The sequence below is a fragment of the Adlercreutzia sp. ZJ141 genome (assembly GCF_011038965.1).
Lineage (GTDB): Bacteria > Actinomycetota > Coriobacteriia > Coriobacteriales > Eggerthellaceae > ZJ141.
Map to the genome: position 1 here is coordinate 114,960 of NZ_JAAKEB010000005.1, position 48,112 is coordinate 163,071.

Sequence of the window (48,112 nt, forward strand, 5' to 3'; positions counted from 1 at the left end):
GTCCGGCGCGGTAATATCTGCCGTCACCCAACGATTATCGCCCCCAGGAATCGAATTCTCGCCAAGCGATTTCGCGCTGAACTGCACCACGTAGGTGTTCGGTGTCCACTTAGCGTAAAGCGTAGTGGTATTGGCGCTTTGAAGATCCGATATCTTGGTTGCGGAGGTTACCGGATCCCCCTCAAGTCTGCTATTCGTGTACCAACCCCTAAAAGTGTAGCCGGGAGCCGTTGGGCAAATCAGGCCATCGTTCAGCCCATCTTCGGTCGAGGAATCCGCAAATGGCCCAATGTTGCCCAACGTAGACGTAACGGGTATATAGGCACTCACCTGATTATCATCATCGCCACCATTATTCACTGTACCTGGGCTCAAGTTAAACTGCGTGTCTTCGGGGCGATTATTATTGTTTTTGTTTTGGTCAAGCGTTATAAGGATATTTACTACCTGGGTACCATCCTTGGTAACCATCAAAATCAGCGGGGTCACAGCACTATCGGCGTTAGCTTGGTTTTGCCCCACAAAGGCATCCGCCATGTCCGCCGTAACTATGTCACCGGCTGACACTTTCTTTTCGTTATAAGCGACCTCCATGACTCCCAACGTTTTTGTCATGTAATTCGACAGGTAAACACCATCTACACCCAATATTTTGTCGCCATAGGCAACCGTCGCTTGCTCCTTGAAGCGATAGGTGTTTTCGGACCCTTCAACCACCTGCATAGTTCTCTCATCATATTCTTTGGTGGCGGTATCGCTGTTTGCGAACTGAATTTGGACCTCGAACGTAACCTGCACCTTTTCCCACTTGGCTGCCAGGTTGACTGTGCGCATGTTTTCCTTACTGATTGTAGCTACAGGATCATCCCCTAGTTTTCCCATATCTGGATCGTATTCATACCAGCCAAGGAACCTATACCCACTGCACGAAGCAGGTTGAAGGCTGTATGTGCCGCCAGATGTTACCGTGTAGTAAGGCAGGCCGCCTTCGGAAGCGGAGTTGGGGTTGTCCACCTTGTTTACATCGCTATCCAGCAAAACGCTACCCTGCGGCCGAACGTAATAGTGAACGTCCACTACCTTCGTACCGTAGACGTTTTTCGGAAGCTTCTGCGGGTTATTGGTTGTGTCAGTGTAACTGGAGCTACCCGCACCCTCACCGATGACACCATAGGCATTGGTGGTGTAGAGGTAAGCTCGATTGTTGTCGATGTTAGCAACAGTGATGCTGCCTTCTTTGCCACTCGGCACATTGGCATAAGCGGAAGCAGCATAGACCACCGAGCCATTCTGGATAGTGAGATTTTGGGCCGACAAGCGCCGCGCAATAGATATGCCTAGGTTCTCATGTCCAGGAAATCTGTCAGTACCAATATATGAATTAGGATACGTTTTCCCAATAGCCCCGGCGATAGTGATATTGCCGCAGTTGGCCACCATGTCATACACGTTAATAGCGGTATCCGCCCCAGAAACGTTCACGGTGCCGTAAGGCATAAGAATAGAGCCGCCTTTTTGAGAATCCCCTTCTCCAGACACCACGCCTTCCACAATGCCACCAGTTATGGTCAGGGAACCGAAGTTTGCGGGCGTTTGACCATGGGAAGTAGCATTATTTAGCAGCGTCGTCTGCTGTTCGTTCGTCAGGCCAAGAACGGCGTCTTCTGCAAGCTGCACCTTACCGCCGCTGATATTGACGGTTGTTTTCATGCCACCCAGATATGGAACTATACCGTCTTCGGTGGCGCCCTCGGGTCGAGCCACCTTAACCGTACCGCCCTCAATAGTAACCGTAGCGTCTGTGGGAATTTTCTTGTAGGTGTAGATATATTCCTCGTTCGCCTTCGGAACATACTGCGTGTAGCCGTAGAGTTTGCCGGTAGTTCCGATGGCCGGGGCGCTGACAGTACCGCCCTTAACGGTAATCTTGCCGTTCACGTCACCGGTGATATACTCTTTGGCTGTTACCGTGCCGCCGTTGACCACCAGGCCGGAGTTGCCATTGCCATCGAGGATTCTCTCTCCTTTCTTCATGGCGTTAAGGAACTGGTCTTTTGTTTGGAATTCACCTGAGCCATTATAGAATCCGGAAACAACAATCCCGCCTGCTTCCAAGCTCGCATTGCTGTTAACCTGTATGTCTTCGCACAGCAAGTAGCCGGTGCCGGTCTGCCCAGCCTGAACCGCGCTTCTGTCGTCGGATTTGGTACTGTCACCAATTACCAACTTTTTCAGACGGGCATGCTGCTCTAGGATGAGGTTAGCGTTATTTGTCAGCTTAACTTCCGGCGGAAGGAAGCCCCACGCGGTCTGATACACCCGGTAGGTTTTGCCATCATCCGGCACCCGCAGGGACAGATCAAGAGTAGCATTATCGATCACCAGACTATTCATGATCCTCAAATAGAAGGGACGTCCCGGATCGGTTTCGGTGGCACCATTATCCGTAACGGTGATCCTTGAGCCATTTTGCATGGTGACATTCTGGCTTAAGTCACAGAAGGATCCCGGCCAGTCCTTCGATACCTTGAGCGTAATTTGACATCCGTCAAAGACCACGTTCCCGGCTCTGTAGGCAAAATAGCTTCGGTTGTACCAGCCACGGTTTTTGTTGTTGTCGCCATCCTGATTCTGAGCCGATTTATAGACGCAGTTCTTGTACGTCACCGTATTGTTGCTATCTTGCCCGCTATAGCAAAGGCTTCCTAACATACCTTGCGACCTAGCAAGAATAGTCAAATCCTGCAGTGTGATATTGCCCGCCTGACCTTTAAAACTACCGATGGATGCCCAGTCATCCCCTCTCAGCGCGTCTCCATTTACGGTCGGGTAGATCGCATCTTTTGTTCGGTCATTGTTTTTCCCTTTCAGTCCGAAGTCCGAACCCTGGGGAACATAGATGCGGCAGGTTCGGATGACTCCATCCACCAGGAAGTTGGCTTTTGCCCCTACTTCCAGCTCAATGCCGCGAGAGGTGGGTGTTCCGTTCTGGTAAATTCGGCGCAGCGTCACAGTCCTTCCACCTGCGCTGTTGTCAAAGGCGTCATCTACCAGAATTCTATTGGTGGTTTGAATTATGGCATTTTTGGAATTCCTGGGAGCAATTATCTGTTCTGACGCGAGAAGTTTTTTCGTCTCATCGACAACAGTATCTATATCTCGATACTGTATATCCTCTTTTATGGATCCCTGATGGATCACCAGACTACCCAGATAGTGGAAGGTGGAATCATCTCGCTCTAGCGTCGCATTGGCCTCGGTGCGAAAGCCGTCCTCTAAAAGGGTGTAGGAGGCGATGTCCAGATCAAGCGTCACTTCATCCGAAACAAAGACCTCCACATCGGAATTAGGCATGGTGAAGGATATGGTGTTTCCGCTCACGGTAGGATTGACGCTGTGAATGATTCCGATGGCATCAATGTACCAGAGGACGGTTTTGTCCTGTGTCATAGCCGAATCCATAAAGGTCAGCACCACGTTCCTACCCGCCGGGACGGGTGCTTTCTCACCGTCCGTTTGGGGCAGCATCATCGACGTATCGTCGCAGGTGATGCCCTTGACCTGGGAAGCGCCCTCCTTAAAGATCAGATCGTAGTTGCTCTTAACGGCATACAGCTTCATCTGAATTCGATCAAAAGCCTTTTGGTTTTCCGCAAGGGGAGCATTCGTGCTCTGTGCAATGCCGTCAGTGCTTATGGCATCCACCGGGTGGTCGCCGTTCAAGCTGTCCCAATTCCATCTTCCGGTACCTCCCCCGACCACATTGGGCGCGCTGAATGACAAGGCGGTGTTACTCCAATTCTGGGTGGCAAAGGCATTGTCCCCACTCCACGTGGTTGTAAAGCGTAAACTGTCCTTGTTCCCATTATTCGTGAACTGGGTATTGTTAAAGATATAGTTGATATAGACGTCGTGGTAGATTTTAGGCTCGCCCTCAATCGTGGCATTTGTCCCGATAGTGACAGTACCCTTGGGCTGATACTTCTCGTCAGGCACTTTCGTATCGGACACCCGTTTTTCAAATGCGCCAATCCTGTCCGCTGTCACCATGCCGCCCTGAATGTCAGTGCGCTTCCAGCGGATGGTCTTATCCTTTAAGGTTGTTTTAAGATTGTAGGCGTTGCCCACAACAGAAGCCGTGATGCTGCCGCCCGTGACCGTCACGTCGCCCTTGCTGCCGAAGGAGCCGTTGCAGTATATGGTTCCTCCGGAAACGGTCGTGTCGTTATAAAAAGTAATATTGCCTGCAGCGTAAATCTCGGCTCCGGAGATCTCAACGGAGCGCCTTGTGCTGTAGTAATCGTTGCTGTTGCCCAGGACGACGCATTCGTTGCTTGTTAGCGCACTGCTTCTTACCGCGATCTCTACATTGGTGGTGTTCACACTGGGATTTTCAACAAGATCGCCGTTCGCGTCAAAAAGTGGGGTTATAAAAGGCGCTATCGGGTTGTTCTCGGACATTGCCGTCAGTGTTGAATCGTACGCTGTTATTGGGTTATCGTTTCCAGTGATCGTTTTTGACGTTGTTTTGTAATACCCCAGTAGGTAGATTTTGCCTCCGCTGAAAGTATAAGTATTCGGCTGCTCACTTTTGTGGTGGTATATGGTGAAGGGGTAGTCGTCAGAATTGCTTTGCGATCTCTGTGTCTGATTGTTCCCGACCGGATCATAGCTATATTTATGATTGTTTGGATCGTACTTCCAGAAGCCCACAGCCTGGTTGGTAATCTGGTTGGTAATGACCGTGCCGCCCTTGATACCACCGGCACGACCAAGAACCAAGTTGTTGCAAATCAGGGTACCGGCCTTCCAGCTGCGGTTGGGAATATCGCAGAAAGTTCCCTTGACAACAAGCAAGTTATCCGGATTATCGTCCGTTGCACCTTCCATATCCTTCTCAGATGCATCCGAATCAGCCCAATGATGGTAGGCCATTTCTAGATTTCCCTCGATGACTACTTTGGCACCTTGTTCGAGGCGTATCGGAATGCAGCCCAACCGTGCATTTTCACGTATGCGTAGATAAGAGTTGATTACTTTGAATGTTCGGAAAACACAGATGCTATAAAGATCCGCCGTTGAGTTTGTAAAGGAGACCTCCTTGGCCGTGTCCGTCATACAACCCGCATGTATATTCTTATGCTGTGCTTGGATAACGGCGTTTTTGATCTTGCAGCCCGTTTGATTGGCACAGTAGAACAAATACTTGAAGTCGCTCTTTGTGAGATCTTCTTTGATATATTCCGTCACCGTGATATCGGAAACCGTATAATCGAAGTTACCGAAGGCAGTACCTAGATTAACAGTGCCGCTATCCTTCCCGGTGCTTTTCAAAGTCAGAGGGTTTATGTTGTTGCCGCTTACCCGCAGTTCGTCCTGCATGATCGCGCCGACAGTATTGTTTTCTCCTTGGAAATTAAAGGTGGTGGTATAGGCCTGCCAGGTGCTGTTGTTGATGACGATGTTGGCGTAATCCGCTAGATCGACGTTCTTGAGGCCTTCCTCGACCTTATCACAGGTATATTTATTCTGCTCTATACTGATGGAACTCTCGCAGTCTACGCCGTTGAGCAGGCTTCCCTTGGCATTGTTCACATAGGCGTCACGCATGGCGAGATTGACGTCTTTGAAATACACGCCCCTTGTTAGGGTATTTACCAACGTCAGCTGGTTTTTGGTGGCCACGCTATTACTAGTAACGCAAAACTTATCCGTAAAATTCCACTGATAGAAATAGGCACCTATAGAAAGGGCGGTAGTTCCATCCGTCTTTGTGCCGGATAACATTTTGCTCTCATCCCGAAACAGCGGCGTCATGCCATCAATGTGGTCGGCATACCAGAAACCTGCGCGATCCTTGTTGTGGTAACTAACCTTTTCCTGAAATTCGATGGGGCTTTTTGCTATATCAACCCAAATTTCTTTGTCTTTGTTATAGGTCGCCGTTACGTTAGCCGCAGGCATAGTGAACTGGTAAACAAGCTTAGAGTCACCAGCTGTATAGGGCTGCTCATCTGGGATGATCTTGCCGTTATCGAGACCTTGTTTGAAATCCCATAAGCTGAAGTTCTTGGGGTTTGTTGCGCTTGTCATGAGTGTGACCGGGCTGTCTTGCTGTACCAAAACGGTGCCATCTGTTTGGCTATTCTCACCAATGGTTTTCACTGCGCCATCCGAGCCGGTATAGGTGAGACTCCAACCCGCAGGCATAGTGTTTGGCAGCTTCAAACCGTAGCTCATCACACCCCAAACAGCACTAAGTGGTGCGTTGTTCTGATGCAATTCTGTCTGATAGGCACTGAGCGTTTTATCGCCTGGCGCAAGCATGCCGCCCTCGCCATAACAGTACGTTGTCGTTCCATCAATCGCACCAGAAGCGCTCGACCAGCCACTAAAGTTTTTTGTTTCTTCGCTTGTACGTTTATCGCGCAGAATTGGCAGCTCACCCTCGGGGAGTTGCGTGAAATAACTTGTTCTCAGATAGTCACTGACATTCTTCCCGTATTCTATGGGCTTATCCGAGCTGAAGGTAATGCTACGACCACTTACTTTTACGCCCTCCACTTGGAAATTATTGAGCGAGTTATAGGTGGTGCCTCCATCAACGGAAATCTCGAGGTTCTCATCCCCTCCTACATCCGAACCCAAAAACAACGTGATGTTGAATTTATCAGCCTCCCACTGGGCCTCCATGCTGACAACCGATTGATTGCCTTCCGTAGTGCAATCACCAAGCTCAATCGTATAGTCGCCAGCCTGCACTGTTCGTGGGTTCGTACCATTGGCAATTTTCCAACCAGTGAACTTATAGCCAAACCGGAAAGGGGTTGAAAGCGTAACGGTTGCGTTGAGCTGGGACTCTATTGTGGTTATGCGTGCGGGGAAGTTTCCGGTATCGTCCTTGTCGCTTGTGTAGACATCGGGGTCAAAGCCAAGGTTAAGCTTTACCATCACCGCACCCGGCTTCAACGCCGCTGTTAGCACGACATCTCCCTGATAGCTGCTGAGTTCGTGGGCAGCGTCGTTTGAATCCCCTATTTTCCAACCCTCAAGCACATAGCCAGGCTGCGTGTAGTCTTTAGGCAGCGGGACACTTGATTCTTGTTTATAAGTTCCAGATGCGTGATAACCAACGATGCCGGCACCATTGAAAGTGTTGCTGCTGGTACTCACACGATAGGCGTTTGGCCACGATGCATTTCCGGTTATTTTCTCCGTACCGTTTTGGTAAGTAATCGTGTAGTCGTTGTAGAAGGTTGTATTTGAAACAGACGAAATCGTTTCAATGCCCGTTATCGAAACTTGATCGACACTGTTGGGTAAGCAGCCAACCGCCGCAACGCCGGAGAACCTATTGTTGGTCCCCGTAAGGGCGAGCTCTTTTTCGCCGCTTGTACCTGCATAACCAAACAAAGAGGCGCTTTCCACCTGGCCACTATTGAGAGAGATTGTATCAGTTGCGGAAATCGCGTTGCCATTAGCCTTAACCACTGCGTTACTCACCGTCAGAGTCTGAGCGGATATGCCCTGCCCCACATCAATAGTACCGCCATTGAGCGCAACGGTTCCTTGGCTTGTAAAGGCGCCTGTTACCGCGAGTGTACCCAAACCCGTCACAGTGAGCGTGCTGCCCGTGCCCAGTGAAATGCTTGCTACGGTAAGATTCTGATCGAGAACAATGTCAAGGTTGGCATAATCTTCCACTTCTAAAGTGCCCACCGAAGAAGCATTGGCCACCGTGAGCGTGGTCTTGTATGCGTAGGTACCGCTATCAGAAGCCGGACCCACCGGCTTCACAGTGAGGAATTGCGTCATGGTAAGACCATCCAAGAAGATGGGGATATCGGCATCGAGTGCTGCAGTATCGTTGCTCCCATCAACAGGATGATTGCCGATAACTATGCTGCGATAATTGTTGGTACCACTGATGCTGTAACTACCAGAGCTCCGCGTAATACCCTGATTTGCATTTGTATAAAACTGTGAATTGTAAATATTCAGGTCAGTATTTTGATACGTCTCAAATGGCACCGTTGTCGCACCAGCGTCACCGCCGGTGGCGGCTTCAGCTATGACTACTTGGCCGTTGGGACTGAAGCAGGTTAGGACTAGTAAAAGAGCGAGCACTATCGAGAGCACGCGCTCAAAGGGGGTGTTTCTTTTTTCGTTCGTTTCCCTTGCCATCATCGTTCTTACTCCAGTGTTATTTCTGCGCCAGTGCCAGTTTTTTCGGTGCCACCGTTATAGGGTTCGGCGGTGTTTTTGAAGAACAGCAGCTTGTAGGTGGAGTTGCGCTGCGCTGTAAAGATGCCTTGCGCGCTGGTTGCTGTAGCACCCGCTGCACTTGCGTCTGTCCATGTGGACATTAGCTCATTAGTGTTGTCGGGCGAGAACCTGGTGTTGTTCCACTTCAGCGTTACATTGCCGGTGTAGTCGTTGGTTGTAACCGTTACTAAAACAGTGCCATCACCCTGATCTTCGATCGTGTAGCTGGGCACGCTGCCAGCAACCGTAAACTTCGCCGTGAGCGTCTTGACGTAGGGAGAGGTCGTTTTCACCGTCACCGTAATGGGATTGTCTGGCGAAGTCGGTTTTGTGGGGGTCACGTGAAGCACCTGTTGTGCTTTGCCATCTTCGCCCGCTGCCTTCATGAGTTGGTAACTTCCGCCCTCACCGGGATTAATCGGCGCTCCATCAGCAGTCTTCACGCTCACCGTCGCGTTTTGGGCTGTCACCGTGTACGCAATGTCCACCTGCGAGATAAGCGCGACGTTTTCCTTCTCGTAGTTGTATAGGTAAATATCGAAGGTGTCTGCGTACGGCACCGTGTGCGAGACAGAATTGCCTTCCCCAGAGGGTTCGGCAAGGTAGTCGGAACTTATATGAAATACAGCCGATTCCATTTCGGAGCTGTAAGGGTTTTCCGTCACGTAGCGCGCCGCCACGCTGCCAACTGCTAAAGCCACCACGCAAACGATCAGCGCCGCCCATGCGACAGCACGTTTGCCGCCCTTGATGGGTGCGATCGCGGCAATCTGTCGTTTATCGTTTTGCATTCCTACTCTCTCTTCCGTGCTGAGGTTTCGCTAGCCTGCTCGGACGCACAACGCGCTGCGCAGGCTGGCGGAGCCTCAGTCAATCTGCTCTGCTCTCACGGTTAACTTCACTTCCGCAACCGCACTGCGCGAAGCAAACTTCGCGTTATTTGCGCTATCGGGCCAGCGCACGGTGAGCTTATAGGTGTCGGTGCGCCGCGAAGCAGCCTCAAAAGTTGCCGCCTGAGCCTCTGCTGTCGTCGTGCCAATCGTGGGACCTGTGCTCGTACCGCCTTGGGAGCCTGCGCCTGCGCCGCCCGAAGAGCCCGCATCCCCATCTGTCAGCGCCACGGAAAGCACCGTGTCGACCGAATCGGTTGGGTTCGTTGGATCTGTTGGATCGGTTGGGTTAGTCGGATTTGTCGGGTTCGTCGGGTTCGTCGGGTTCGTCGGATTCGTCGGATCAGCGCCACCTGCACCCTGGCCATCCACTTTCTCAATCGTGCAGGTAAGCGGCATGCTGCCGTTCAGCTCCACCGTGAACAAGCAACGCAGCGCCACTTCGCTCACCGCGCTGCCATTTGTGTTGCTTACCGTGAAGGTGTACGTTTTTTCGTCGCCTGGCTGTGTGATATTGAGTGAGGATAAAAGAGTACTCTTTATACCCTCCTTCGTGAACGCGAACGCTGCCACGCGGGCGCTGTCGCTGGCGGAACCATCCGTTGCGAAACGGGCGCCCACACCCACGGCCAAACACAAGCACGCAGCCAGCGCCAACAGCACACACATTGCCTTGGTGGCCCCTGCCGGGCGCAAGGCTTGCGAAGCCGCACCCTGTGATGCAGCGGCCTGGGAGGTGTTCGCCAGCGACACGACGGCCGACGATGTAGCGGCACAGGAAGCGTCCCGTGGCGTGACCCCCCGCGAGATATCAGCCCGCGGCACGGCGTAGGCATCCATAGTCTGCAAGGAAGGGCTTGCAGATGCGTTCGCGCGTGACCCCTGCAAAGCTTCCTTGGCGTGCGCTTGAGAAAGCTGCGCCTTCAGGCGGGATACCTCATCTTGGAGGTTGCTCAGTTGCGCTTCTTCCCTGCTGCGATGCGGACGGAATGACAACCACAGGAAAGCGACGGCAGCCAGCAGCAGCGCCGCGAACGCCGCCGGGGTTTGTAGTGCGTCAACCGCCGCACCCGCATACGGGATGCTAAACACCACCGCGCCCTGCACGGCGTTTTCGTTGATAGGATCGTCGGGTGCGTTGTTCGCGTCGCCTTGTGTGGTAAGGGTGTCGCCTTCGCTCGCAACCACCCGATGCATCACCAGGTTTTGCCCCGACTGGTACACAACGATATCGCCCACCGCGTAGCTCTCCTGCGGCCGCACAATAACCAGGTCGTCGACTTCGAGTGCTGGAGACATACTGCCCGACATAACCACTGCCACGCCAAACCCGAAGGGCATAGGCAGCGCGTCGTCCTGCGGCGCCGTGGCAATGCGGAATGCGCCGAACCCCAGCGCGGCACACAGCACCACAACAACAATGAAGCGTACCGCCGAAAGGATGCTATGCTCTTGTGCGTGGGGCTCACAGGAAACGCCGACCTCGCGAGAAACATGGAACTCACGGGACATATGGGACTCGTAGGGCACGCGGGACTCGCGGGGCGCATGAGACTTGTGGAATTCGCGAGTCTGGGCATGCTGAACCTGGGCGCGCCTGTTTCGCCGCATCGAACTACCCGCGCGCATGGTCAGCGTCCTTTTCTCGTTTGCGGCGCGCTATCACTACCACAATCAGCGCGCATGCCGCAACAGCCAGCAAACACGCCGCCACAAGCGCAAGCGCGGAATCGCCCGTTTGTGCTAGCAGACCAGCGACGATATCTTGTGGGGTTTTCGGCGTTTCGGCGGCAGGTGACGGAGGTGCTTGCTCCGCCCGCACGAAGATGGTCGCCTTCACGCCGAAGTCTTCGAGCGCTGCGTGGTCGCCGTGCGCTGTGTCGGTAGCATCCGCTGTTGCGAGATCGGTTGCGGCTGCAGTATCTGTGTCGGTTGTATTCGCAGTGGCTCTTGCGGACGCTGTGCCTGCGGCGGTTTGATCGGTCGCGGTAGTGGCATCCGTTGCGCTTGCGTCGCCCTGCTCGTACGCCCAGCGCCACTCGATGGCATAACCCGCTTGACGCCCAGCATCAAGCGTGGCGGTATCCAGCACGCTAACGTTTTCGCCGTGCGGCTGCCAGTCGCTTACAGAATCACCAGCCGCAGTAAGCAACCGCCATTCCAACGGGACACCTACGGAAGATGAAGTGTCCTCTGTCGATGCGGTTGCAGCCATCGCGTCCGTTTTGCTTGCGGAAACGGCGCCGGAAGCGTCTGCGTCAGAAGTGATTGCGGGGTCGTTTGTCGAAGAGGTGTTCGTATCACCTGCGGAAGTGGTCGCACCGCCCGCAGCACCTGCGGACCATGCCTCCACTTTGAGTGAGACTTCGTAGCCCAGCGGAACCTCGGCATTGTTGCGCAGCGTGAAGTCGTAGCGGTTCGTCGTGCCCGGAGCGATGAGCTTGTCACCATCGGCGGATGCGACCGTGTTGTTGTAGCTGCTCCGGAAAAGATCGACCTGTGTTTCGGTACTCCACACCTGCGGGGTGCCGTAGACCTGCATGGAACCGGGCTGTGCAGCGGCTGAAGGATTGCTTGCCGCATAGCCTTCGACGGTTGAACGTGCGGAAGCGGCAGAGCCATCGTTTGTTTCCGCGGAATCTGTCGATGCGGAATTAGCGCTTTTGGCAGCGGGCTGCGATGTGCTTTGCGCTGTTGTGCTGTCCTGCTCGGTGGCGACCGATGTAGCCGATACGGATGCATCGCTCACAGCAGCTACGTCAGTTTCGGTAGCGTCGGGCACCAGAGGAATGGCACATGCGTCAGGTGCAGAAAAGCGCCCTAAGCTGCTTCCGAGCAACGTAGCAGTTAACACAACGCCAAGCGCTGCCAGCATGCAAAGCACTGGCAGCCACGGGGTGAGGTTCTTCTTTTGAGAGTTGGCGACCTGCCCAGAGGCCGCTTGATAGATGTATGGCTTCTTCACAGGACACCTCCTCGCAAAAAAGCGCTTTGTTCAAACCTTTATATTCCCTCTTTGAAACGAGGGAACGCCCGCTTCCTCCCATCACAAGAGGAAGCGGGCTTTTCCGCGCTTCGCGCGGAACTACGCTGCGTATGGGTTAGTCGATCTGAGTTGCAGTGAATGTCCAATTAAGCTGAACGTCAGTTTTGATACCGGAGATGAACCCACCACTATACTCTGTAACAGAAGAGCCGGAAGAATCATTACCCAAAATGGTATCTAGTTCGTCATAAAGTGCCTTGTTCGGGTCGGTGCCTTCGTACTTCCACTCCCACTTAACATTGATGCTAGGCGCGGTGGTTTGGGCCTTGTCGCCAGCCTTCTCTGCATCATCAATAGTGCCGTCGAGGTTTTCGTCTACATAATACCTATCTGCACCAATATCGTATACATAAAGAGACTTTGTACCGTCGAAGAATTCCTTTAGAGCTTGAAGATCCATATCCTGCTTAAGAACGGTAGTGCCATTTGAAACGGTAAACTTAACAGGTTCATAATTGGTTTCACTGCCATCATTTGGTCTGTACTTCAGCATAGGCATCTTAGCGTCACCTTTCAGCTCGATAGTCACGCCATAAGAAACCTCGGGTTTGGCGGTATTTGATTCCATAACACCAAAACCAGTCCCCGTCGTGCCAGGAGCTACCAAGTTCTTTACATCGGTTGTTCCTACCTTAACAGTTGCAGTGTCATCGGTCACAGCCGCATCCTTATAACTCTGCGAAAACAAGTCAGTATCTGCCGCAAACGTCACGCCCCACTTTGCGACACGCGCGGTGTCAGTCGCGTCATCCGAAGTCACGTACTTCGCGTAGGTTGCTCCGACGACACAGATAGTTAGGAGCACCAGTACGAACAGCCCCGAGGCTGTGCGCAGCGATCTGTTCTTCTCCATATAGCCCCTCTCCTTTCACATTTGGCTGTTTCGAGCTCGCAATTCTTCGAGCTCACTTTGCAGCAGGCTTGCTTCGGCCCGCATGCGTTTCTCATAACGGCGGCGGCGCACGACATCCCACGCCACCAACAACAGAATTGGGCACACTACACACAAGATGATGCCCGGAACGGTTTGCATGAACATAACCACGCTACCAACACCCGGCAAACGCGCTTGATAGATGCCTACCAGCTTGTCGGCCGGCACGGGCGTTGCATCGTCAGCGTTATTGGCAATGCCGCGCGTAATCCACGAAAGCCCCGCTTCGCCATTTTCAACCTGAGTCACCGCATGCGTGACGATGCTGGTGCCGTTACCTGCTGGGTCGAAAAACGCGATGACGTCGCCTACTTGCACCTGCTCGGGGTCGGTAGTGTGGCAAATGATAAGGTCGCCACCTTGAATGTCTGGATACATTGAGTCGGTAACCACAATAAGGGGGAACACGCCACCGATACTGGGCACTTCGTTGGGGTTGATGAAACTGCGTACGATAAGCGTGAGATTAACAACCAGCATGGGCAGCAAAATAACGCAGAGCACAATGCCGACTGCCGTGCCCAGCTTATGACGAAAGCTGGACGCCGGCGTGCCGCCCGTGCTCTTTGCCCGAGCCGCCGCGTAGCTACCCGGACTTACGTTCATGCGCTCGTGTTGCGCCATCGTGGTCGTACCTTTTCTTACCCGCCTTATAGCTTGCCCTCCCCCAGCAAGCACTAGCTGTATTTTGTTTACCTATGTCAGCTGCCGACATTGTACCTATAAGCCCTCTCACAGACAATGTGAAAACGACATTTGTCTCAGCAAATCTGAGGATTATTTTCGCTTCTTGTAACATAGTGAGGGCCCCATGCTGCTTCTTGCGGCTCGCACAAGCAGGAAGGCGGCACTGTTGTTGAGTTAAGCAGGGCCGCAGTGGGGACGGAAGGGAACGCAGGCACACTCATTACGAGAAACAAGCACAGGAAACGAACGTAAGAGGGGTAGACTAGGCGGGTACACAAGACAAGCAGCCCTTTGCGTTGCGTGATGTTGGACATTACCCAAACAGTGCCTTGGTAGCACCTGCGCGCACGCTCAAACAACGCAGGAGAGTTGAAAGCACAAAGGAGGATTCATGACAACCGCTCGGTTTACCCCCGTTGTAACCGCCGATGATCAGGCCACACTCGCACGCATGGCAAGCGACATTTGGCACGAGTACTGGCCCGCCATCATCGGTGAGGCGCAGACCGACTACATGGTAAGCCACTTCCAAAGCCTTCAGGCCATTCAGACCGACATGGCCGATAACGGCTACGAATACTGGTTTATAGAAGATGCTAACGGCACTGCGCTCGGCTATACCGGCGGACATGCAGAGGCCGAAACCAACCGATTCTTTATCTCGAAGATTTACCTTGCAGCACACGCACGCGGCAAGCACCTGTGCTCGCAAACCATACGCTTCTACGATGAGCTGTGCCGCGAGCGCGGGCTTTCGGCCATGTATCTGACCGTGAACAAGCACAACGAACTGGGCGTTCGCGCCTACCAGGGAAACGACTTTCGCGTTACCGAATGCGTAGTAACCGACATTGGAAACGGCTTTGTTATGGATGACTACATTATGGAGCGCCCTGTTTCTGCCTAAGAAAACACTGATATAAATCCGTCTTGCCTGTGTTGACGAGACGAATATCTGATAGTTAAAAACCGAGTACGCACGTGTACGTACGCAAACGAGGTCTGAAGCCCTCAGGCGCCGACTCGTCGGCACAGGGCTGGTGGGTTTAACCGTGTTTCCTTAACGAAGGCGTTCGGCCACCGTGCTCGCAATGCCATCGGCATCAAGCCCGATGCTGGAAAGCAGCACGTCGACACTTCCCTGCGGAATGAACTGGTCGGGGATACCCAGCGTAATGGCGGGCACACGGCTTTCCAGCTTCGCCAGCTCGGCGAGCACACCTTCACCAACGCCGCCAGCAAGCGCGCCTTCCTCCACCGTTACCACCAGGCGCGACGAAGTTGCCGCTTCGGCGATAGCAACGGTATCAAGCGGCTTGGCCCACCGCATGTCCACCACGCGCACCTGTAAACCCTGGCCCGCCAGCAGCTTCGCCGCGCCTACGCTTCTGCCCACCATACGCCCGAACGCGAGAATGGTCGCATCCAGCGGTGCGGGCGTCTCGGTCGTAGCTGGCAACTCGGCCACCGCGGATACAGATGAACCACTGTCCAACACACCTTCGGCAGCAACGCTGGGCTCGTACGCCACGCGCGAGACACCTTCCTCAAACACGCACGGTAGCTCGGGTACGGGCACGCCTTCGGCTTCGCCGCGCGGATAACGTATGGCAACAGGGCCGGCGAGCGTAAGCGCGGTGTGCAGTGCGCTTGCAAGCTCAGCTTCGTCTGAGGGAGTAAGCACGCACATATTGGGAACCATACGCGTGTACACCAGGTCAAACACACCATGATGCGTGGGGCCGTCGTCGCCCACCAGGCCGGCGCGGTCGATGGCAAACACCACGTTGGCGTTTGCCAGGGCGTTATTCACAATAAGCTGGTCGACCGCCCGCTGCAAAAACGTGGAATACAACGTGACCACCGGCTTCATGCCACCAAAGGCTAAACCACTCGCCATACCCACCGCATGCTCTTCGGTGATACCTGTGTCAATGAAGCGGCTGGGGAACTCTTCGGCAAACTTCGCCAACCCCGTGCCCCCCTTCATGGCCGCTGTCATGGCGACGATGCTGGCATCGGTGCGCGCCTCGCGCACCAGAGCATCACCAAACACGCTGGTGTAGGTGGGAGCCGATGCGGGCTTCTTCTTAATTTCACCCGTAGCCACGTTATACGGCCCAACGCCGTGGAAGGTTTCGGGGTCGTTCGCTGCGGGGGAATAGCCTGCGCCCTTCTTGGTGACCACATGCATGAGCACCGGACCATCGGTTTCCAACACCATTTGCAGCGTTTCCCTCATTTGAGCAATGTCGTGCCCGTCAATGGGTGCGGTGCACAAGATGCCCATCTGCTCGTAGATCATCGTGCGCGGCAGCACAAACTGCTTCATGGATTCCTTCATGTTGCGCCCGAAGTTCAGCAGTGCCACCGTAGCCTCGTTGGAATGCTCCATGCGCTCTTGCAGGTTGTCGCGCACCTGGCGGTACTGCGAGCTGGCACGCATACGGCCTAAGTGCCGCATGAGCGCGCCGGTGTTGCGCGAGATGGCCATTTCGTTGTCGTTTAGAATGATAACCATCGGTGTTCGAATGAACCCGATCTGGTTTAACGCCTCGAATGCCATGCCACCGGCAAGCGCCGCGTCGCCAATAAGCGCCACGACTTTTTGGTTGTCGCCGCGCAGGTCGCGCGCGCGGGCGTACCCGAGCGCCACCGATAGCGAATCGGACGCATGACCCGACGGATGGCTATCGTACGGGCTTTCCGACGGCTTGGGAAAGCCCGACATGCCTCCGTAGCGGCGCAGCGTGGCAAACTGCCCCAGGCGACCCGTCACCAACTTGTGCGCATACGCCTGATGCCCCACATCGAACACGAAGCGGTCGTGCGGGCAGTTCAAAACGCTGTGCACGGCGAGAATGATTTCCACCGCACCCAGCGACGAGGCAACATGCCCGCCATTGCGCGAGGTGACGGTGACTATTTCTTCGCGAATTTCCTGCGCCAGTATGGACAGCTCTTCATTGGAGAGCAGCTTTAGGTCGGCAGGAGATTTCACCATGTCCAAGATACGCTGATCGTCCATATCGCGTCCTTTACGCATGCGTTTGCGCGAGCCCGCCGTGTTGCGGGTTCGCGCTCAGTTTCAATCAACCAGAATACAGGCGCGTGCCTACGATGCCGCCTCGGATGGGCTTATGGCGCCGCCCTCCGCTGTGTTGGATGCAGGTTCGCTGTTGCCAGGTTCGGCGTTGCCAAGCTCGCTGCTTCCAGACTCGGCATTGCCAGGTTCGCTGCTTCCAGACTCGGCGGAATCCACATCCTCTTCCAACATGTCGCTTGCTCGAAGCCCTAAGCCAACCGCTTCTTCGCACAAGGCCAGCGCTTCATCGAGCGAGGTTTCTTCGTCGTTTACCGCATCGAGAATCTCATCGAGGCGTTTCTGCACGTCGGCGAACGTCTCACCTGCGCTATTCGCCATGCGCGGCGCCTTCCTCGGCTTCGCTCGCTGGCTCGGGTTCGCTTTCAACTTCGGCTACCGCTTCGTCCTCGGCGGCTTCACGCGGCGTTTCGGCTTCAGGCGCGTCAACTTCAGCTTCACTTTCGGCGCCGTCGGTCGCATCCGCTTCCGCTATCGCGGCCGAAACGGGCGGTTCAAGCACTTCCCCTGCTTCGATGCCGCGGGCGATGTTTCCCAAAACACCATTGACGAACTGAGACGACTCGTTCTGACCGCCGAAGAACTTCGCCAGGTCAACCGCTTCGTTAATGGAAACGGAAATGGGCGTTTCATCAACACAGAACATCTCGTAGGCCGCCAGGCGCAAAATGCACCGATCGGCTACCGGCATGCGTTCAACCGACCAGTTCGAAGACACGGCGCCCAGGCGCTCGTCGATGGCGGCAAGGTTTTCGTCAACCCCTTCGACAAGCATCAGCGCGTAGTCAGGCAGCGGTGCCACACCAGCATGAACCGACATGTCGACGTCGGCCAACACCGGCTTTTTTGCGTGTTCGTCGCCCTGTTCAACCTGCTGCTGCCACTGCTCGTAAAGCGGCTCCCACGCAGCCACCGCTTCACTCACAGCACTTTCCAGCTCGTCAAGCACGTCTCCGGTGTACAAACAGCACCCGTCGACTACCGCACCGGCCGGGTGAATGCCCTGCACCTCAGCGGCATACAGCGCCTGAATGGCGCACCAACGCGCATGTGTGCGCACATGTCGTTTCGTCGTCATGTGGCGCATCCCCCTAGCGGGCGAATTGGATGCCGTCAACGTACACGTCAACCGACGAGATAGACGCCCCCACCTGAATGGCGGCGGCGTCTACCACGGCCTCGCGGATTTTGGCCGCCAGCTCGGGCAGCACCGTTCCGTAATACGCATCGACATGCACCGAAACGCTTAGGTTGTCCTGTTCGTCAGCCACCACTTCGACGCCCTGTACGCCCTGCTTGCCGCCGAGCCTCGAGCGGAAGCCCGACGCGCTCGATCCAAGGGAGGCAACGCCTTCAACTTCGGCAACAGCAATGGAGACGATGGTTTCCAACACGCCGGGAGCCAGCGCCATGCCATCGATGTTCAGATTCGTCATAATACGTCTCCCATCTGGGTTTCAATGAAATCAGTGGTTACATCGCCTGCGCGAAACGCCGCGTTTTCAAGCACGCGACGGTGAAACGGGATGGTGGTAGCAATGCCGGGCCCCTCGATGACGAACTCGTCGAGAGCACGCGCGGCGCGGGCGAGCGCTTCTTCCCTATCTTGCCCGCTGACGATGAGCTTAGCTATGAGCGAGTCGTAATGCGGCGAAATGCGCGAACCCGACTTCACATAACTTTCCACGCGCACACCCGGACCTGCCGGCGGATCGAACAACGTGATAGTTCCCGGGCAGGGACGGAAGCCATGCTGGGGATCCTCGGCGTTGATGCGGAATTCGATGGCGTGACCCATCGGCGTAAACGGCGCGCGGTCGGCGCAGCTCATCGGTTCGCCCGCAGCAATGCGCAGCTGCTCTTTGATGATGTCGGTGCCGGTAATTTGTTCGGACACGGGATGTTCAACTTGCACGCGCGTGTTCATTTCCATGAAGTAGAACGACCCGCGTTCATCGAGCAGAAACTCGATGGTTCCGGCGTTGCGATAGTTGGTTGCGCGCACCGCCTTCAGTGCTGCAACACCCATCGCGCGACGCAACTCTTCGGTAAGTGCCGGCGAGGGCGCCTCTTCGATCAGCTTCTGATGGCGGCGCTGGATGGAGCAGTCGCGCTCGCACAGCGCCACGCTGTTACCGAAGTTGTCGGCGAGCACCTGCACCTCAACGTGGCGCGGGCGCAAGACGAGCTTTTCTAAGTACACGCCGTCGTTGCCAAACGCCGCGCCGGCTTCGGTGCGGGCCGCTACGTACTGCGACTCCAGATCGGCCGGGTCGTGCACTTCGCGCATACCCTTGCCGCCACCGCCCGCGGTTGCCTTAATGAGCACCGGGTAACCCACCCGCTCAGCGAATTCGCGCGCCTCTTGGACGGTATCCAAGCAGCCATCGGAGCCGGGAACGGTGGGAACCCCGCAGGTTTTCATGGTTTCGCGCGCCGAACTCTTGTCGCCCATGCGCTCGATACATTCCGCAGACGGCCCAATAAAGACCAACCCCTCTTCGCAACATGCGCGAGCGAAATCGGCATTCTCGGCCAGAAAGCCGTACCCCGGATGAATTGCCTCGGCACCGGTGATTTTCGCCGCCTCGATAATGTTTGCCATAACCAGATAGCTTTTCGCCGCAGGAGCAGGCCCAATGCACACCGCTTCATCGGCATAGCGAACCGGATACGTGTCGGCATCTTCAGTTGAATATACAGCGACCGTACCAACGCCCAGTTCCCTGCACGCGCGCATAACGCGCAGGGCAACCTCGCCACGGTTCGCTATGAGCACCTTGCTAAACATTACTCAGTCTCCGAAACGAGCGGAACACTGGCATGAGGTTCCACATAGAACAGCACCGTGCCGTACTCGACCGGCGCGCCGTCTTCCAGGCACACTTCGCGAACCGTGCCCATTTCTTCGGCTTCGATCTCGTTCATGAGCTTCATGGCTTCAACGATGCACAAGGTTTGGCCGGCCGATACTTCGTCGCCCGCCTTCACAAATGGCGGCTCGCCGGGTGCGGGAGCAACGTAGAATGTGCCTACCATGGGAGCTGTCACAGCGTGCCAGTTGGCCGGACGCTCATTTGCGGCGGGCGCAGGCGCGGCTGCAGCAGGTGCCGCCACAGGGGCAGCAGCGGGTGCGGCTACCGCCACCGGAACGGCAGCGTTTTCGCCTTTTGCCCTGATGGAGATGCGCATTCCCTCTTCCTCCACCACGATTTCGCCGACGCCGCTTTCCTCGGCGACCTTTACCAGCTCGCGAATCTGATTGATGTCCACGTAATCGTCCTCCTTGGTGCCGCTGCTTTCCTCTTGCATTAAGAAGTCAACTTTTTCATGTGCGCGGTGCTTGCTTAAATACGTGCGGGCCTCGTTGGGGAACAAGGCGTACATGAGCACGTCTTCCTCGCTCTTCGCCAAATCGCCAATTTCCTCGGCAACCTCGTTGTAGGTGGTGGTGACAAGCGAGCCGGGAGCCACATCGGGCGGCAGCATTTCGGCGTTGCCTACCACTTTGGCAACCACGTCTTTGTCCATGCGCCCGGGTGCCTTGCCGTAGTAGCCGAGAATGTAGTCTTTCATTTCCTTCGACACCACGCCCCAGCGCTTGCCGGTAAGCACGTTGAACACCGCCTGCGTGCCCACGATCTGAGATAGCGGGGTAACGAGCGGCGGATAGCCCACCTCGGCGCGAACGCGCGGAATTTCGGCCATAACCTCGGGCAGGCGGTCGGCAGCCTTCTGCACTTCCAGCTGGCTGACCAAGTTGCTCATCATGCCGCCCGGCACCTGATGGGAGTACACCTGCATGTGGGTAAGCGACGACACGCCGCGCTTGTAGTGGCCGCGCTTGCGCACTTCCTCCCAGTACTCGGAAATTTCGAACAGAAGATCGAGGTTGATGCCCGTGTCGTAGCGGCTTTCCTGCAGCGCTGCCACGATCATCTCGACTGCGGGATGCGAGTTGCCGAATGCCAGCGGCGCGTGCGCCGTATCAGCAATAGCCGCGCCCGCCTCAGCGGCCTTTAGGATGTTGGCCGGAGCCATGCCACCCACGTAGTGGCAGTGCACGTGCACCGGCAGGCCAATTTCAGCGTTGAACGCCTTCACCATGCGCTCGGTGCGGTACGGCGTAAGCATACCCGCCATGTCTTTGATAGCAATGGAGTCGGCACCGAGGTCTTTGAGCTGCTGGCCGTATTCCAGGAAACTGTCGAGCGTGTGCACCGGGGAAATGGTGTAGGAGATAGCACCTTCGAAGTGCGCGCCGCATTCGCGAATGGCCTCGGCATTGTCAACCACATTACGGATGTCGTTCAGCGCGTCGAACACGCGGAATACATGGATACCGTTGCGGTTGGCCGCCTTGATGAAGCGGTTCACGATTTCCTTGGAATAGTGCTTGTAACCTACCAGATTCTGACCGCGCGACAGCATGGCCAGTGGCGTGTTCGGCGTGCTTGCCTTGATGGAGCGCAAACGTTCCCACGGGTTCTCGTCCAAGAAGCGCAAGCAAGAGTCGAACGTCGCGCCGCCCCACGCCTCGATGGCCCAGTACCCAACGCGGTCCATGAGCGGGAGGATCGGCTGCATGTCGCCGATTGACATGCGTGTGGCCCACAGGCTCTGCTGGCCGTCACGGATGGTGGTATCCATGATCTGAAGCCTTGGCATGAACTCACACCTCCTTATCGGTGAGAAGAGTCAAAGATCGAAACCAGAATTATAGGAGAAGAGCGCCGCCACGATGCGTGCTGCGAAGAAATTCACCGACAAGAAACATGCTTCGCAAGCCGGACGGCACGGACGGTTTGTGACGGCGAAGAGAAAGCCCCGAAGACGGGGCTTTCTCACGTGCGTTGTGCTTTACTTGCGCGCTTGTTGGCTTGTTGGTACGTTGGCATGTTGTCGCTTGTGCGTTTGTGTGCTTGTGTGCGCCGGCTTGTCGTTCTGCGCTTGCTGGCGTGTAGCGCCAGGTCGCCGCTACACGTTTGCTACTACACGCGCTTCACGAAACGGCCGTCGCGAGAGTCGATCTGCAGCACTTCGCCAACTTCGATATACATAGGAACCTGCACCACGGCACCAGTTTCCAGCGTTGCGGGCTTACCGCCACCCTGCACGGTGTCGCCCTTAAAGCCCGGCTCGGTTTCCACAACCTCAAGCTCTACGAACATGGGAGGCTCGATGCTGATCAGCTCGTCGCCAGCGTACAGCAGGCTCGCTTCATCATTCTCTTTAAGCCACTTGGCCACATCGCCCACAATATCGGCAGTAATAGACATCTGCTCGAAGGTATTGTTGTCCATAAAGTAGAAGTCGGAACCGTCGTTGTACAGGTACTGCATCTTCTTGGTTTCCAAGCGAACGGTGTCGAACTTGGTGCCAGCATTGAAGGTGTAGTCGACCACGCGGCCGGTCTTAATATCACGCAGCTTGGTGCGCACGAACGCGCCGCCCTTGCCCGGCTTCACGTGCTGGAACTCAACGATGGTGCACATCTTGCCGTTGTTGATGATGCACATGCCGTTCTTGAAATCGGCGGTGGAAATTGCCATGATCTTCCTCCTGCTGGCCTACTTGCGCTCTTTCGGGTTGTTGTTCAAACCTGCACAGTATACCCGACTTGCCCCAAAAATGGGAGAGGTCACTTCTTAAGCCCAGTCAAGCGAACTATTCCGTAACTTCCAAAACTCGATGCAGCTTTTTGGCAGGGGTAAACACTTCCAAATAGTCGATCTCGGAGAGAATCTTCTCAAGAATCCGAATGTCAGGCTCTTTCATAAAGCGGCACCACCTTATGGATCAAAAGGAGCGAACCCTCAGGAACGGGGTCCTGAACAACATCAACAGAAACCCCAAGCTTTTCCTCCATGCTCTCAAGAACTCGAGCCAAGGTGAACAAGCTAACAACCGCAGAGGTAAAACGAACCAGTAAGTCAACATCCGATGCGTGAGTTGCCCTTCCATCCGCATAACTACCAAATAATGATACGGACTCTATTTGCTCGTTATCGGGCACCGAGGCGTTATATGCCAACGTGGCGCTCGACACATCTTTTCTGATTTGCTCAACCGTCAATGGTGGCATACCTACACCTCCCTAGGAATGTGGCTCAGTATAGTTCATTGCGAACCATCCCGCCTTCTACTTCCTCAGTGCGCTTTTGAACAACATCAACATCGACAGGAACTCCAAGCTTTTCCTCCATGCTCCCAAGAACCCGAGCCAAGGTGAACAGACTAACAAACGCAGAGGTAAAACGAAAACACAAAACCACAGATGATATAAAGGAAACAATCCGCTGCCGATACGCCTATGCTACACTTTTTTCATGGCAAACGCGCAGACATATGAAGTAAGAATCTACGATACCCCCCTCGCCCAGTTCCAGTTTGAGAAGACACTAGGCGGATTTCGGGCGCGCGGGTTGGAAGTAGATCGAAACAACAGTCACCTTCTGCCGCTGAACATTATGCAGGCACCTGACGATGTGGAACTGGCACGCTTTTTGGCTTCGCGGCGTGTTCCCAAAGGGCGCGCTTATTTGGAAGAGATACTGCGCCCCTATGGACTTGCCCCCACAGACACCAAGGGTATTATCGATCTGTCACGCGGCGTATCCGTGAACGATGCTTACTCCGTCGTACCAGCCGACGACGATGTCACCTGGTCGGATTGCAATCTCTTCGACAACGACTTCGACGAGGTGCTGCAAATCGTTGCCTACACAGGAGCCATCCCCGAAGGAGTTATCGGCACAGGAAGACCCTCTGATTTGACCCCATCAGGCGCGTTCCCAAAAACATGGCGGAGAATAGACGGTCAGCTGATGCTGTACAAAGCCGGATCAGCAACAGCCGCTCCGAACTACGGACGCGAGCCCTACTCCGAGGCGCTTGCGTGGCAGGTGGCCCACACCATGGGACTTGATGCTATCCCTTATGAGCTGACAGAGTGGCGCGGGAAGCTATGTTCGGTCTGCAAGCTGTTTAACACAGCAACGACTTCCTTCGTGCCCTTCGAGCTGTGCCTGCCCTCCGACCTTATTCAATTGTGCGATATAGAACTGGCTCTTTCCTATTTTGGGAACATTAGTGACAAAGCGGAAGAGAAGTTCCGATCGATGGCCGTGTTCGATTCCCTTATTGCGAACAGCGACCGCCACATCGGCAACTTTGGCGTCCTACGCGACAATACTACAGGACGCGTGCTTGATGCCGCCCCTATCTTCGACAACAATGTCTCACTCTTCTCGCGCGACGATGACAAGACTCTAGAAATCGACACACTCACAACCCGCGCCGATGAGGCACCCGGCATTCTAGATACAACCTTGGGTATTCAAAGCAGAGTACTACTGGGAGAAGCGCAGCGTAAGCACGTGGAGCGCTTGAGGGAGTTCACCTTTGACGATTCAGGTTTCATCACAGACTATCGAACGGAACATCCTAACGGGAGAATTATCACTCCACAACGTCTGAACGCCCTCAGCGCTTTCGTCCGAACACGGGCATCCCAGCTGCTTGACACCGAAACCAAGTAATTACGCGGCGTGTGTCAGAACTTCCAGACCGATGCGGCAAGCGCACGTGCAACATCTATCACACTTTGTGACAGATAGACAACATTTTGTGTGTAGTGCTTGTTTCGCATTACAATATCGGCGTTGTAACGAAGAAGCTACAGACGCGATGCAGCGTATGCAACAATCGCGTGCGGCTGACCTGGTAAGGACCCAACCGTGAACAAACTTGCGGCTGTCTCCCTTAAGAATACGACCAACCAGCGGTTGTTGCTGTCGGCATTCATACTCGCCGCTGCGATTATCGCCATCCTGACGGCGGCGTTCGTTTACCATACGACCGAAGAAGTCGAGTCGAACGCACTGCGAAACGCCCAAGAACTCGCCGATCACGATATCGATTTCTTCCAGTCCCAACTAGACGCACGATGGGACGAACTAGCCAGTATTGGCTCAGAGTTCGCACTCTATCATGATACAACCATGGCCGACGTCCAAAGCCGCCTTGCCATTGAACAACAGGCGAGCAGCTTCAACACGCTATACCTTGTCGACGACGCCGGCAACCTGTACTCAACTACCATGCTCGCAAAAACTGCCTCCGACAACCCTTACATCGCCCAGCTTGCCTTAGGACTTGATCGCAGCGCGCTGCGTTACGACACCGACGAACTCATCGACGACAATATCGGGGGCGACCCCGTGCCTACCATCGTCTACACCGTGCGCATTAACCCATATGATGTTGAGGAAACATCCATCGTCGGCATTATTGGACTTCGCCACGTTGACCTGGTACAAGAGCATCTGCGTATCGAATGTTACAATGGACAGGGTTCAAGTACCGTCGTCGACAACCACGGCGACTACGTGGTCAACATTGATACCGACGCCAGCGACACCGAAGCGAACTTTTTCGGCCTGCTGGCAAGTGCGCGATCGGTGGAGGATGGCGTCGACAGCGTGATCGAGCGCATCCAAGCCAACAAAGCGTTCACCTTCTCATGGGTAAACGCCGACGGCAAAAAGATGGTGTCCATCGTGCGTCCCATCAACAACACCGACTGGCAAACCGTAATGGCTATTCCCGAAGCAGTGTTCTCGGAACAAAGCATGCGGGTTATCACTATGACCACCATCGTACTGGTGAGTATTGTGGGTGTCGTAGTAGTGCTCGCTGCGCTCGTGTTCCGCGTGAGCAGGAGCGCCGTGAAGGCGGAGGCCGACGCTCAAGCACGCAGCGAGTTCTTATCGAATATGAGTCACGAGATTCGCACGCCCTTAAACGGCCTGGTCGGGCTCAACTACTTGATGCGCGAGAACTTAGAAGACGACCGTAAAATGCGCGATTACCTGACGAAGTCGTCAACCATCACGCAGTACTTGCTGTCGCTTGTAAACGACATCCTTGACGTGAGCAAACTGCAAGCGGGCAAGTTTGATATCGCGCACGATCCGATTAACCTCAGCGTGCTCATCGACGCCGTATACGCCATGCAGCGCGACACGTTCGCCAACAAGGGTGTTTCGCTGTCGGTGTCGAAACAGCTTACAAGTGAGTGTATTCTCAGTGACGAAACGCACGTTAAGCAGGTGCTCATGAACATCTTGAGCAATGCCGCAAAGTTCACCGACAAAGGTGGTGCAGTCGCACTCCGTGTGAGCCAGAGCGAGCCAGCCGACGGCATGGTGACCACCACCTTCGAGGTAGAAGACAACGGCTGCGGCATGGATCCCGAGTTCATGGAGCATATCTTCGACCCGTTTGCACAGGAGCGCAACAAGATTAAAACAAGCCAAAAGGGAACCGGGTTGGGAATGTCTATCAGCTCGCTTCTGGTAAAGCAGATGGGTGGCACGATATCTGTGCGAAGCAAACGCAACGTGGGAAGCTGCTTCACCGTTGTGCTGCCCGCACCGATAAGCGACAAGCGTCCGTGTAATGAGCCTCCACTTGGCAAGCCCGCCGCGCAGACATGCGACGGGAAGACCTGCGACCAGGCCGGCGCTGCAGTGGACGGCGGGGCTGGCGGGACTGGCGACAAGGTGGACAGCGGGGCTGGCAGAACCAGCAACAAGGTGGGCGGTGCGGCCAGCGGAACCAGCGAAACCAGCAGCGAAGCAGGACGGAAGCGTCCGACGCACATTTTGGTTGCTGAAGACAACGAACTCAATGCCACCATTCTGACAGAAATCCTGCGCGGCGTGGGCTACTCGGTCGAATGCGCCGCGGACGGGCAGGAAGCTGTGCACATGGTGGAGGAATCACCCATTGGTTATTTCGAGCTCGTGCTCATGGACGTGCAGATGCCTATCATGAACGGCTACGACGCCACGCGCGCTATCCGTAAACTCGACCGCGATGATACCGACGACATGGTGATCTTCGCCTGCACGGCTAATACGTTTAAGGAAGATCGCGACCTGGCTATCGAAGCAGGCATGAACGGATTCTTAGGCAAACCGGTCAACGTCGAGGAAATGATACGGAAGTTCTCGACGTTGTAACAGGTGTGCTGCGGCGGCTACGAGCGTGCGGCGGTTTGCGGATACGTAGCAGTTTGCGGGTATGCGGCGGTTGTGCAATCGCGAGATTTACCACAGACTCGCAGCTACAACCGCTACAGTACCACCATGTCGTGCGGTGAGTGCGTGAATACCTCAAAGCCGTCCGGCGTGATAACACCGAAGTCCTCGAGTCGCATGCCGAACTCGCCCGCAAGGTAGATGCCCGGCTCAATCGTGACCACGTTGCCGACAACCAACGGCTCAGTGTTGCGCGAATTCAAGCACGGTTCCTCGTGAATATCGAGACCCACACCGTGCCCCAGCCCATGGCCCATCTTCCCGCCGAATCCCGCATCGGCAAGCACGCGTTCGGCAAGTTCGTGCATCTCGATGCCCGTGACGCCGGGTTTCAAGGCTGTCTCAACCGCTTCATTCGCCGCCCGCATGGCTTCATAAGCAGCGCGCATGCGCGAGGTTGGTTCGCCCAAGAACACCGTACGCGTCATATCGGAGCAGTAGCCGCGTAGCTTCGCACCGAAATCCATAACCACGCACTGCCCTGCCTCCAAGCGTGTGTTACCCGGAATAGCATGAGGGCTTGCCCCGTTCGCGCCGCAGGCGACAATACTGGGAAAGGCCAGGTCATCCGCACCAGTGCGACGCATGAAGTCCTCAAGTTCGATTTGCACCTCGCGCTCGGTCATACCCGGACGCATGAAGCCGATAATGTGCTCGAACGCCGCATCGGTAATGGCCTGCGCGGCGTGCAATTGCACGATTTCGGCGGCGTCCTTCACCGCCCGCAAGCCTACCACCATGCCGCTGGTTTCGCGGAAGGGGGTATTGGTTGTGGCCACTTCGGCGAACGCCGCTTCGAGCCGACGGTATTCCGCGAGTGTGATGGAGTCCTCAATACCAAGCGGGCGCACGCAAGCAGCGTCGGCTGCGCTCGTGCCAGCAACCGCACCTGTAGCGTCGGCTGCGCTCGTGTCAGCTGTCGCGTGCTCGTCGCAAGCGGTACTTTCGCCCATCAGTCGCGCAGCGAACTTTGCATGACTCACCCGCTCAGAGTTCACCTGCACGCCCGTGCCGCGCGCCGCGCGCTCACACGCGTCGGCATAGCGCGAATCGGTGTGCAACACCGCGCGATCAGGCGTGACGAGCAGCAGGTGAGCCGCCTCGCTGTCGAACACACTATCGAACGCCGTGAGCCACGCAATGCTCGACGTGTCGCGCACGTACATGCCATCAATGCCTGCGGCCGCGCACGCTTCGCGCAAACGAGCGATGCGCGCCTGCGACAGCACAGCCGATGATGCCACGCTGGTCGGTGCCGTCGTCGGCTCGGATTCAGTAGCAACGCTCTCATGCGCCACCCGAGCTGCTGCGGCCATCATTGCTTCTCTTCCCTTCGCGCGCTCTTTCCGGCAATGATCACCTGACCGGGCGCGTAGACTTCCTCAAATCCTTCGCCCAAGCGCTCCGCCGCTCCATCAAGCAGGATGTCGAGTGCATCGCAGTATCCCTGAAAGCCGCGACCCTTCACCTGAGCCACGCATGCTGGGGCAACCACCGACACGTTGCGCCATGCCTCGCGGGCGCTCACGTCGGAAATGTGTACCTCCACCACCGGCGTGGCGATCGAACCCACCGCATCGCGAATAGCGTACGAATAGTGCGTATGTGCACCGGGGTTGTACACCACGCCATCGAAATTGAAATGCGCCTCGTGCAGTTTCTCTACCAGCTCGCCTTCGTGATTGCTCTGGAAGCACTTCGCCGCTACACCACGCGACTTCGCGTAGTCACAGAACATCCGCTCGAGCGACTCGAGTGTGTCATTCCCGTACACGCCCGGCTCACGTATGCCTAACATGTTCAAATTCGGACCGTTTATCAGCAGTATCTTCTTCATGTTTGATTCCTTTTTGCGGCGCAACCGACGCGACAATCGCGGTGGTTGTTCGAACGCAAGCTCTTCCCTTACGCTTTCGATGCTGTCCATTGCTGCAGGTGAGCGCGCAGAATGTCATCGGACACCTCGACGAGCTCCCAATTGCCCACGTCACGCGGCAGCACGAAACGCACCTGGCCGCCGCGCGCCTTCTTGTCGCGCTTCATCGCGTCAAGCATGTCGGCAGGCGATGCCGACCACGACAAAGCGGGAAGTCCCAGCGCGTCGAGCAGTTCGTCTTGTGTTTCCACCAACTCTTCGGGCGTACCCAGCAAATCAGCGGCCAAGCGCGCAGCAAAGCGCATGCCCTCGGCCACCGCCGCGCCATGGCTGTAGGTGCCATAACCCGATAACTTCTCTATCGCATGAGCCAGCGTGTGCCCATAGTTTAAGCATTCACGCACGCCGCGGCTTTCAGTTTGATCCTGTGCCACCACGTCGGCCTTGAACACCACCGAGCGAACGATGGCCTCTTGTACGACGCCTTCGTCGCGCGCCGCCAGCTGATTGGCATGATCGAGTAGCCAGAAGAAGAAATCGTCGGAGTCGATGACCGACGCCTTGGCTATTTCGGCACAGCCACACGCCCATTCGCGCTCGTTGAGCGTGGATAGCGCGTTGATGTCGGCACACACATACGTCGGCTGGTTGAACGTTCCCACCAGGTTCTTCCCCGCGCTGAGATTGACGCCGGTTTTGCCACCCACCGACGAGTCGACCATCGCCAGCAGCGTGGTGGGCACCTGCACCACCGAAACGCCCCGCATGTACGTCGACCCAACAAAACCGGCAATATCACCCACCACGCCGCCGCCGAGTGCTACAACTACGCAGTCACGTCCGAGCGAGCAAGCCGCCATGGCTTCCCAAATCTCGCCAGCAACTGCGATTGATTTCGAGTCTTCACCTGCGGGAATGGTTATGTCTGATACGCGATAGCCTTCGGCTGCCAACGACCGCTTCGCCTGAGCCAAGTACAGTGGGGCAACGTTTGAATCGGTTATCACGAGCACACGGTCGGCTTTGCCGCCCGCTGCCGTGGCACGCACGTGCTGACCAAGCCGGTCGAGTGCGCCTGCACCCACCCGCACGTCATATGCGGACTCACCGGGGATATTCACCACTACTTTTGTTGTGGGCATAACACGCCCTCCTTTACAAGTATGCCGCGCACTTCGTATGCGATGGCAGGCACGCGCCTCCCAGCCGTTGAAATGGAAACGTCGGCGACTTCTGTATACAGCGGAAACCGGTTAGCCGCTAACGCGCGAGCGGCTTGTACGTCTTGAAATAGCGGACGGGTCGACACGTCACTGATCCTACCGCGTGCCTCATCGACGTCGACCTCTAAGTGAACCACAAAACCAGATGACTTCAAAATGTCGCGATTCTCAGGCCGCATAACAATGCCGCCGCCGCACGAGATGAGCAACGGGGGCTTTTCCGACAGCTCGCGCAGCACGTCGGTCTCGATAGCGCGGAAGCCCTCTTCGCCCACTTCTTCGAAGATTCGCTTGATCCGCTTCCCTTCGCGGCGCTCGAGGTACACGTCGGCATCCACCGAACCGACGCCGCACACACGCGCCAGCCGCCGCGCCACGGACGACTTGCCCGCGCCCATAAACCCAATGAAGAACACCGGGCGCGTAAGCTCGAACCGTTCGTTTTCGTCAGTCACCCACATCTTCCTTTCCGATAACAGCGTTCAGCAAAATGCACGAACCAATGTCGTTTGGTTAAGCACCACTGTGTCAATGCGTCAAAGGGTCACACCCTACGCCTGCGCGTTACTTTGACACGGTACGGAGCCGCTGCTTGTACGACTTCACTGCGGCTTTAATATCGGCCATGTTGTCGCGTCCGAATTTTTCCAGATAGGCGTTGGCCAGCGCGAACGCCACCTCCGATTCGGCCACCACCGCGCAGGCAGGTACGGCACAGGTATCGCTTCGCTCCTTCGACGCAAGCTCCACCTCCAACGTGTCCAGGTTCACCGTTTCAAGCGGCGTCATGAGCGTGGGAATGGGCTTCATGGCTACCGTAGCAATAAGCGGCATTCCTGAGGTCATGCCCCCCTCGAGGCCGCCCGCGTTGTTTGATGTGCGGGAGAACCCGACGCCCCGTTCAAGCACAATGGGGTCGTGCACCTGCGAACCCACCCGCCGCGAAGCCTCGAAGCCCAAGCCGAACTCAACGCCCTTGATTGCAGGAATGGAAAATAGCGCCGCACCGAGGCGCGAGGTTAAGCGGTCAGCCGCCGTCGCGTAGCCGCCCACGCCGGGCACAAGACCCGTGGCAACCACGCGAAATGTTCCGCCCAGGCTCTCGCCCGCCGCCTTCGCATGATCAATGGCGTCCTTCATAGCCTGCGTCGCCTTCGCATCGGGACAGCGGACCTCACTCGTTTCGATGTCGAGCGGTTTATAGTCGGGCGCAGCAACCATAGGATCGTCTTCTTCGAAGCGTGCACTGCCAATGGAAGTAACGTAGGAGAACACCTCGACGCCCAGCTCGGCCAGAAACTCCCTCGCAATGCCCGCCGCCGCCACGCGCGCGGCAGTTTCGCGCGCGCTCGCGCGTTCGAGAATGTTGCGACAGTCGTCAGTGTTGGTTTTCAGCGCGCCCACCAGATCGGCATGACCTGGGCGCGGCGTGACCTCGCGCACCAAGCCTGCGGGCACGTCGCCGAAGGGCGCCATGCGGTCGGTCCAATTCTGCCAATCGCGGTTTTTCACTACCAGCGTCACCGGCGTGCCAAGGGTACGGCCAAACCGCAGACCCGACACCACTTCAACCGTATCGCGCTCGATGGTCTGTCTGCCACCCCGGCCATACCCCGACTGTCGACGGGCGAGGTCGGAGTTGATACTCTCTTCAGAAACCTTCAGCCCCGCCGGAACACCTTCGACAATGGCGGTAAGCTGCGGGCCGTGGCTTTCACCTGCGGTGATGTAATGCATAGCATGGTCGCTTTCTCGCTGCAGACAACGTTTCGCCGGCGCAAAACAAGGGTGTGGTCTGCATTTTTTCATTCGGAGCTATTGTAGCGCAAGTTCGTATTACAGCGCGAACCCGGCGGCGCGAGCCATAACGTCGAGCAAGCCGTCGAACCCAAGCGTATCGGGCTCATTGGCAGCCTGTAAGAACAGCTGCACGGCGGCAACAGCCTGACCAACCAGCATGCCGCCCCCACTGCGGAATGTGCAACCCGCCGCCTTCGCGCCGGCAGCCAGCGCAGTTTCACCATGGCCGTACACAGCATCAAACACCCACTGACCCTCATGCAGTGCGCTCACGTCGAAAGGCGCAGGATCGCCCGGCTTCATGCCCAACGGTGTCGCGTCGATAACGATGTCGGCGCACGAGATGAGGTTGCAGCTGTCGTCGTACGACGCACCTTCAACACGCACCTCGCGTTTTGAGCGGGCTTTGCGGGACGTTTGAGTCGTTCGGGTCGTTTGGAACGCGCAGACCGCATGCTCATTGTGGGCCACGCAAGCAGCATAGGCCGCACGCCAGGCCTCCACCCGCTCGCGCGCGCGCTGCGCGTCGCGTCCGAGCATGAGCACGCTCGCACCTGCATCAACGCACGCACCGAGAATTGAAAATGACGTGGGTCCCGTGCCACACACAACCACACGCGCTCCCTCAAAGCAAGCACCTATGCTCTGAAGGTACGTCACACAACCAAAACCGTCGGTGTTATGTGCAGCAAGCTTGCCATCAATCTTCACCAGCACGTTCGCGCCACGCGCCAACCGTGCTGCCTCACTCGCGGTGTCGGCGGCAGCAAACGCGAGTTCCTTATACGGCGTGGTGATGTTTAAGCCCAGCCAGCTGCGCTGTTCGATGAACGCCTGCGCCTCGTGCGAATGCTCGATATCGGCGAAACCGTATTCCCACGGCAACCCAAGCGCCCGATAGGCGGCGTTGTGCATTGCCGGCGACTTCGAATGACCCACCGGATGACCAAGCACGTACAGCTTCTCAGTTGCGCCCATAACGAACGCGCTCCTTTCCCCACTTTTTTCATCATGTTTATGCCCACGCACCTAGACGCTCTGACTCTGGCTCTCGCTTGCCTGCGATGCCTTTGCCGACTGTACCTCTTCTACGGGTACGGCAGTTGCGGCCCCTTCGGGTTGACGACTGCCCAAAATGACGCGTTCAACCTTGCGAAGCACCAGCGTATGTTTCAGGTCTTGCTCGACAAGCGGCGCCACCAAATACGACTTCATGCCCAGCATGTTAGCGGCCACCACATCGGTTGACAGCTGATCGCCAATGGCCACCGTGTCGCAGCGCGCGCCACCGATCTTCGCGCGACCAATCAGCACCCCATGCGGCAGCGGCTTGCACGACTTCGCCACAATGGGCAGGTCGAGCTCTTCCGCCAAGCTAAACACACTCTGGTGCCAATTGTTTGACACCAAACAGAACGACACTCCGGCCTCACGGGCGCGCGTAATCCAAAACCGCACGTCACGAGGCACTTCATGCGTGTCGCGCGTGAGAATAGTGTTATCAATGTCCAGCAGCACGTGCACAAGGCCGCACTCCAGCAGATCACGCTCGATATCGATGCGCGAAACGCGAGAAAAATACCTGTCAGGCTGAAAAATCGGCATGGCGGCCCTCCTTCGCGAAAGAGAAAGCCCGCAGCACACCTTCATGGGGACCGCTGCAGGCTTTCGCTCGGGGTGTCATGTCGGAACTGGTACGCGCCAAGCCTAGCCCGCGTTCTGCGGCGTGTTCGCGATAGCCGCCTGGTGCTCGTCATAGGTGCGAGAGAAGGCATACTGAAGGGTGCCGTCTTCGCCATTCCAGAAGTAGAAGTAGTAGTTGTCGGATTCAATAGGCGAACACACGGCCTTCAGGCACGCCAAACCCGGAGAGCAAATAGGCGTCGGTGGCAGACCCTTGTACGTATACGTGCTGTACGGATCGTCCGCATGTACTTCTTCAGGAGACGGATCGTGACCCACCACGTACGCCGTGGTGGCATCGGACTGCAAGTAGCCCGCCGTCTCGCCGAACTCGTTCGTTAGGCGGTTGTAGAACACACCGGCAACCTGCGCGCGAATATCATCGGATCCGGTCGACTCCTTCTCAACAATGGAAGCGAGCTTCACCACGTCGTACACGTTGAGACCAACGCTTTGGGGATACGTGAGATCAAGCGTCGAAAATTCTGCGTTGAACTGGTCAAGCATCATACGAATGATCGAATCGGCTGTAGCGGTATCGTCAAGCTCGTACGTTTTGGGGAACAGGAACCCTTCAAGGCTGTTCTCGCCCGCATCGGCGAGGAAGCTGTAGTCGGCCGCATACACGCTCGCGTTCGATGCGGCTGCAGTGAAGTCCTCGGCGGAAACGCGGCCCTCGGTAGCTTCCGCAACCGCTGCAGCGATATCGGTTAGCTTGTAGCCTTCGGGCACAGTGAGCGTTGACTCCGCCTGAGGACCGGCTTGGATAGCCGCAATAATGTCGTCAATGGGCGTTTCGCCGGCGAACGTGTAGCTGCCAGGCTTCAACTGGTCGGCAACGCCCAGCTCATCCACGCGCGACGAGAAGTCTGACGATCGAGCGATAAGCCCCGCTTCGCACAGCGTGTCGCCAATGGTCTTAGCGCTTTCCCCCGCCTCAACCGTGATGGTAGCCTGCTCGTTCGGGCCGATTAGTTCAGCGCCGCTCCCCGAGCAGCCCTTCATCATTGTAGAGATGGCGAAGACGGCCGCAACCACGATAGCAATAGTAACCACTGCAGCAAACACCAGTGGTGCCTTGCTCTGCTTCGGGCGGATGTAGCTGGTGTCGTACGTTTTGAATTGACGAGCACCGCGCGCATGTGCCGAACGGGCGGCATGATTGGGGCGTCGGGAATATGTCATTTGTCGTCTGGGTGACATAGGTTTGCAGCCTTTCGTGTCAATGGCGCGCGTCGAGCCACGCCTGCAAGAACAAGCTAGCGGCTATCATATCTATTTTGCCCCGCATCGAACGTTCGCTGTATCCCTTTTCACGCAAACTCCGTTTGGCTTCACGCGAGCTCAAACGCTCGTCGGTAAATTCGACGGGAAGTCCGCACGCAGCACTGATGCGCACCGCAGCTTCTCGAATGCGTGCAGCTTGGGGGCCTTCCTCGCCCGCCATGGTATACGGTAGACCGCAGAGCAAAAGCTCAGGTTCCCAATCTTCGAGCACCCGCGCGAAGGGCTTTGCGCACCCGAGCACTTCCGCCGCGGGCAGCACGCACACCGGTGAGGCAACGCGCATTCCTGGGTCGCACACTGCAATGCCCACGCGCACCTCACCTATGTCCAAAGCCAAAACCCTCATCGAACGCCTTTCTCTTATCCAGGAAACGCTGAATTACTCCGCAAGCCCTGTTCGGGCGCGCCGGACTCGACACACGTTTCCCTCGCGCCGTCTTATACGACGCCAATCATGCCGAAGGCCCCAGCGGGGCCTTCGCGCGAATGGGCTTAAACGGAAGCAGACGCACCTTTACGCCCAACTCCGCAAGCTAAATAACGCAATCGCTCTACAGCAGCAAGCCGCGTGCGATGTCGAGCGCTGCATCAATACCACTTGCATCCTTGCCGCCAGCTTGTGCCATGGTCGGCTTTCCGCCGCCGCCACCTTGAATGGCCGGCCCCATTGCCTTGATGATAGCCCCAGCGTTGAATCCAGCAGACACCGCTTCATCGGTGCCGGCAGCCATAAGCACGGGTTTACCATCCTTTTCACCAGCGATAACAAGTGCGCCCGGAGCGCTCATACGCGCACGCACGATGTCCCACATGTTGCGCATCTGGGCGCCTTCGCGAATGGCCGTGCGGGCAATGATAACCGGGTAACCGCCCTTCGCGGAAACCACAGCCGCCAGTAACTCGTTGATACCGTCATCGGACACGATGTCTTTCGCACGCTTCGCCTTCTGCTGAATATCTTTCAGCGCCTTTAAGTTTGAAGCAGTACGCTCACTCACGTCGAACAGCGGCACGCGCAGCTCGGCGGCGGTTTCCTTCAGCTCGGCCTCAATTTCGTTCACGTATCCCAAAGCGCCGTAGCTGGTTACCGCTTCGATGCGGCGCACGTTAGCGCCCACGCTCGATTCCGAGGTAATTTTCATGAAGCCGATTTCTGCGGTGTTGCGCACGTGACATCCACCGCACAGCTCGCGGCTGAACTCGCCCGCCTCAACCACGCGAACGCGCTCGCCATACTTTTCGCCGAACAGACCCACAATGCCCCGTTCACGCGCGTCAGACAGCGACGTTTCGTAGATAGTGGTGGGGATTGCCTCCATGATGTACTCGTTGGCGATACGCTCGACCTCGGCAAGCTGATCGAGTGTCATGGCCTCGAAGTGCGTGAAATCGAACCGCAGACGGTCGGGTCCTACGTAGCTGCCGGCCTGTTTCACGTGATCACCGAGCACCTGGCGCAGCGACGCGTGCAGAATGTGCGTTGCGGTATGGTTGCGCTCGATGGCGTGGCGACGGCGCGGGCTGACGCTCGCGTGCACCACGTCACCCACATGCAGCACGCCTTCCTTGCAGTGCACGGTGTGTACGAACAACCCTTTTTCGGGTGTTGCAGTTCCCTGCACAAGCACATGCAAACCCTCGGCATCGAAGGCACCCATGTCGCCCACTTGGCCGCCCATCTCGGCGTAGAACGGTGTTACGTCGAGTACCACCTCGCCCAGGCCACTGCCGACAAGTTCGTTTACTCGCTTGCCATCGCGCAGCAAAGCGAGCACGCGGGCATCGCATTCCAGCTGATCGTAGCCAAGAAACTTCGTGGCACCCACCTCGTTCAGTGTGTCGGTATACACGCCGCCGTAGGTGCTCCATGCCGCTTCGATGTCGGCTTTGTTCGCCGCACGAGCGCGATCACGCTGTTCTTCCATGCACTCGTGGAAGCGATCCATGTCAACCTGAATGCCTGCATCAGCCGCCAGCTCGCAGGTGACCTCTACCGGGAAACCATACGTGTCGTGCAACACAAAGGCCTGGTCGCCAGAAAGCACCGGCCCCTCTAGCTGGGCAAGCGCCTCATTTAGGAACGCCCTGCCCTGACGCAGCGTAGCACCAAAGCGCTCTTCCTCGGCAAGAATAAGCCGGCGCTCAAGTTCGCGGTTTTCCACAATTTCGGGGTACACATCACCCATAAGGCGGACAATCTCGTCAACATACTCGTTTAAGAATGGTCCCTCAATGCCGATAAGATGTGCCTTCATGATAGCACGACGCAGCAGACGGCGCAGCACGTAGCCGCGCCCTTCGTTAGAAGGAAGAATGCCGTCGGCAATCATAAATGTAACCGCACGGCTGTGATCAGCAATGATACGCAGCGCGAGGTCGGCAGCAGCGTCGCTTCCGTACGTTGCACCCGACAACCGCTCTCCAACCGCCACCAGGCTGCGCAGCACGTCAGTTTCGTAGTTCGACTGTACGCCTTGCATAATGGCAGCAATGCGTTCAAGGCCCATGCCGGTGTCGATGTTTTTCTTTGGCAGTGGAACAAGCGTGCCGTCCTCTTGCCCATCAAACTGCGTAAACACGCAGTTCCAGTACTCCAGGAAGCGGTCGCAATCGCACCCGGGCGCGCAATCGGGCTTGCCGCAGCCGAATTCGGGACCCTGATCGAAGTAGATCTCGGAACACGGGCCGCACGGACCTGTAGGGCCACCGCGCCAGAAGTTGTCATCTTCACCCAAGCGCGAAATATGGTCTTCCGGCACGCCGAGGCTCTTCCAAATCTCGATGGTTTCGTCGTCGTCTTCAAACACCGTGAAATACAGATGCTCGGCCGGAAGCTCAAGTACGTTCACAGAGAAGTCGTACGCCCACGCGCACATTTCCTGCTTGAAGTACTCGCCGAACCCGAAGTTGCCCAGCATCTCGAAAAAGCTCTGGTGCCGCCCGGTGGTACCAATGATATCGATGTCGTTAGTACGCACGCATTTCTGTGCGGTGGTAGTACCAATATAGGGTGCCGGAAGCTGCTTTTGCTGCAGGAAGTACGGCTTAAACTGAACCATCCCCGCAACCGTGAGCAAAAGCGATGGGTCGTCGGGCACCAGCGAGCTGGAAGGCCAGCGCTGGCAGCCCTTTTCTTCGAAATACTTCAGGTACTTCTCGCGGATTTCCGCACTTGTCATGTACTTCATCAATGCAATCCTTCTGATGGTTCGTTTGTCCCGATAACACTTCCGCCCCTGCGTAGGGCGTCTCTCACAAAGGTTGGCTCAGATTGTCAGAACCCGTCGCCACCCTTTCGTTTCACTTCGCGAACGGAACTTTTCGCCGACCCCTTCACCACTGGATGAGCGGCCGTAGCGTCGGCCATAGGATCAACCACAGCGTCATCGCCTTCGACACCGCCTTTGAAGAACACCCCATCGGGTGCCACAATGCGCCGTCCCGTACGCTTTTCGAAATAATACACGAACACCGACTTTGCCATAGCAACAATGGGAATGGAGAACAACATACCGACAAGTGTACCCATAACGCCGTAGGCAGCGCCACCAAGCGCTGAACCCACCATGAGCGCAACGAGCACAAGCGCCGGATGCGCATCGACCGACCCTTGCATGATGCGGGGGTATACCACCGTTGCCACAAAGCAGTGCACCAGCACGAATCCCAGCACAGCCAATGCCGCCACAACTACGCCATCGAATACACCCACTACGGCAAGAATAATGCCACCCACCCACGGACCGATAACGGGAACGATGTTCACAATGGTCATGATCACGCCCAAAACCGCGGCGCTTGGCATACCAATGATTGCAAACCACACGCCCGAGCACACACCAACGATGGCGCTTTGCAACAGCGTGCCACGAATGAAGCCACTCATCACGCGTGTAGCGGTGATGTGCAGCATTTCAGCCTCTTCGCGATGTTTGTCACTGACAAGACGATTACATTCTCTCCCGATGCCAGGAAGTTCAAGGAGAATCCAGAACGACACCACCAGTGCAAACAAAATCTCGAGCGCCGCGTTAACAAGCCCAGCTCCCAACGCCACGATGCCGTTCGCGCTGGATTTTGCGAGCTCGGAAGCCATCGCACTCAGCGACGAGAACGTTTCAGTTCCCCACTGCTGGATGGCGTCACTTTGGAAGAGATAGGAATAGCGTTCGTAGAGCTGGTTAAGCAGCGCGCTTATATCGTCGATGCGAGCAGGCATGCTGCTCACAAATTCGCTGACTTGGCCGATCAAACCATGCGCGGGCGAAAACATGAGCAGGCACACGCATGCGACTACCACAAACATAAGCACGAACGCAGCGGCCGTCGCCCAGAAACGGGGCATGCCGCGGCGTTCGAGCGAATTGACCGGACCGCGCAAGCAGAATACGATAATGACCGTGAGAATGAGGATGGCAATGGCTATGTGAAGTACGCTTATGGCCTTCGCTGCTACCAGAAGCAAAAGAACAGCACCAATAGTACTCCAAATGCGCAGGCACAACGTGCGAGCCTTCAGCTCCGCGCAATCAAGGCCGCCTGGCTCCCCGCAAACTAATACGGGTTCCTCCGAACACTCCCGAGACAAGCGAAACGCCCCCTACGCTTTCAAACCTTCGGCACTCTGCTGCTGGACACCTACCGATGCGGCAGCCGCACCAGACGCAGCCTGATCGGCCGGTGCTACTGGCTGCGGAACCGTAACGTAGCCATCTTTGGAGCCATGAGCACCCTCTGACGAAGCTCCCTCACCAGCGCTCACAGGTTCAGCTTCCGTAAAACCGCGTGAAGCAGCAGCGCTTGAAGCAGCGTCTTCTTTGGCGGGATGTGTGGACTGCACAGCCTTGGATGCAGCAGCCTCGGCGGCTTTCGCCTCGCCCAGCGCCACCGACGCATCGCTTGCCGCCTTTGGCTTAAAAGCATCGCGAATACGCGTCGAAGCAGACGCGATCAGGTTCAGCGGTGTGCTGGCCACGGCATCAACCGCATTAACAGCCGAAGTTGCTGTGTCGGTGATGTCGCCGATGTTTTCTAGAATCTGGTCGAGACGCATGACTTCCAAATTCACGGCATCGACCGTTAGCGACACGCGGTCAACCAGCGGGTCGGCTTTCGCAATGAGCGGCTTGCACGCCGCAGTGATTTCCTCGACGTTGGCAAGCGTGGGTTCGAGCTGCTTTTGCATAGTGTCAACCGTTTGCCTGGTTTTGCGAACCGTCGCGACCAGCTCAAACGCGAGCCACGCCAACGCCGCAACGGCAACGATAGCAACGGCGATCAGCACGATACTCAAAATATCAGTGGCACCCATGACGAACCTCCTTGTATACCGTGAAAGTTTCATTCACTATAGCACGTCAACCCCACAACACCAGGGAATCCTTATCGCTTTGGCAAAGCGTTTCCATTCCGCAACCAACACCAAACCACGCTAAACCGCGTCAAACCACCACACCTATGTCAACTTACGCCAACCATCGAAACTAGCACTCGCCTGTGTCAACTTCGTCAGCGTCGGCGCGATCACGCGCAGCGGCATCGGCACGGTACGCCTCCCACCCGCGTGGACCCGGATGGTAGAAACAGCCCCGCTCCAAGCCGTCGGGCAGATAGCGCTGGTCGACCCAGCCAGACGGATACGAATGAGGGTACTTGTAATCGCCGTAGTTTTCCGAACCTGGCCGGTGCCGGTCGCGCAGATGATTGGGAACTTGACGGGCAGGCCCTTGGCGAACTTCGGCTAATGCAGCATCGATACCCGCTTCGGCGGCATTGCTTTTCGGTGCAAGCGCCAGATAGATGGCAGCCTGCGCGAGATTAATGCGGCATTCTGGATAACCAATAACCTCGGCTGACTTAAACGCCGCCTCGGCAATAAGCAGCGCCTGCGGATCGGCATTACCGATGTCTTCCGATGCCGCAATAAACATGCGCCGCGCGATGAACTTCGGATCTTCCCCACCATCGATCATGCGCGCGAGCCAATAGAGCGCAGCGTCGGGATCAGACCCTCGCATAGACTTAATGAATGCGGATATGACATCGTAGTGCATATCCTTACTTTTATCGTAGGGCAAGGCGCGATGCGGCACAGCAATACGCACATGTTCGGCTCCCACCCGCGCGGGAGCGGCGGAAGTTCCCGGCTCGAGCATGCCCGCGGCAAGCTCGAGCGTGGTTAGCGCCGCACGGCCATCGCCACCAGCAAGCAATACGATGTCGTTTAACGCATCGTCATCAAGCTGGTACGTGCCACCAAGACCCCTTTCATCAGCTACCGCACGCCGCACCATTTCGGCAATATCGGCATCGGTAAGGCTTTTCAACTCGATAATGCGCGAGCGACTGTTCAGCGCGGAGTTCACCTCGAAAAACGGGTTTTCTGTTGTGGCACCCACTAGCACAACAATGCGATCTTCCACTGCATGCAGCAACGCATCTTGCTGACTGCGGTTGAAGCGGTGGATTTCGTCCACGAACAAAATGGTGCGCCGCCCCGACAGGGCAAGACGCTCATTGGCGGCGTCGATTTCGCGACGAAGATCGGACACAGTGCCGCCGATAGCTGACACCTCCACAAACGCCGCCTTAGTGGTTTCGGCAATAACATGCGCGATGGACGTTTTGCCCGTGCCAGCCGGGCCATACAAAATAAGCGAGCTTAAGCAGTCTTGCTCGATGGCGCGGCGCAGCCAGCTGTCCGGACCAACGGCATCCTGCTGACCGACAAGTTCATCGAGCGAACGCGGACGCATGCGCACAGCAAGCGGAGCCACCGTGGCCCGACGTTCGTTTTCCATTGCTGTGAATAAGGTATCCATGCCGCTATGGTATCACACGAACAAGTGTTTGTGCAAAATGTTCTTGGGGTTCATCAAAAAACATACTGCACGCTGCATTCAGTTCTTTACATCGTTACATCGCTTTACATCGTGTGCGCCCTTACTTCGGAAACTGCCACATGTCAAGACTTCAATTGGCGCGCCCATAGCGTATACTCATAAGTGGTTCCACCCCCGCAACCATACTTTGCGATGGACCGACGTATTTTACTTGGGAGCCTCAGATCGCTCGTGAAATGGAGATTCGCATCCGTTGATGCGAAAACCAGGAAGCGCGCTGCGGGCACCCACCTTGTTCAAGGTGGGTTCATCCTTCTGGTCGGGGGTGGGCCTTTTTTGTGCCGCGCAATACGTAGCTCCATCGAGCACATAGACGATGGCACCCCATGCCGACGTTAGGGTTCCAGCGCAGTCAGAGGCACAACATACACGCCGCTTTCTTCATCTCGCCGCCAGAACGGCGACGCGGCCGTGAGTACCATCATGAACTCTGGTTCGGGGTTGCGCGCCGCTGGGTTGGCAGCGATTTTTCCTGCAAGTCGCTGTAGATTAGCAATACCCCTGGGAACCTTGTCTTCCCCAAGCTTCACCTCGATAGCCGCCCAGCGGCCATCGTTCAGATCGAAGACGATGTCGGCTTCCAAACCATCAGCATCCCCGTAGTAGCGCAACGAACCCGCATGACTACCTGGCAGCAGGGACGCGAATACGCGTAGCTCGTGAACACACAGAGATTCGAAGAGTAAGCCGAACGTTTGGGAGTCCGACAACAGTCTTTCAGGCCCCATCCCCAACAGCGACGCAGCGATGGAGGGGTCGGCGAAGTAGCGTTTGGATTTCGTACGCAAGCGCGATTTTGAGCGCACGGGAGCATCCCACCCAGGAAGCTCTTCAATGAAAAAGAGGTCCTCGAACATGTCGAGGTAGCGCCTGACCGTGGAGCGCGCCAGGTCGACATTGTCCTCTCCTAGATCGGCGTCCGCAGCCAGAGTGTCGAGCGTGGCCGACGTCGCCACGTTCCGCGCAAGCGACAGCGCCAACCTGCGCGCGGTTTGGGGCACACCGCCTTTTTTTGGCACACTCACGTCGAAAAGCGCGCCAAGGTACTGACTCACAACCTCGGCAGCATCTTGCGGTGTTGCTCCGACCAGCGCTGGCCACCCTCCAACACAGATGGCATCTGCAATCTGTGCAAGACCAAATTCTTGCGCAAGGCCCGACTCGAAGTTGCCGGCAAACAGGCCCGAAAGCGACACACCGCCCCGAGCAATTCCGCGCTCGAGAAGCGTCATCGTGCTCATGTCGATACGAGCGATGCGCCCGGCTCCACTATGCGACACCTTGTCCTTTTCGGGTGTTGAAGAGCCAGTGAGAATGTAAAGTCCCTTGCTGCCGCCCGAGCTGTCGATCGCTCTGCGCGCGGCGTCCCACACGGCAGGCACCTCCTGCCACTCATCGATCACGTGCGGACTCTGCCCGCGCAACGCCAGCCGAGGATCCGCCTTAACGAGGGTACGCACGTTCTCGTTGTCCAAAAAAATTGAACTCTCACCAAAGGCGAAGGAACTCCAGGATTTACCACACCACTTAGTTCCGCGCACCTCGACAGCGCCAAACAACCCCAGCAGCCTCTCAATCCGCGCGTCTATGAGTCTAGGGGCGTAGCCTTCCGGCTTATCAGATCCGTAGGTGATCTGTTTCCCGTAGAACACCATGACCTGGCCTCCTTTATTGTACACTTCATTTTCGAGGATTAGTGTACTTCATTTTCGAGGAATTTCGCGCTTCATTTTCGAGGAAGGTTGATTGCGGGGTTGATTGTCATACCCTTACCCATGCCCATGCGCAGCTCCAAATCGTGCACGTACTTATCCCGCTCAATTCTCATGCCGCCCCTCCTAATGACATTTTTTCCCGCAAGCGTGATTTTTTGTCATTAGAATCGTAATCGAGCGAAAAGCTCTTCACAATCAGCAGCACAGCTTGGCACAGCACACTAAGGCCCTCGGAGAAATGACGTATGCCCCTAATCCCGCCGGAACAAGTCGCGCGTGTATACCTTATCGGCCACATCGGACAGTTCATCTGACCAGCGGTTAGCCACAATAATGTTGCAGCGGCGCTTGAACGCGGTCAGGTCGTGAGTAACTTCAGAGCCGAAAAATTCGGGGGCATCGAGTGTCGGCTCGTAGACTACCACCGGTATTCCTTTGGCTTTCACGCGCTTCATAATACCTTGGATAGAACTTGCTCGGAAGTTGTCAGAACCTGACTTCATAACAAGACGGTAGACTCCCACAACAGGACGCTCGACACCTTCATATACGAGTTTCCAAACGCGGCTTACCACTTCTTCGGCCACGTAGTCTTTGCGAGTACGGTTGGAGTTTACGATAGCTTCAATAAGGTTTTGGGGCACGTCCTTATAGTTAGCGAGCAACTGCTTGGCATCTTTCGGCAAACAGTAGCCACCGTAGCCAAACGAAGGGTTGTTGTAGTGGTCACCGATACGGGGGTCATACCCCACGCCTTCAATAATCTGCCCAGCATCAAGCCCGCGCACGCTCGCGTAGGTGTCAAGCTCGTTGAAGTAGGACACGCGAAGCGCCAGATAGGTGTTGGCGAAAAGCTTTACTGCTTCAGCCTCGGTTGCGCGCATGATAAGGGTCGGGATGTCTTTGGCCGGCTCAGCTGCACCTTCAGCCAGAAGTGCAGCGAACTTGTACGCGGCTTCTTCGAGCTCATCCGCAAAGGCAGATTCACTTGGCACCCCCACGATAATGCGCGAAGGATGCAAGTTATCATAAAGCGCATGACCCTCACGCAGAAATTCTGGAGAGAACAGGAATCGCCCTTTAGGGTAGCGCTCGCAGAGTGTGCGTGTGTAGCCTACAGGCACCGTGGACTTTACTACCATAACAGCAGCAGGGTTTACTTCAAGTACGAGCTCGATTACTTGTTCCACGTAGCGCGTGTCGAAGAAGTTGCGATCAGGGTCGTAGTTGGTAGGTGTAGCGATAACTACTATATCAGCCGCCGCATAAGCCGCGCGCCCATCGAGTGTGGGATGTAAGTTGAGTGTACGCTCACCGCGCGCCGCTTCGCCTAAGAAGCGTTCGATCTCAACATCGGCAATAGGGCTTTCCCATCGCGCAAGCGCCTCTACTTTTTCTGGAACTACATCTACAGCATCCACTTGGTTGTGCTGTGCGAGTAACACCGCTAACGACAATCCCACATAACCGGTACCCGCTACTGCGATTCTCATGGTCGAATCAGTCCTCTCTCTTCGGTTTTCAACGTGCATAAATAAGGGTCACCTCACTCAGTGGCCCATCAAGTACGAACCTTACAGCCCGTAGTAGCCCTTGTACCAGCGAGCAAACGAGCGCAAGCCATCTTCGAGCTTGGTTGAGGGGCGAAAACCCAGATCGCGTTCAAGCGCAGAAGTGTCCGCATAGGTAACAGGTACGTCGCCTGGTTGCATGGCAACAAGCTCACGGTGTGCCGCAAAGTCATAGTCTTTCGGCAACACGCCTTCTTCAACGAGCACGCGTTGCAGCGTATCCACAAAATCAAGTAAGTTCTCAGGGTGTGAGTTGCCGATGTTATACACGCGGTGCGCCGCACGCAGTAGCCCGTCAGCTCCTGCCTTTACCGTAGGCGGAGCATCCATCACGCGCACCACACCTTCCACAATGTCATCGACGTAGGTGAAGTCGCGTTTACAGTCTCCCATGTTGAAGATCTTTATCTTCTCGCCACGCACGAGCTTGTTGGTAAACCCAAAATAGGCCATATCGGGACGCCCCATGGGACCATACACCGTAAAGAAGCGAAGTCCTGTGGTAGGAATTGAGTAGAGCTTGGAGTAGGCATGAGCCATCAACTCGTTTGACTTCTTGGTGGCCGCATACAGCGACACAGGCTCATCCACTCGGTCATCCTCGGAAAAGGGGACTTTCTCGTTTCCGCCATAGACCGAGCTTGAGCTGGCATACACCAGGTGCCTAACGGGGTGATGCCGGCACGCTTCAAGAATGTTGAAGAACCCGACCAGGTTGGAATCCACATAGGCACGCGGATTTTCGATGGAATAGCGCACGCCTGCCTGAGCAGCCAAGTTCACTACCACATCGAAGCTGCGCTCCCCGAACAGCGCCTCGAACGTGGTCTCATCAGCAAGGTCACCCCGCACAAAGGAGAAGCTTCCTACCGAAAACCCATCCACACACGCATCGTCTGCACTGCCGCCTGCCGCAAGGGCAAGCATCCGCAGCCTGTCAAGCTTGATTCCAGGATCGTAGTAGGAGTTCACGTTGTCAAACCCCACAACCTCACACCTGCCCTCTTTAAGCAGACGTTTACACAAAAACGCACCAATGAACCCGGCTGCACCGGTTACGAGAACCCTATTCATTTTTCTCCTTTGTTTTCATTCGGATGTTAATGAGATGTTTGGCTTCCGCCGACCCCGCCCCGTGAGCCAAGACCCTTCTTTCGTAGTCCATAAAATTCCCGGGTATTCAACGATGTCCCGGTATCCGCTTCTTAGGATCATATGAATGAATCACAAAAGGCGATACTTTTCCTTCTGGTTGTTGATTAGAAGAGCTTTGCGTGGTAAAACAATGTCTCAAACATTGCGAATCAGCCACCTCAGCACATCTCCAAAAAAAGCAATCAGAACCACCCGCACGACATCAGCTGCCGCATGCGGACAGGATGGAAGTGCGTCATGCAAAGCCGAACAGGGAAGATAATCATTCCGTCTGACACTAACGTATGGCCTCACGAGATGGAGACCGCCCACGCGCTCGCACGATCGGGCCTCACCGTGAAGTTCATCAGATGCAGTAAGGAACGGCATGTCACGTCTGCCGACGTAATCATCGACGGTGACGAATGGGAGATGAAGGCACCTGAGTCATGTAAGCTCAAGATGGTCGAACGTAACCTGCGTCGAGCTCTCAAGCAGTCGCCGAACGTGATCTTTGACTCCAGAAGAATGAAGGGGATTCCCGATACAGCCATAGAAAGAGAGCTGCGAAAATGGGCTCTTGAGCTGAAATCTTTGAGAAGATTGATTCTGGTCAACAGACACGGAAAAGTCATTGCAATCAAGTAGAAACCTGTTAAACTGAAAGTGCTAAAGCGCTCGAACGGTATGCATTGTACCTCCCTCGGGCGCTTTCGCTGTGTCTATGGGTGATAGGCCTTATGAGCAGGATTGCTCCTTTCCGGTCGACGTGGCAGAATTTATCATCTACAACTCATAATCTGCTGAAGGAAGATGTTACCGCTCAAGCAGGAGTTTTCCAAGTGCAAGCGCTCTTTACCGCAGTGGTGAATCAGCTCGGTGATTACTCCAATGATGGGTGATACACACCGTTAAATCGATTCACATTCATTAAAGTAACCAATTTCGTTACTTTACGCAATACAAATCAGCAATATCCTGCGAATCACGCAAACTTACAAGGGGATCTCGCTCAAAGAAGAATTGATGATAATCCTTATTTTCAGGGTTTTCCCTGCGAAACTGGCGACGCGAGTGCTCGAACCAACCAAAAAACGCAACCGCTGGGTAACCGTTACTCGGCAGCCTTTTGCAAAACTGCGGCACCGACACCTGAGAGCGTTACGTCAAGATAGGTTCCGTCGGGAGCGGAAGAGTCGGCGGCAAGGCCGAGGTTTGAAAGAAGTGCTGCCGCATAATAGCAATCTTCATAGGTATCAACATAGAAATCCGGAATGTCTGTTAGGTGAAGTACGGTACCCTCTTTCACCTTTGTATCGGTAGCGGCTTTCACATATGCCTTTGCCAGTATGCGAAGAACTAAAGGGGCAAAATCGAAGTCAACGGACACATCCCCAAAGCCTAAGGCCGCTTTGTAGTCATCCTCTTCAAACATGAGCGTTTCTATTTCATCGCCGGTTTGCACCTGTTGACGGCGAAGTGCAAACTCAAGGTTAGGTGCCGCGCTGAAGTCTTCTAACTCATCGTCTTCTTCGGAACCGTAGCTTTCATACTCACGTATCGCATCATCTATCTGATCGATGCTGTACTCACACGTAACATCTTGCAGACCCATGGCTTCAACTGCTCGCAAAAGACCTGGTAGGCGTTTAACGATTCTGTCTTCGAGTTCCATCTTTGTACACCTCTTTCTTTGGTTTCCCTTGCTTCGTACACGGTAGAAACCGGTAGCAATATGATTGCTCAAACACACACTATGTGGTAATCGAGTAGGAGGGATGCCATTAGTTGACATCCCGTCCTCTCACACCACCGTGCGTACCGTTCGGTACACGGCGGTTCCATTAACATACATGTACTTGTTCGTAGTAGTCAGAGAAAAACAGATAG

35 protein-coding genes (1 of these 35 running past the window's edge) are annotated in these 48,112 nt (G+C 55.9%); 4 read left to right on the forward strand and 31 right to left on the reverse strand.

All coding sequences use genetic code 11. The features are described 5' to 3' along the window. The 6 genes from G7Y44_RS03545 to G7Y44_RS03570 all read right to left on the reverse strand — a co-directional run. On the reverse strand, positions 1-8,031 hold the 5' portion of the coding sequence (locus tag G7Y44_RS03545) for an InlB B-repeat-containing protein (protein ID WP_165247611.1). Its footprint begins 6,090 nt before the window's first position; 8,031 of the gene's 14,121 nt are visible here — the first part of the coding sequence; it begins with the start codon at positions 8,029-8,031; the stop codon falls past the left edge of the window. A 161-nt stretch (positions 8,032-8,192) separates the two neighbouring features. Further along, positions 8,193-9,056 (reverse strand): hypothetical protein, encoded by an 864-nt coding sequence (locus G7Y44_RS03550; protein ID WP_165247613.1) that lies wholly within the window; start codon positions 9,054-9,056, stop codon positions 8,193-8,195. Positions 9,057-9,131: 75 nt separating this feature from the next. Continuing rightward, positions 9,132-10,784 (reverse strand): signal peptidase I, encoded by a 1,653-nt coding sequence (locus G7Y44_RS03555; protein ID WP_165247615.1) that lies wholly within the window; start codon positions 10,782-10,784, stop codon positions 9,132-9,134. Next, the gene (locus G7Y44_RS03560; protein ID WP_165247617.1) at positions 10,771-12,120 is read right to left on the reverse strand and encodes a hypothetical protein; all 1,350 of its coding nucleotides are present in this window, start codon (positions 12,118-12,120) and stop codon (positions 10,771-10,773) included. Before G7Y44_RS03560 ends, G7Y44_RS03555 begins: the two co-directional genes overlap by 14 nt. A 136-nt stretch (positions 12,121-12,256) precedes the next feature. After that, the gene (locus G7Y44_RS03565) at positions 12,257-13,054 is read right to left on the reverse strand and encodes a hypothetical protein (RefSeq protein WP_165247619.1); all 798 of its coding nucleotides are present in this window, start codon (positions 13,052-13,054) and stop codon (positions 12,257-12,259) included. Positions 13,055-13,069: 15 nt separating this feature from the next. After that, positions 13,070-13,759 carry a signal peptidase I gene (locus tag G7Y44_RS03570; protein ID WP_165247620.1) on the reverse strand — a complete coding sequence of 230 codons (690 nt, stop codon included), beginning with the start codon at positions 13,757-13,759 and terminating at the stop codon, positions 13,070-13,072. Between the two features lie 454 nt (positions 13,760-14,213). Between G7Y44_RS03570 and G7Y44_RS03575 the strand changes: the two genes are divergently transcribed. Beyond that, positions 14,214-14,729: a GNAT family N-acetyltransferase gene (locus G7Y44_RS03575; RefSeq protein WP_165247622.1), complete on the forward strand. Its 516-nt coding sequence runs from the start codon at positions 14,214-14,216 to the stop codon at positions 14,727-14,729. A 153-nt stretch (positions 14,730-14,882) separates the two neighbouring features. Here the strand turns inward: G7Y44_RS03575 and dxs are convergent, their stop codons facing one another. The 8 genes from dxs to G7Y44_RS03615 all read right to left on the reverse strand — a co-directional run bounded on the left by dxs (position 14,883) and on the right by G7Y44_RS03615 (position 23,010). Continuing rightward, complete coding sequence (gene dxs / locus G7Y44_RS03580; RefSeq protein ID WP_165247624.1) at positions 14,883-16,850, reverse strand: 1-deoxy-D-xylulose-5-phosphate synthase; 1,968 nt, start codon at positions 16,848-16,850, stop codon at positions 14,883-14,885. 87 nt (positions 16,851-16,937) lie between these two features. Next, positions 16,938-17,246, reverse strand: coding sequence for an exodeoxyribonuclease VII small subunit (locus tag G7Y44_RS03585; RefSeq protein ID WP_165247626.1), 309 nt, complete (start codon positions 17,244-17,246; stop codon positions 16,938-16,940). Then, entirely contained in the window at positions 17,236-18,003 is a 768-nt protein-coding gene (gene nusB, locus G7Y44_RS03590; RefSeq protein ID WP_165247628.1) for a transcription antitermination factor NusB, read from the reverse strand. Before nusB ends, G7Y44_RS03585 begins: the two co-directional genes overlap by 11 nt. A gap of 13 nt (positions 18,004-18,016) precedes the next feature. Further along, the gene (locus G7Y44_RS03595; RefSeq protein WP_165044504.1) at positions 18,017-18,361 is read right to left on the reverse strand and encodes an Asp23/Gls24 family envelope stress response protein; all 345 of its coding nucleotides are present in this window, start codon (positions 18,359-18,361) and stop codon (positions 18,017-18,019) included. Beyond that, a complete protein-coding gene (accC, locus tag G7Y44_RS03600) occupies positions 18,358-19,716 on the reverse strand; it encodes an acetyl-CoA carboxylase biotin carboxylase subunit (RefSeq protein ID WP_165247630.1) in 1,359 nt (452 codons plus the stop codon). Before accC ends, G7Y44_RS03595 begins: the two co-directional genes overlap by 4 nt. Continuing rightward, positions 19,716-21,593: an acetyl-CoA carboxylase biotin carboxyl carrier protein gene (accB, locus tag G7Y44_RS03605; protein WP_165247632.1), complete on the reverse strand. Its 1,878-nt coding sequence runs from the start codon at positions 21,591-21,593 to the stop codon at positions 19,716-19,718. The genes accC and accB overlap by 1 nt, the downstream gene beginning before the upstream one ends. 323 nt (positions 21,594-21,916) lie before the next feature. Then, positions 21,917-22,477, reverse strand: a complete 561-nt coding sequence (gene efp, locus G7Y44_RS03610) for an elongation factor P (RefSeq protein WP_165044498.1) — start codon at positions 22,475-22,477, stop codon at positions 21,917-21,919. A 212-nt stretch (positions 22,478-22,689) separates the two neighbouring features. Continuing rightward, entirely contained in the window at positions 22,690-23,010 is a 321-nt protein-coding gene (locus G7Y44_RS03615) for a nucleotidyltransferase family protein (protein WP_165247634.1), read from the reverse strand. Between the two features lie 244 nt (positions 23,011-23,254). Here G7Y44_RS03615 and G7Y44_RS03620 point away from each other — a divergent pair, with 244 nt between their 5' ends. Beyond that, positions 23,255-24,466, forward strand: a complete 1,212-nt coding sequence (locus G7Y44_RS03620; RefSeq protein ID WP_165247636.1) for a HipA domain-containing protein — start codon at positions 23,255-23,257, stop codon at positions 24,464-24,466. 198 nt (positions 24,467-24,664) lie between these two features. Beyond that, positions 24,665-26,953: a hybrid sensor histidine kinase/response regulator gene (locus tag G7Y44_RS03625; RefSeq protein ID WP_165247638.1), complete on the forward strand. Its 2,289-nt coding sequence runs from the start codon at positions 24,665-24,667 to the stop codon at positions 26,951-26,953. 113 nt (positions 26,954-27,066) lie between these two features. On the opposite strand, the gene G7Y44_RS03630 is transcribed toward G7Y44_RS03625, so the two are convergent. The 16 genes from G7Y44_RS03630 to G7Y44_RS03705 form a co-directional block, all read right to left on the reverse strand. Continuing rightward, a complete protein-coding gene (locus G7Y44_RS03630) occupies positions 27,067-28,197 on the reverse strand; it encodes a M24 family metallopeptidase (protein ID WP_441299686.1) in 1,131 nt (376 codons plus the stop codon). 149 nt (positions 28,198-28,346) lie between these two features. Then, positions 28,347-28,868, reverse strand: a complete 522-nt coding sequence (gene aroQ / locus G7Y44_RS03635; protein WP_165247640.1) for a type II 3-dehydroquinate dehydratase — start codon at positions 28,866-28,868, stop codon at positions 28,347-28,349. Between the two features lie 68 nt (positions 28,869-28,936). After that, on the reverse strand, positions 28,937-30,049 hold the full coding sequence (gene aroB, locus G7Y44_RS03640) for a 3-dehydroquinate synthase (protein WP_165247642.1): 1,113 nt from the start codon (positions 30,047-30,049) through the stop codon (positions 28,937-28,939). Continuing rightward, a complete protein-coding gene (locus tag G7Y44_RS03645) occupies positions 30,031-30,585 on the reverse strand; it encodes a shikimate kinase (protein WP_241159166.1) in 555 nt (184 codons plus the stop codon). Before G7Y44_RS03645 ends, aroB begins: the two co-directional genes overlap by 19 nt. Positions 30,586-30,694: 109 nt before the next feature. Beyond that, positions 30,695-31,867 carry a chorismate synthase gene (aroC, locus tag G7Y44_RS03650; protein WP_165247646.1) on the reverse strand — a complete coding sequence of 391 codons (1,173 nt, stop codon included), beginning with the start codon at positions 31,865-31,867 and terminating at the stop codon, positions 30,695-30,697. A 99-nt stretch (positions 31,868-31,966) separates the two neighbouring features. Continuing rightward, entirely contained in the window at positions 31,967-32,908 is a 942-nt protein-coding gene (locus tag G7Y44_RS03655) for a shikimate dehydrogenase family protein (RefSeq protein WP_165247648.1), read from the reverse strand. A gap of 51 nt (positions 32,909-32,959) precedes the next feature. Next, complete coding sequence (locus tag G7Y44_RS03660) at positions 32,960-33,535, reverse strand: YqeG family HAD IIIA-type phosphatase (protein WP_165247650.1); 576 nt, start codon at positions 33,533-33,535, stop codon at positions 32,960-32,962. A gap of 102 nt (positions 33,536-33,637) precedes the next feature. Then, positions 33,638-34,816 carry an endolytic transglycosylase MltG gene (gene mltG, locus G7Y44_RS03665; RefSeq protein WP_165247652.1) on the reverse strand — a complete coding sequence of 393 codons (1,179 nt, stop codon included), beginning with the start codon at positions 34,814-34,816 and terminating at the stop codon, positions 33,638-33,640. Positions 34,817-34,835: 19 nt separating this feature from the next. Next, positions 34,836-35,246, reverse strand: a complete 411-nt coding sequence (gene ruvX, locus G7Y44_RS03670) for a Holliday junction resolvase RuvX (RefSeq protein WP_165247654.1) — start codon at positions 35,244-35,246, stop codon at positions 34,836-34,838. A gap of 205 nt (positions 35,247-35,451) precedes the next feature. After that, positions 35,452-38,088 carry an alanine--tRNA ligase gene (gene alaS, locus G7Y44_RS03675; protein ID WP_165247656.1) on the reverse strand — a complete coding sequence of 879 codons (2,637 nt, stop codon included), beginning with the start codon at positions 38,086-38,088 and terminating at the stop codon, positions 35,452-35,454. A gap of 86 nt (positions 38,089-38,174) precedes the next feature. After that, on the reverse strand, positions 38,175-39,404 hold the full coding sequence (locus G7Y44_RS03680) for an AI-2E family transporter (RefSeq protein ID WP_165247658.1): 1,230 nt from the start codon (positions 39,402-39,404) through the stop codon (positions 38,175-38,177). A gap of 96 nt (positions 39,405-39,500) precedes the next feature. Then, on the reverse strand, positions 39,501-40,211 hold the full coding sequence (locus G7Y44_RS03685; RefSeq protein WP_165247660.1) for a DUF948 domain-containing protein: 711 nt from the start codon (positions 40,209-40,211) through the stop codon (positions 39,501-39,503). Between the two features lie 172 nt (positions 40,212-40,383). After that, positions 40,384-41,721 carry a replication-associated recombination protein A gene (locus tag G7Y44_RS03690; RefSeq protein WP_165247662.1) on the reverse strand — a complete coding sequence of 446 codons (1,338 nt, stop codon included), beginning with the start codon at positions 41,719-41,721 and terminating at the stop codon, positions 40,384-40,386. Between the two features lie 416 nt (positions 41,722-42,137). After that, on the reverse strand, positions 42,138-43,457 hold the full coding sequence (locus G7Y44_RS03695; protein ID WP_165247664.1) for an ATP-binding protein: 1,320 nt from the start codon (positions 43,455-43,457) through the stop codon (positions 42,138-42,140). Between the two features lie 311 nt (positions 43,458-43,768). After that, positions 43,769-45,010 carry a nucleotide sugar dehydrogenase gene (locus G7Y44_RS03700; protein ID WP_165247666.1) on the reverse strand — a complete coding sequence of 414 codons (1,242 nt, stop codon included), beginning with the start codon at positions 45,008-45,010 and terminating at the stop codon, positions 43,769-43,771. Positions 45,011-45,091: 81 nt separating this feature from the next. Then, positions 45,092-46,162, reverse strand: coding sequence for an NAD-dependent epimerase/dehydratase family protein (locus tag G7Y44_RS03705; protein ID WP_165247668.1), 1,071 nt, complete (start codon positions 46,160-46,162; stop codon positions 45,092-45,094). A 318-nt stretch (positions 46,163-46,480) separates the two neighbouring features. Between G7Y44_RS03705 and G7Y44_RS03710 the strand changes: the two genes are divergently transcribed. Then, on the forward strand, positions 46,481-46,870 hold the full coding sequence (locus G7Y44_RS03710; RefSeq protein WP_165043810.1) for a hypothetical protein: 390 nt from the start codon (positions 46,481-46,483) through the stop codon (positions 46,868-46,870). 466 nt (positions 46,871-47,336) lie between these two features. Here G7Y44_RS03710 and G7Y44_RS03715 read toward each other — a convergent pair whose 3' ends face one another. Next, positions 47,337-47,897 (reverse strand): hypothetical protein, encoded by a 561-nt coding sequence (locus tag G7Y44_RS03715; protein WP_165247670.1) that lies wholly within the window; start codon positions 47,895-47,897, stop codon positions 47,337-47,339. Between the last annotated feature and the right edge of the window lie 215 nt (positions 47,898-48,112).

Bases quoted from the DNA above. Each gene is read 5' to 3' on its own strand.
- G7Y44_RS03585 (WP_165247626.1), bottom strand. From the start codon at position 17,246: ATGGCGAATAGCGCAGGTGAGACGTTCGCCGACGTGCAGAAACGCCTC.
- G7Y44_RS03615 (WP_165247634.1), bottom strand. From the start codon at position 23,010: ATGCCACCATTGACGGTTGAGCAAATCAGAAAAGATGTGTCGAGCGCC.
- nusB (WP_165247628.1), bottom strand. From the start codon at position 18,003: ATGACGACGAAACGACATGTGCGCACACATGCGCGTTGGTGCGCCATT.
- accC (WP_165247630.1), bottom strand. From the start codon at position 19,716: ATGTTTAGCAAGGTGCTCATAGCGAACCGTGGCGAGGTTGCCCTGCGC.
- G7Y44_RS03575 (WP_165247622.1), top strand. From the start codon at position 14,214: ATGACAACCGCTCGGTTTACCCCCGTTGTAACCGCCGATGATCAGGCC.
- G7Y44_RS03620 (WP_165247636.1), top strand. From the start codon at position 23,255: ATGGCAAACGCGCAGACATATGAAGTAAGAATCTACGATACCCCCCTC.
- aroB (WP_165247642.1), bottom strand. From the start codon at position 30,049: ATGCCCACAACAAAAGTAGTGGTGAATATCCCCGGTGAGTCCGCATAT.
- G7Y44_RS03705 (WP_165247668.1), bottom strand. From the start codon at position 46,162: ATGAATAGGGTTCTCGTAACCGGTGCAGCCGGGTTCATTGGTGCGTTT.
- dxs (WP_165247624.1), bottom strand. From the start codon at position 16,850: ATGGACGATCAGCGTATCTTGGACATGGTGAAATCTCCTGCCGACCTA.
- efp (WP_165044498.1), bottom strand. From the start codon at position 22,477: ATGGCAATTTCCACCGCCGATTTCAAGAACGGCATGTGCATCATCAAC.
- G7Y44_RS03565 (WP_165247619.1), bottom strand. From the start codon at position 13,054: ATGGAGAAGAACAGATCGCTGCGCACAGCCTCGGGGCTGTTCGTACTG.
- aroC (WP_165247646.1), bottom strand. From the start codon at position 31,867: ATGCATTACATCACCGCAGGTGAAAGCCACGGCCCGCAGCTTACCGCC.
- ruvX (WP_165247654.1), bottom strand. From the start codon at position 35,246: ATGAGGGTTTTGGCTTTGGACATAGGTGAGGTGCGCGTGGGCATTGCA.
- G7Y44_RS03630 (WP_441299686.1), bottom strand. From the start codon at position 28,197: ATGTACGTGCGCGACACGTCGAGCATTGCGTGGCTCACGGCGTTCGAT.
- G7Y44_RS03715 (WP_165247670.1), bottom strand. From the start codon at position 47,897: ATGGAACTCGAAGACAGAATCGTTAAACGCCTACCAGGTCTTTTGCGA.
- mltG (WP_165247652.1), bottom strand. From the start codon at position 34,816: ATGTCACCCAGACGACAAATGACATATTCCCGACGCCCCAATCATGCC.
- G7Y44_RS03655 (WP_165247648.1), bottom strand. From the start codon at position 32,908: ATGGGCGCAACTGAGAAGCTGTACGTGCTTGGTCATCCGGTGGGTCAT.
- G7Y44_RS03695 (WP_165247664.1), bottom strand. From the start codon at position 43,457: ATGGTGTTCTACGGGAAACAGATCACCTACGGATCTGATAAGCCGGAA.
- alaS (WP_165247656.1), bottom strand. From the start codon at position 38,088: ATGAAGTACATGACAAGTGCGGAAATCCGCGAGAAGTACCTGAAGTAT.
- accB (WP_165247632.1), bottom strand. From the start codon at position 21,593: ATGCCAAGGCTTCAGATCATGGATACCACCATCCGTGACGGCCAGCAG.
- G7Y44_RS03710 (WP_165043810.1), top strand. From the start codon at position 46,481: ATGCAAAGCCGAACAGGGAAGATAATCATTCCGTCTGACACTAACGTA.
- G7Y44_RS03700 (WP_165247666.1), bottom strand. From the start codon at position 45,010: ATGAGAATCGCAGTAGCGGGTACCGGTTATGTGGGATTGTCGTTAGCG.
- G7Y44_RS03690 (WP_165247662.1), bottom strand. From the start codon at position 41,721: ATGGATACCTTATTCACAGCAATGGAAAACGAACGTCGGGCCACGGTG.
- G7Y44_RS03550 (WP_165247613.1), bottom strand. From the start codon at position 9,056: ATGCAAAACGATAAACGACAGATTGCCGCGATCGCACCCATCAAGGGC.
- aroQ (WP_165247640.1), bottom strand. From the start codon at position 28,868: ATGAAGAAGATACTGCTGATAAACGGTCCGAATTTGAACATGTTAGGC.
- G7Y44_RS03685 (WP_165247660.1), bottom strand. From the start codon at position 40,211: ATGGGTGCCACTGATATTTTGAGTATCGTGCTGATCGCCGTTGCTATC.
- G7Y44_RS03555 (WP_165247615.1), bottom strand. From the start codon at position 10,784: ATGCGCGCGGGTAGTTCGATGCGGCGAAACAGGCGCGCCCAGGTTCAG.
- G7Y44_RS03570 (WP_165247620.1), bottom strand. From the start codon at position 13,759: ATGGCGCAACACGAGCGCATGAACGTAAGTCCGGGTAGCTACGCGGCG.
- G7Y44_RS03595 (WP_165044504.1), bottom strand. From the start codon at position 18,361: ATGACGAATCTGAACATCGATGGCATGGCGCTGGCTCCCGGCGTGTTG.
- G7Y44_RS03660 (WP_165247650.1), bottom strand. From the start codon at position 33,535: ATGCCGATTTTTCAGCCTGACAGGTATTTTTCTCGCGTTTCGCGCATC.